Annotated in this window: 57 protein-coding genes (2 of these 57 only partly in view); 19 read left to right on the forward strand and 38 right to left on the reverse strand. The window is 61.7% G+C overall.

From position 1 onward, the window contains the following. The 4 genes from ASD83_RS12225 to ASD83_RS12240 form a co-directional block, all read right to left on the reverse strand. A protein-coding gene (locus ASD83_RS12225; RefSeq protein ID WP_056311225.1) for a DUF4153 domain-containing protein crosses the window boundary here: on the reverse strand, window positions 1-428 show its 5' portion. It extends 1,096 nt beyond the left edge of the window; 428 of the gene's 1,524 nt are visible here — the first part of the coding sequence; the start codon lies at window positions 426-428; the stop codon falls past the left edge of the window. A 244-nt stretch (window positions 429-672) separates the two neighbouring features. After that, the gene (locus ASD83_RS12230) at window positions 673-1,548 is read right to left on the reverse strand and encodes a sigma-70 family RNA polymerase sigma factor (RefSeq protein WP_056311227.1); all 876 of its coding nucleotides are present in this window, start codon (window positions 1,546-1,548) and stop codon (window positions 673-675) included. Further along, window positions 1,538-2,002 (reverse strand): carboxymuconolactone decarboxylase family protein, encoded by a 465-nt coding sequence (locus ASD83_RS12235; protein ID WP_056311229.1) that lies wholly within the window; start codon window positions 2,000-2,002, stop codon window positions 1,538-1,540. The genes ASD83_RS12230 and ASD83_RS12235 overlap by 11 nt, the downstream gene beginning before the upstream one ends. 14 nt (window positions 2,003-2,016) lie before the next feature. After that, complete coding sequence (locus tag ASD83_RS12240; RefSeq protein ID WP_056311231.1) at window positions 2,017-2,772, reverse strand: SDR family oxidoreductase; 756 nt, start codon at window positions 2,770-2,772, stop codon at window positions 2,017-2,019. A 184-nt stretch (window positions 2,773-2,956) separates the two neighbouring features. On the opposite strand from ASD83_RS12240, the gene ASD83_RS12245 reads away from it, so the two are divergent. From ASD83_RS12245 to ASD83_RS12265, 5 genes are all read left to right on the forward strand, one after another. Then, on the forward strand, window positions 2,957-3,928 hold the full coding sequence (locus tag ASD83_RS12245; RefSeq protein WP_056311233.1) for a bestrophin family protein: 972 nt from the start codon (window positions 2,957-2,959) through the stop codon (window positions 3,926-3,928). Between the two features lie 48 nt (window positions 3,929-3,976). Continuing rightward, window positions 3,977-4,564 (forward strand): TetR/AcrR family transcriptional regulator, encoded by a 588-nt coding sequence (locus ASD83_RS12250; RefSeq protein ID WP_056311235.1) that lies wholly within the window; start codon window positions 3,977-3,979, stop codon window positions 4,562-4,564. Between the two features lie 92 nt (window positions 4,565-4,656). Continuing rightward, on the forward strand, window positions 4,657-5,397 hold the full coding sequence (locus tag ASD83_RS12255) for an SDR family NAD(P)-dependent oxidoreductase (protein ID WP_082561146.1): 741 nt from the start codon (window positions 4,657-4,659) through the stop codon (window positions 5,395-5,397). Window positions 5,398-5,482: 85 nt separating this feature from the next. Continuing rightward, window positions 5,483-6,148, forward strand: a complete 666-nt coding sequence (locus tag ASD83_RS12260; protein WP_056311239.1) for a helix-turn-helix domain-containing protein — start codon at window positions 5,483-5,485, stop codon at window positions 6,146-6,148. 134 nt (window positions 6,149-6,282) lie between these two features. After that, entirely contained in the window at window positions 6,283-7,407 is a 1,125-nt protein-coding gene (locus ASD83_RS12265; protein WP_056311241.1) for an epoxide hydrolase family protein, read from the forward strand. Window positions 7,408-7,462: 55 nt separating this feature from the next. Here the strand turns inward: ASD83_RS12265 and ASD83_RS12270 are convergent, their stop codons facing one another. The 10 genes from ASD83_RS12270 to ASD83_RS12320 all read right to left on the reverse strand — a co-directional run bounded on the left by ASD83_RS12270 (window position 7,463) and on the right by ASD83_RS12320 (window position 19,987). After that, complete coding sequence (locus ASD83_RS12270; protein WP_056311243.1) at window positions 7,463-9,064, reverse strand: GMC family oxidoreductase; 1,602 nt, start codon at window positions 9,062-9,064, stop codon at window positions 7,463-7,465. Further along, window positions 9,054-10,571 carry an FGGY-family carbohydrate kinase gene (locus tag ASD83_RS12275; RefSeq protein ID WP_056311245.1) on the reverse strand — a complete coding sequence of 506 codons (1,518 nt, stop codon included), beginning with the start codon at window positions 10,569-10,571 and terminating at the stop codon, window positions 9,054-9,056. Before ASD83_RS12275 ends, ASD83_RS12270 begins: the two co-directional genes overlap by 11 nt. Then, complete coding sequence (locus ASD83_RS12280) at window positions 10,564-11,403, reverse strand: class I fructose-bisphosphate aldolase (protein WP_056311247.1); 840 nt, start codon at window positions 11,401-11,403, stop codon at window positions 10,564-10,566. Before ASD83_RS12280 ends, ASD83_RS12275 begins: the two co-directional genes overlap by 8 nt. Further along, on the reverse strand, window positions 11,394-13,124 hold the full coding sequence (locus ASD83_RS12285; RefSeq protein ID WP_056311249.1) for a glycerol-3-phosphate dehydrogenase/oxidase: 1,731 nt from the start codon (window positions 13,122-13,124) through the stop codon (window positions 11,394-11,396). The genes ASD83_RS12280 and ASD83_RS12285 overlap by 10 nt, the downstream gene beginning before the upstream one ends. 57 nt (window positions 13,125-13,181) lie before the next feature. Continuing rightward, window positions 13,182-14,177, reverse strand: coding sequence for an aldo/keto reductase (locus tag ASD83_RS12290; protein ID WP_056311251.1), 996 nt, complete (start codon window positions 14,175-14,177; stop codon window positions 13,182-13,184). Continuing rightward, on the reverse strand, window positions 14,167-15,144 hold the full coding sequence (locus ASD83_RS12295; protein ID WP_035081407.1) for a sugar-binding transcriptional regulator: 978 nt from the start codon (window positions 15,142-15,144) through the stop codon (window positions 14,167-14,169). Before ASD83_RS12295 ends, ASD83_RS12290 begins: the two co-directional genes overlap by 11 nt. A gap of 27 nt (window positions 15,145-15,171) precedes the next feature. Next, window positions 15,172-16,095, reverse strand: a complete 924-nt coding sequence (locus ASD83_RS12300) for an ABC transporter permease (protein WP_035081953.1) — start codon at window positions 16,093-16,095, stop codon at window positions 15,172-15,174. A gap of 65 nt (window positions 16,096-16,160) precedes the next feature. After that, entirely contained in the window at window positions 16,161-17,687 is a 1,527-nt protein-coding gene (locus ASD83_RS12305) for a sugar ABC transporter ATP-binding protein (RefSeq protein WP_056311253.1), read from the reverse strand. A gap of 77 nt (window positions 17,688-17,764) precedes the next feature. Beyond that, window positions 17,765-18,781, reverse strand: a complete 1,017-nt coding sequence (locus tag ASD83_RS12310; protein WP_056311256.1) for a substrate-binding domain-containing protein — start codon at window positions 18,779-18,781, stop codon at window positions 17,765-17,767. A 324-nt stretch (window positions 18,782-19,105) separates the two neighbouring features. Further along, on the reverse strand, window positions 19,106-19,987 hold the full coding sequence (locus tag ASD83_RS12320) for a LysR family transcriptional regulator (RefSeq protein ID WP_056311260.1): 882 nt from the start codon (window positions 19,985-19,987) through the stop codon (window positions 19,106-19,108). A 93-nt stretch (window positions 19,988-20,080) separates the two neighbouring features. On the opposite strand from ASD83_RS12320, the gene ASD83_RS12325 reads away from it, so the two are divergent. Then, a complete protein-coding gene (locus tag ASD83_RS12325) occupies window positions 20,081-21,577 on the forward strand; it encodes a CoA-acylating methylmalonate-semialdehyde dehydrogenase (RefSeq protein ID WP_056312388.1) in 1,497 nt (498 codons plus the stop codon). Window positions 21,578-21,589: 12 nt separating this feature from the next. Here the strand turns inward: ASD83_RS12325 and ASD83_RS12330 are convergent, their stop codons facing one another. The 5 genes from ASD83_RS12330 to ASD83_RS12350 are packed head-to-tail and all read right to left on the reverse strand — an operon-like array spanning window position 21,590 to window position 26,723. Beyond that, window positions 21,590-22,669 (reverse strand): ABC transporter ATP-binding protein, encoded by a 1,080-nt coding sequence (locus ASD83_RS12330; protein ID WP_056311262.1) that lies wholly within the window; start codon window positions 22,667-22,669, stop codon window positions 21,590-21,592. Window positions 22,670-22,674: 5 nt separating this feature from the next. Further along, window positions 22,675-23,568 carry a carbohydrate ABC transporter permease gene (locus ASD83_RS12335; protein WP_056311264.1) on the reverse strand — a complete coding sequence of 298 codons (894 nt, stop codon included), beginning with the start codon at window positions 23,566-23,568 and terminating at the stop codon, window positions 22,675-22,677. Beyond that, window positions 23,568-24,512, reverse strand: a complete 945-nt coding sequence (locus ASD83_RS12340) for a carbohydrate ABC transporter permease (protein WP_082561148.1) — start codon at window positions 24,510-24,512, stop codon at window positions 23,568-23,570. Before ASD83_RS12340 ends, ASD83_RS12335 begins: the two co-directional genes overlap by 1 nt. Continuing rightward, window positions 24,505-25,728, reverse strand: a complete 1,224-nt coding sequence (locus ASD83_RS12345) for an ABC transporter substrate-binding protein (RefSeq protein ID WP_056311266.1) — start codon at window positions 25,726-25,728, stop codon at window positions 24,505-24,507. The genes ASD83_RS12340 and ASD83_RS12345 overlap by 8 nt, the downstream gene beginning before the upstream one ends. A 47-nt stretch (window positions 25,729-25,775) precedes the next feature. Beyond that, entirely contained in the window at window positions 25,776-26,723 is a 948-nt protein-coding gene (locus tag ASD83_RS12350) for a sugar phosphate isomerase/epimerase family protein (protein WP_056311268.1), read from the reverse strand. 216 nt (window positions 26,724-26,939) lie between these two features. On the opposite strand from ASD83_RS12350, the gene ASD83_RS12355 reads away from it, so the two are divergent. The 3 genes from ASD83_RS12355 to ASD83_RS12365 are packed head-to-tail and all read left to right on the forward strand — an operon-like array spanning window position 26,940 to window position 31,089. Further along, window positions 26,940-28,019 (forward strand): LacI family DNA-binding transcriptional regulator, encoded by a 1,080-nt coding sequence (locus ASD83_RS12355; RefSeq protein ID WP_056311270.1) that lies wholly within the window; start codon window positions 26,940-26,942, stop codon window positions 28,017-28,019. Continuing rightward, window positions 28,016-29,401: a guanine deaminase gene (gene guaD, locus ASD83_RS12360; RefSeq protein ID WP_244489161.1), complete on the forward strand. Its 1,386-nt coding sequence runs from the start codon at window positions 28,016-28,018 to the stop codon at window positions 29,399-29,401. The genes ASD83_RS12355 and guaD overlap by 4 nt, the downstream gene beginning before the upstream one ends. A 32-nt stretch (window positions 29,402-29,433) precedes the next feature. Beyond that, window positions 29,434-31,089, forward strand: a complete 1,656-nt coding sequence (locus ASD83_RS12365) for an FAD-dependent oxidoreductase (protein ID WP_056311273.1) — start codon at window positions 29,434-29,436, stop codon at window positions 31,087-31,089. On the opposite strand, the gene ASD83_RS12370 is transcribed toward ASD83_RS12365, so the two are convergent. The 3 genes from ASD83_RS12370 to ASD83_RS12380 are packed head-to-tail and all read right to left on the reverse strand — an operon-like array spanning window position 31,086 to window position 33,909. Further along, complete coding sequence (locus ASD83_RS12370; protein WP_056311275.1) at window positions 31,086-31,847, reverse strand: ABC transporter ATP-binding protein; 762 nt, start codon at window positions 31,845-31,847, stop codon at window positions 31,086-31,088. The genes ASD83_RS12365 and ASD83_RS12370 overlap by 4 nt on opposite strands. Then, on the reverse strand, window positions 31,844-32,821 hold the full coding sequence (locus ASD83_RS12375) for a FecCD family ABC transporter permease (protein ID WP_082561247.1): 978 nt from the start codon (window positions 32,819-32,821) through the stop codon (window positions 31,844-31,846). The genes ASD83_RS12370 and ASD83_RS12375 overlap by 4 nt, the downstream gene beginning before the upstream one ends. 59 nt (window positions 32,822-32,880) lie before the next feature. Next, window positions 32,881-33,909 (reverse strand): ABC transporter substrate-binding protein, encoded by a 1,029-nt coding sequence (locus tag ASD83_RS12380; protein ID WP_056311279.1) that lies wholly within the window; start codon window positions 33,907-33,909, stop codon window positions 32,881-32,883. Between the two features lie 189 nt (window positions 33,910-34,098). Between ASD83_RS12380 and ASD83_RS21475 the strand changes: the two genes are divergently transcribed. From ASD83_RS21475 to ASD83_RS12390, 4 genes are all read left to right on the forward strand, one after another. Then, window positions 34,099-34,224: a hypothetical protein gene (locus tag ASD83_RS21475; protein ID WP_274532580.1), complete on the forward strand. Its 126-nt coding sequence runs from the start codon at window positions 34,099-34,101 to the stop codon at window positions 34,222-34,224. Between the two features lie 3 nt (window positions 34,225-34,227). Further along, on the forward strand, window positions 34,228-34,467 hold the full coding sequence (locus tag ASD83_RS20980) for a hypothetical protein (RefSeq protein ID WP_156385936.1): 240 nt from the start codon (window positions 34,228-34,230) through the stop codon (window positions 34,465-34,467). Window positions 34,468-34,576: 109 nt separating this feature from the next. After that, window positions 34,577-34,804 carry a hypothetical protein gene (locus tag ASD83_RS12385; protein WP_056311281.1) on the forward strand — a complete coding sequence of 76 codons (228 nt, stop codon included), beginning with the start codon at window positions 34,577-34,579 and terminating at the stop codon, window positions 34,802-34,804. An 80-nt stretch (window positions 34,805-34,884) separates the two neighbouring features. Beyond that, window positions 34,885-35,091 (forward strand): hypothetical protein, encoded by a 207-nt coding sequence (locus ASD83_RS12390; protein ID WP_056311283.1) that lies wholly within the window; start codon window positions 34,885-34,887, stop codon window positions 35,089-35,091. A gap of 60 nt (window positions 35,092-35,151) precedes the next feature. Here ASD83_RS12390 and ASD83_RS12395 read toward each other — a convergent pair whose 3' ends face one another. Next, window positions 35,152-35,475, reverse strand: a complete 324-nt coding sequence (locus ASD83_RS12395) for a PRC-barrel domain-containing protein (protein WP_056311285.1) — start codon at window positions 35,473-35,475, stop codon at window positions 35,152-35,154. A 222-nt stretch (window positions 35,476-35,697) separates the two neighbouring features. On the opposite strand from ASD83_RS12395, the gene ASD83_RS12400 reads away from it, so the two are divergent. Further along, entirely contained in the window at window positions 35,698-36,291 is a 594-nt protein-coding gene (locus ASD83_RS12400; RefSeq protein WP_056311287.1) for a cysteine hydrolase family protein, read from the forward strand. Continuing rightward, window positions 36,288-37,244 carry a TIGR03885 family FMN-dependent LLM class oxidoreductase gene (locus ASD83_RS12405; protein ID WP_056311289.1) on the forward strand — a complete coding sequence of 319 codons (957 nt, stop codon included), beginning with the start codon at window positions 36,288-36,290 and terminating at the stop codon, window positions 37,242-37,244. The genes ASD83_RS12400 and ASD83_RS12405 overlap by 4 nt, the downstream gene beginning before the upstream one ends. A 13-nt stretch (window positions 37,245-37,257) precedes the next feature. Here the strand turns inward: ASD83_RS12405 and treZ are convergent, their stop codons facing one another. The 7 genes from treZ to coxB all read right to left on the reverse strand — a co-directional run bounded on the left by treZ (window position 37,258) and on the right by coxB (window position 45,261). Continuing rightward, complete coding sequence (gene treZ / locus ASD83_RS12410; protein ID WP_244489162.1) at window positions 37,258-39,096, reverse strand: malto-oligosyltrehalose trehalohydrolase; 1,839 nt, start codon at window positions 39,094-39,096, stop codon at window positions 37,258-37,260. A 12-nt stretch (window positions 39,097-39,108) separates the two neighbouring features. Next, complete coding sequence (locus ASD83_RS12415; RefSeq protein WP_056311293.1) at window positions 39,109-39,780, reverse strand: DUF6766 family protein; 672 nt, start codon at window positions 39,778-39,780, stop codon at window positions 39,109-39,111. 64 nt (window positions 39,781-39,844) lie between these two features. Continuing rightward, window positions 39,845-40,858: a c-type cytochrome gene (locus ASD83_RS12420; protein ID WP_056311295.1), complete on the reverse strand. Its 1,014-nt coding sequence runs from the start codon at window positions 40,856-40,858 to the stop codon at window positions 39,845-39,847. Continuing rightward, a complete protein-coding gene (locus ASD83_RS12425; protein WP_056311298.1) occupies window positions 40,855-41,481 on the reverse strand; it encodes a cytochrome c oxidase assembly protein in 627 nt (208 codons plus the stop codon). Before ASD83_RS12425 ends, ASD83_RS12420 begins: the two co-directional genes overlap by 4 nt. Beyond that, window positions 41,478-41,888, reverse strand: a complete 411-nt coding sequence (locus ASD83_RS12430) for a hypothetical protein (protein ID WP_056311300.1) — start codon at window positions 41,886-41,888, stop codon at window positions 41,478-41,480. Before ASD83_RS12430 ends, ASD83_RS12425 begins: the two co-directional genes overlap by 4 nt. Further along, the gene (locus ASD83_RS12435) at window positions 41,885-44,371 is read right to left on the reverse strand and encodes a cbb3-type cytochrome c oxidase subunit I (protein WP_056311302.1); all 2,487 of its coding nucleotides are present in this window, start codon (window positions 44,369-44,371) and stop codon (window positions 41,885-41,887) included. Before ASD83_RS12435 ends, ASD83_RS12430 begins: the two co-directional genes overlap by 4 nt. Further along, entirely contained in the window at window positions 44,368-45,261 is an 894-nt protein-coding gene (gene coxB / locus ASD83_RS12440; RefSeq protein ID WP_056312395.1) for a cytochrome c oxidase subunit II, read from the reverse strand. The genes ASD83_RS12435 and coxB overlap by 4 nt, the downstream gene beginning before the upstream one ends. Before the next feature lie 171 nt (window positions 45,262-45,432). On the opposite strand from coxB, the gene ASD83_RS12445 reads away from it, so the two are divergent. Next, window positions 45,433-45,948 carry a cytochrome b gene (locus tag ASD83_RS12445; RefSeq protein WP_056311304.1) on the forward strand — a complete coding sequence of 172 codons (516 nt, stop codon included), beginning with the start codon at window positions 45,433-45,435 and terminating at the stop codon, window positions 45,946-45,948. On the opposite strand, the gene ASD83_RS12450 is transcribed toward ASD83_RS12445, so the two are convergent. Continuing rightward, window positions 45,930-48,350: a membrane-bound PQQ-dependent dehydrogenase, glucose/quinate/shikimate family gene (locus tag ASD83_RS12450; protein WP_244489163.1), complete on the reverse strand. Its 2,421-nt coding sequence runs from the start codon at window positions 48,348-48,350 to the stop codon at window positions 45,930-45,932. The genes ASD83_RS12445 and ASD83_RS12450 overlap by 19 nt on opposite strands. Before the next feature lie 204 nt (window positions 48,351-48,554). On the opposite strand from ASD83_RS12450, the gene ASD83_RS12455 reads away from it, so the two are divergent. Together ASD83_RS12455 and ASD83_RS20985 are read left to right on the forward strand one after the other, a co-directional pair. Next, window positions 48,555-49,448 (forward strand): SDR family oxidoreductase, encoded by an 894-nt coding sequence (locus tag ASD83_RS12455; RefSeq protein ID WP_056311309.1) that lies wholly within the window; start codon window positions 48,555-48,557, stop codon window positions 49,446-49,448. Window positions 49,449-49,573: 125 nt separating this feature from the next. Next, entirely contained in the window at window positions 49,574-49,864 is a 291-nt protein-coding gene (locus ASD83_RS20985) for a hypothetical protein (protein ID WP_156385937.1), read from the forward strand. Window positions 49,865-49,938: 74 nt separating this feature from the next. On the opposite strand, the gene ASD83_RS12465 is transcribed toward ASD83_RS20985, so the two are convergent. The 7 genes from ASD83_RS12465 to ASD83_RS12495 form a co-directional block, all read right to left on the reverse strand. Beyond that, window positions 49,939-50,487 (reverse strand): ATP-dependent Clp protease proteolytic subunit, encoded by a 549-nt coding sequence (locus tag ASD83_RS12465; RefSeq protein WP_056311313.1) that lies wholly within the window; start codon window positions 50,485-50,487, stop codon window positions 49,939-49,941. A 76-nt stretch (window positions 50,488-50,563) separates the two neighbouring features. Next, a complete protein-coding gene (locus ASD83_RS12470; RefSeq protein ID WP_056311315.1) occupies window positions 50,564-51,265 on the reverse strand; it encodes a DnaJ domain-containing protein in 702 nt (233 codons plus the stop codon). After that, on the reverse strand, window positions 51,262-51,981 hold the full coding sequence (locus tag ASD83_RS12475; RefSeq protein WP_082561151.1) for a hypothetical protein: 720 nt from the start codon (window positions 51,979-51,981) through the stop codon (window positions 51,262-51,264). The genes ASD83_RS12470 and ASD83_RS12475 overlap by 4 nt, the downstream gene beginning before the upstream one ends. A 106-nt stretch (window positions 51,982-52,087) precedes the next feature. Further along, entirely contained in the window at window positions 52,088-52,366 is a 279-nt protein-coding gene (locus ASD83_RS12480; RefSeq protein ID WP_056311316.1) for a DUF6894 family protein, read from the reverse strand. Between the two features lie 36 nt (window positions 52,367-52,402). Continuing rightward, a complete protein-coding gene (locus tag ASD83_RS12485) occupies window positions 52,403-53,161 on the reverse strand; it encodes a Crp/Fnr family transcriptional regulator (protein ID WP_056311318.1) in 759 nt (252 codons plus the stop codon). A gap of 142 nt (window positions 53,162-53,303) precedes the next feature. After that, entirely contained in the window at window positions 53,304-53,525 is a 222-nt protein-coding gene (locus tag ASD83_RS12490; protein ID WP_056311320.1) for a hypothetical protein, read from the reverse strand. 249 nt (window positions 53,526-53,774) lie between these two features. Then, complete coding sequence (locus tag ASD83_RS12495; protein WP_056311322.1) at window positions 53,775-54,701, reverse strand: manganese catalase family protein; 927 nt, start codon at window positions 54,699-54,701, stop codon at window positions 53,775-53,777. Between the two features lie 179 nt (window positions 54,702-54,880). Here ASD83_RS12495 and ASD83_RS12500 point away from each other — a divergent pair, with 179 nt between their 5' ends. After that, window positions 54,881-55,210 carry the 5' portion of a DUF4142 domain-containing protein gene (locus tag ASD83_RS12500; RefSeq protein ID WP_056311323.1) on the forward strand. 195 nt of this gene lie beyond the right edge of the window, so 330 of the gene's 525 nt are visible here — the first part of the coding sequence; it begins with the start codon at window positions 54,881-54,883; its stop codon lies beyond the right edge, outside the window.

The following is a 55,210-nucleotide window of genomic DNA, read 5'->3' on the forward strand; positions in this document are numbered from 1 at the left end:
TGTGCCGCGATCCTGAGGGCGACGGCGTCGCGCGCCAGGGTGATGGGGGCAGGCAGAAGAAAGCGCAGCACTGTGGTGGGCATGTGCTCCAGCCGGCCGGGCAGCACCCTGATGGCGATCAACGCCGACAGGGCAAGGCCAAGGGCGGCCAGCATGAGGCCGAGCGGCGATGGCGCTTCGATCAAGGGCAGAGCGAGGACGAGGGCAGTCGCCAGACCTAGCAGACCCTCTCGAACGCGTCCGCGACGCCAGGCAAAGGCGGCAATGGCGAGGGCGATACCGAGCGTCAAAAGGAACAGGTTGATGCCGGGCTCGGCATCAAACAGCAGGAGGTCACTGACCACCACCAAGAGGAGTGTCGTCAAAGTCGCGACTGCGGCTAGGCCCAAGGTTTTCGGCGCGGGGTGGAACTGGTCGGTCTCTTGCATCGTGCTTGCCTCCTTTTATGACGTGAAAGGCGCAACCCGACCGCCCCTGCCCACCAGTGCATGGGATGGGGAGGTCGGCCAGGAGCCACCAGCCGTCATTGACGATGCGGCTGGGGAGCTGGATGGCAGGACGGAGCAGTGGGCGATCGGGATTGCGCATGCGTGCAAACCTGACGGCGCCGTCAGCAGTTTTTGTGCAGATGGATCGGAGAAAGTCAGGTTTGCGACTTTGGGCGCGTGCCGATCAGTTTTCGCTGACGCGGGTGCGGACCGATGTCAGTTTGTCGGGATTGCGCATAATGTAGATGCCCAGAATTTCGCCATTCTCGATATGGAGCGCGGTTGTCTGCAACAAGGACCCGTGTTCCCGACTGATAAAGCCGGGCAGGCCATCGATCCAGACCGGCTCGACCATTTCGGTCCAGCCGGCTCCATATTTGCGAAACATTCCCTCGTAGAGACGGAGGACGCGCTCGCGGCCCTCGATAGGGTTGATGAAGGCAAAGACCTTGCCGCCGCCATCGGACTGAATGACGACGCTCTCAGCGAGCAGGGTTTCGAGCGTGGTCATATCGCCATTATGCGCGGCGACGAAAAAGGCCTGGGCAAGGCGGTTGCCTTCGGCGCGATCGACGGGATAACGCGGGCGCGCTTCCTGCACATGCTTGCGGGCGCGCGAGGCCAATTGGCGAACCGATGTCGGATCCCGGCCGAGGGTTGTCGCGATCTCGTTGAGCGGTTGGCCAAACACTTCGTGGAGCAGAAAGGCGGCCCGTTCGAGCGGGGACAGGCGTTCGAGCGCCAGCATCAGCGTCATCGTCAGCTCGTCGGCATCGACTTCAGGCTCTTCGGGCTCAAGCATGGGCTCGGGCAACCACGAGCCGACATAATGCTCGCGCCGGGCGCGGGCCGATTTCATTTCATCAAGGCACAGGCGCGTAACGATGCGCGACAAGAAAGCCCCGGTTTCGCGCACCATTGCCTTGTCGACCTGCGACCAGCGCAGCCAGGCGTCCTGCACCACGTCTTCCGCCGCGGCCCGGCTGCCCAGCATGCGATAGGCAAGGCGCACCAGCCGGGACCGGTGCGCCTCAAAATCATCCGCCGCTTCAAGCGGCATGTTGCGCCTCTTTGACCACCGGCTGTATCCGAAAGCCGACCTGTAGCCGGTTCCACGCATTTATGGCGCCGATGGCAAGGGTCAGGTTGACCTGTTCTTCGGGCGAGAAATGGGCTGCGATCTCGGCATAGTCTTCGTCGGCGGCGCCATTCTGCGGCAGCAGCGTCAGGGCCTCGGTCCAGCCGAGCACGGCACGCTCGCGATCGGTGTAGATCGGGGCTTCGCGCCAGGCACTGAGCAGATAGAGACGCATTTCGGTTTCCCCTGCCTGACGCAGATGTTCGGCATGCATATGGATGCAATAGGCGCAGCCATTGATCTGCGAGGCACGCAGCTTGATCAGCCCGATCAGGGTATTGTCGAGCCCGCTGGCGGCAATGGCCGTTTCGAGCGTCATCATGGCCTTGATGGCGGCAGGCGCAAGCGAGAAATGATTATCGATACGAGGATGCATGGTGGTTTCCTGGATTAGTGATTGGGGCGGCTGGTCTTGAACCAGTCGGCATAAGTGACGGTGCCGAGACGGGCGGAGCCGCGCGGCAGCAGCGAGGCTTCATCGAGCCGGGCGCCGAAATATCTGGCCTCCGCGTCGGGTTGGACCTGGCGGGCGTCTCCGATGTCGACGAGGTAGCGCGCGACGAGATCAGCGAGGTGGAATTTCTCCGGTCCCGCGATTTCGATCGTGCCGTTGACCGGTTGCGCCAGTGCTATCTCGGCGACAAAGGCCGCGACATCATCGGAGGCAATCGGCTGGATCAGCGCGGTGCTGAGCGGGATTGCCGCATCGGCACCGGCGGAATTGGCGATGCCGCCCAGGAATTCGAGAAACTGGGTCGCGTGGATGATGGTGTAAGGCGTGGGCGAAGCTTTGATCAGCCGTTCCTGAACCAGCTTGCCGCGGAAATAGCCGCTGTCCTGCAGGTCTTCGGTGCCGACGACGGACAGTGCCACATGGTGGCGAACGCCGGCCCGGGCTTCTGCCGCTAGGAGATTGGTGCCCGCGGTCATGAAGAAGTCGAGCACCGCCTTGTCTTCGAAGGATGGCGAATTGGCGAGGTCCAATACGACCTCGGCGCCGAGCAAGGCCGCGTCCAGCCCTTCGCCGGTCACGGTATTGACCCCCGATTTCGGCGAGGCGGCGACGACTTCGTGGCCGCGCTCGGTGAGCAGCCGGACGGTCTTCGAGCCGATGAGGCCCGTGCCGCCGATAACGACGATTTTCATGTTTTATCCTTGCGAGTGAGCAGCGCCGGCCGGGGAGGCGACCGACGGTTCCGCTGCAAAGACGAGATGGCCCTGGGAGGGTGTGACATGGCCGCGAATTTTTCCGTCTCTCACCCGCCCGCAATGTCACAGAAGCAGGGGCCGTCTCGTCTTCACTGTGTCACCACCAACACGGAGAGCCGGGATGCATGTGGGCCGGTCGTATCGCGTCGTCGAATTCGCCATGTGGTCGCGCCGCAGCGTGGTCTACATGGTGTTGCTCAGCCTATTGGCCATAGGCCTGTTCATGCTGCCGCCTCTAGAGGGTTTTGCCTTGCCCTGGCAGGTCGTGGTGATGCTGGGCACGACGGTGTCGCTTGTTGCGGGCTTCAAGAATTCGCAGGTGCTTGGCCGTAGCGCTGAAGGCTTGCAGGCCTTCGCCCAGATCGCCGCCACGAGCCGCATGCTGGCCGGATTTTGCCGCGATTTCTGCGAGCCCCAGGTGGCGAGGATCCTCGTTCACCGCCACATCGCCTGGCTCACCGCCTTGCGGTTCAGCCTCCGCCGGCCGATGCCGTGGGAATCGATGGGCCGGCGCGCCAATGTGGAATTTCGCCGTCGCTATCACATCCTTGAAGACACGACGACGATTGGCGCCGAATTCGAGCGGCTGGCGCCCGAAGCGACGGTGCTCTCGGCGGGCTTAAGGCCCGATCTCGACCTGTTGTCCCGCCAGGCCGAAGCGTTCAACACCCTGTTCAAGACCGGCGATCTGCCGCCGCAAATTTACGTCGAACTGACAAAGCTGCTGCGCGATTGCCACGACCAGCAGGCGCGCTGCGACCGCATCAAGAACAGCCCCTATCCCCGCCAATATGCCATTGTCAGCGCCATGCTGGTCTGGTGCTTTTGCACGTTTCTGCCCTTCGGCGTCGTGGCGCTGTTTTCTCAAATGGGCATCGGCATCTGGCTGGCCGTGCCGTTCAGCACGCTGATCGGCTGGATGTATATGGCGCTCGATCAGGTCGGGGAGAGCACGTCCAACCCTTTTGAGGGCAATGCCAATGACGTGCCGATTTCCCAAATCTGCCGTGATCTCGAAATCGAACTGCGGACCGCGCTGGGCGAGAGCGAGGTTCCAAGGCCCCTGCCCGCAGTCAACGGGATCGCGACGTAAGAGAATGCAGTTCTTGACTCTTCAATCCAGAATGACTATTTGCCTTTTATGGCCAGACCCAAGGAATTCGATCGCGATGCCGCCCTTGCCGGAGCACTTCAGGTGTTCTGGACCAAGGGCTATGAAGGCGCCTCGACCGACGATCTACTGAAAGGCATGAAAATCGGCAGGCAGTCGATGTACGACACCTTTGGGGACAAACAGGCGCTGTTTCTCGAAAGTCTGCGCTCGTACCACAAGCTCGACAACAAGAACTTCTTCGATCACTTGGGCGACAATCCTTCGCCGCTCAAAGTGCTGCACGGCTTTCTCGCCATCTTCACGCGCCGCAGCGACGAGGAGAATGCCCGCGGCTGCATGGGCATCAATGCCACCACCGCCTTTGGACGCGCCAATCCGGACGTGACGCAACTGGCGCGTAACACCGCCACCAGTGTCGAGGACATGCTGGCTCAATTGGTGAGCGCGGCCAAGGACGCAGGCGAGATCGCCGCAACCGTCGATGTCACGGCAACCGCCAGCTTCATTTACGCCACCCTGCAGGGCCTGACCGTGCGCGCCCAGGCCGGCGCCAGCCGCGATGAACTCGCCAAGGTCGCCGATTTCACCATAGAGGCGCTCAAAGCCATGCGCTAAGCGACGCTACTCTTCACATCGATCACTCTGGTTAATTCTGGACCCGACAGTCCAGAAAACGAACTCCCATGCCTGACGAAAGGAATTTTGACATGTCGGCATTTCTTCCCCTCCTCGATAAACGCGCCATTGTTACCGGCGGCTCGCGCGGCATCGGCGCCGCCATCGTGCGAAAACTCGCCGAGCAAGGCGCGCATGTCGGCTTTACCTTTGCGTCCAGTCCCGATGCGGCGCAGGGGCTCGTCGATGAAATTCTCGCCAAGGGCGGCAAGGCATTCGCGCTGCAAGCAGACAGCGCCAATGTGGCGAGCCTCCAGACGGCCATCCGCGCGGCCGCAGAAAGGCTCGGCGGGCTCGACATTTTGGTCAACAATGCCGGGGTTCTGGTGCATGCGCTGATCGACGACGTCGTCGAGGTCGATTTCGACAAGACCATGGCCATCAATGTGCGCGCGCCGTTCTTTGCCATACAGGAAGCCGCACGGCATATGCAGGCGGGCGGGCGCATCATCAACGTGTCGAGCAATACAGCGGTCAGTGCGGCAGTGCCCGGTTCGGCGGTTTATGGCCTCTCCAAATCCGCCGTCACGGCCATGACCCGTTCGCTGGCCCATGAATTTGCGCCCAAGGGCATCACGGTCAACGCCATTCAGCCCGGCCCGACGCGCACCGACATGACCTCGGGAATGGAGGACTATATCATCGGCATGGTGCCCGCCGGCCGCTTAGCCGAGGCCTCGGAGCCCGCGGCGCTCGTTGCCTATCTCGCCGGACCCGATGCCGGTTTTATCAACGGCACCGGCCTCACCATCGACGGCGCCATGACCGCCTAGCTTTGCCAGCCGTATTCCGTCCGATGATTGCGCAAATTGCCAAACCCGGTCAGACTGAGCGGGCGCAACTCGGGCGGATACGGGCATGCACACTGTCGTAAAACTCGATGGCTGGTCGTCGCCGGTGGTAGAGGCGGTAACCCACACCACCTTCAACGCTGATGGCAGCACGATGATGCAGCCGGACGGCTGCTGGGATATCGCCGTCCTAAAATCCGCAAGTGGTACAACGGTCCTGCGCACCGGGCTGACGACATCGGCGGTTACCCATAATTTTTCGGCAGGCGACGAAATCCTTTCGATCGCTTTCAAACCCAGCAGTTTCATGTCGCTCATGCCGGGCGAGCGAATGCGCGACGAAGGCGTCGTCCTCTCCAACATCGGCCGCGACCGCTTCTGGCTCGGCAGCGACGTTCTCGAAATCCCGACCTTTGACACCGTGGACCGGTTTGTCGGAAAGCTTCTCAACAATGGCATTGTCGAGGACAATAGCCTCGTCGCTTCCGTCGTTTCCGGCCACCCGATGGCCATGTCGGAGCGGACCATGCAGCGGCATTTCCTCAAGACCACCGGGCTCACCTACAAGACGTTTACCCAGATCGAGCGGGCCCAAAAGGCACTGAGCCTGCTGCAACAGGGGCGCCCCGCCGCCGATGTCGCCTTCGCCCTCGGCTATGCCGATCAGCCGCACATGATCCGCTCGCTAAGGGCCATCATGGGGCAAACGCCGGGGCAGATTGCAGCGCGTTAGAGCGCTTTTTTCTCGCGCACCCAAAACAGGGGGCAATTTTTGGGAGCAGACTGCAGGTTGTCGGAAATCTTCAATCCCGCAAACCGCCCGCTGGCTAGAAAGGATGCACTTTCACCCCAGCGAGGACGCAGCAAATGACCGACATCCGCCCCTTCAAGATCGCCATATCCGAGGCTCAACTGGCCGACCTCAACCAGCGGCTGGCCAACACCATCCTCGCCAGCGAAGCCCCCGGCGCGGGCTGGGCTGCCGGCCCCACCGCGGGCTTCGTCACCGGCGCACTCGACCGCCTCCGCAATGGCTTTGACTGGCAGGCCCAGGAAGCCGCGATCAATCAGCATTCCCAGTTCATCACCGAAATCGACGGCCAGACCATCCACTTCCTGCACGTCAAAGCCGGAACCCCCGATGCGATGCCGCTCCTCCTGCTGCATGGCTGGCCGGGCTCCTTCGTCGAATTCCTCGACGCTATTGCCCCGCTCAAAGGGGCCGATTTCGACCTCGTCATTCCCTCGCTTCCCGGCTTCGGCTTTTCCGGCCCGACCCGCGAGGCGGGCTGGAACGACAACCGCATCGCTGCGGCCCTGCTCGAACTGATGTCACGCCTCGGCTATCAGCGCTTCGGCGTGCAGGGCGGCGACGCCGGCGCCGTCATCGCCCCCACCATTGCCCGTGCGGCGCCCGATCGCGTCATCGGCGTGCATGTCAATGCCGCGACCATGGGCTTCATCCCCATGGGGCCGATCGAGCCCGCCGAATTCGCCACCTTCACCGAGGCCGAAACCACGCGCCTGCAGCGCCTGCAACAGTTCATGGCCGAACGCTTCGGCTTCAACGCCTTGCAGTCAAGCCGCCCGCAGACCGTGGCCTACGGGATTTCCGACTCTCCTGCGGGCCTCATCGCCTGGCTGGGCGATATGTTCGCGGGGTTCGGCGACAGCCCTGATGCCATCTCCAAAGACAAGTTCCTGACCAATGTTCTTGTCTATTGGTTCACCGGTACGGCGGCGTCCTCGATCCGGCTTTATTATGAAAACGCGCATGATCCGGAAGCCTGGACGCCAAAGCCCAATTCGGGTGTCCCGACCGGCGTCGCGGTCTTTGCGCGGGATGAAGTCGCCATCCGACGCTTTGCCGAAGATGGCAATACCATCGCGCGCTGGACCGAAATCGACAGCGGCGGCCACTTCGCCGCCATGGAAGTGCCTGAGGTCTGGGCCGCGGAGGTTTCGAGCTTCTTTGCAAGTCTCACGCGTTGAAAGCAGCGTGGCGGCCGAGGCCGCCACCGCCCCGATACATCTGCCGAGATCGTCTCTACCGGCCGGCCCTCAACAGGTCGGCCGCTTTTTCGGCGATCATGATGACGGGGCTGGCGGTATTGCCGGAAACGATATGCGGCATGATCGAGGCGTCGATAATGCGCAGACCCTCGCAGTCCTTGAGGCGCAGATCGGGGGTGACCACGGCCTCGGCATCGACGCCCATGCGGCAGGTACCGACGGGGTGGAAGATGGTGGTGGCGATATCGCCAATGCTGTGGAGCAGATCGGCGTCGCTCGCGATCCGCGGGCCGGGCAGGATTTCTTCGGGGCGATAGCGCGCAAGGGCCTTGGCAGTCATGATGCGGCGGGCCTGCTGCACCGAGCGGACGGCAACCTGACGATCATGATCGGCCGAGAGATAGTTCGGGCGAATATCCGGCTGCACCGTGGGATCGGTGCTGGTGATGTGCACGCTGCCCGTACTGTGCGGCCGGAGGTTGCAGACCGAAACGGTAATGGCCGGAAAATCATGCAGCGGTTCGCCCAGACGGTTCGTCGAGAGCGGTTGCACGTGATATTCGAGATCAGGCGTTTCGAGCGAGGCGTCAGATTTGGTGAACATGCCGAACTGGCTCGGCGCCATGGACATGGGGCCGCTGCGCATCAGGGCGTATTGGAGCCCGATCTGCGCCTTGCCCAGGGGACTATGGAACAGCGTATTGAGCGTGCGGGCGCCAGTGACGCGATAGACGGTGCGGATCTGCAAATGGTCTTGCAGGTTTTCGCCGACGCCACTCATGGCATGCTGCACAGGAATGCCGTGGGCCTGCAACACGTCCGGACGGCCGATACCTGAAAGTTCGAGAAGTTTTGGGGAATTGATGGCGCCGGCCGCGAGGAGGACTTCGCGCCCTGCCCTCGCCTCGCGGAGTTGGCCACCTTGGCGGAACCGGACGCCGACGATGCGGCGGCCTTCAAGGATCAGCGACTGGGTTTCGGCCTTGGTGATGAGGCGCAGATTTGGACGTTTCAGGGCGGGACGCAGGAAGCCACGTGCGGTGTTCCAGCGGCGGCCGCCGGCCTGGTTGACCTCGAAAAGCCCGGAGCCTTCGTTGTTGCCGTCGTTAAAATCTGCGCGCGGCAGGATACCGAATTCTTTGGCGCCTTTTTGCACGGCTTCGAGAATGTCCCAGCGGAGGCGCTGGCGCGACACTTTCCACTCGCCGCCAGAACCGTGCATGCCCGTTTCACCGCCGTGGTGATCTTCCGACTTGCGGAAATAGGGCAAGACATCGTCCCAGCCCCAGCCGACATTGCCAGCCTGGCGCCAGCGATCATAGTCCGCCGCCTGGCCACGCATATAGATCATGCCGTTGACCGAGGTGCAGCCGCCTAAAACCTTGCCGCGCGGATAGACCAGCGAGCGGCCATTGAGGCCGGGCTCGGAGGCAGTCTTCATCATCCAGTCGGTGCGCGGATTGCCGATGCAATAGAGGTAACCCACGGGGATGTTGACCCAGTGGTAATTGTCGCTGCCGCCGGCTTCGAGCAGGAGCACGCGGTTGCGCGGATCTTCGCTCAGGCGGTTGGCGAGCACGCAGCCCGCCGTGCCCGCGCCGACGATGATATAGTCATATTGGCCGTCAATCTGCATGCGGGGGCTCCGCCAGCGCACGCCAGGCAATTTGGCTCGCCGCGTTGAGTTCGGTCCAGGCACGGTAGCGCCTGTCATAGTGCCGGCCCATACCGGCTTGTGGCCGGTAGGTTCTTACCGGCCGGGTCATTTCGGCGGCGGCCACTATCTCGTCGGGATAGATGCCGACGCCGATGGCGGCCATCATGGCGGCACCGAGCGCGCCGGTTTCTCGCGCTTCGGCGACGGTGACGGGCACGCCAAGGCCATCGGCGAACATTTGCGGCCAATGGGGCGAACGGGCGCCACCACCCGATAGCACGGCCTGCGACAGGCCGACCCCGGCATCGGCGAGGACACCGATATGGCGGCGATGCTCGAACATGACGCCTTCGAAGAGCGCGCGCAGCATGTGGCCTTCGCCATGCCAACCGGCAAGGCCGAAGAAGCCGCCGCGATAATGTGCGCCGAGCCGGCCGCCATAGATAAAGGGCTGGAACAGTGGATCATCGGACGATGGCGTAGTTTCGCCCACGAGCGCATTGACGACGCCGAAGGGATCGTCGTGATGATGGCCGCGCTCGATGAGGGTGCGAACATACCATTCGAGATTCGCCGCGGACGTGGCACTGTTTTCCATATTGGCGTAGCGCGATGGGCCATAAGCGGCGACCATGAACACGCGATCATCCTGCACCGGGATATCGGAAAAGACCTGATTGATCGACCAACTGCCCGCGACGACCGAGGCCGAGCCCGGCAGTGCCGCGCCTGACCCCATGGCGGAGGCGACGACGTCGAAGAGACCGGCGACGACAGGAGTCCCGGCGGCAAGGCCGGTTGTTGCGGCCGCCTCAGGCGTCACGGCGCCGACAATAGCGCTCGGCTGGTGCAGGGCGGGCAGCAAGTGGCGGGCGTCTTCGAGGCCGTAGAGGCGCAAAAGCTCGTCGTCATATTCGGCCTCGGGCAAACGCAGGAGACCGGCCCCGGACATGTCCGAAATGTCGGTGGCGAGCGTCCCGGTCAGGTGCCATGTCAGAACGTCCTTGGCATAGAGCAAGGTGCCGGCCCGGGCGTAGATTTTGGGGCGGTTCTGCTTGAGCCAGGCGAGAAGCATCGGCGTCTGCGAGGGCCAGGGGCGTTGGAGACAGATGGCATGGAGCGCTTCGCCGACTGCGTCATCTGTGGCAGCAGCAAGCGCGGCGGCGCGGCTGTCGAGAGACTGGATGCCCAGCAGCGGCTGATTGGCCCGATCGAGGAGATAGAGGCCGTTGCCATGGCCGGCCGTGCCGATGGCGGCGATCTCTGTGGGGTCGATCCCCGCGGTTTCGATGCAACGGGCGATGGCGACCTGGGCATTGTTCCAGAGTTCGCTGACGGAGCGCTCCACCATGCCGGCGGCAGGCTTGTGGGTCGCGCCATCGAGCCCATGGGCGGCGATCTGGCGGCCGGCGAGATCGAAGAGCACGGCCTTGATGACGGTATTTCCGGCGTCGAGGCCGAGAAGGTAGCGTTGCGGATTAGCCATTGTACACGTCCCAGGCTTGCTCGCCGCTGGCGCCCTGATGAATGATCGCCATCAGGGCGGACACGACCGCGCGCGGATTGGCATGCTGATAGATATTGCGCCCATAGACCATGCCCTTGGCGCCCTGCCCCATCAAGCGGGCCGACTTTGCGAGCACGGATTTGAGGTCTTCCTTGCCCCCGCCGCGCACCAGAACGGGCACACGGGCCGCCTCCACCACCTTGTGGAAATCATCGGGATTGTCGGTAGGGTCGGCCTTGATGATGTCGGCGCCCATCTCGGCGGCGAGGCGCACGAGGGTGACGATCTTCTCGGCATCGCCATCGACCTGATAGCCGCCTCGGATGTCATTGGGGAGCATGACCAGCGGTTCGATCATCAGGGGCATGCCGTATTTATGGCAATCGGCGCGCACGCGGCTGATATTGGCGACGCATTGACGGAACAGCTCGGGCTCGTCTGGCAGCATGAAGAGATTGACCACGACGCAGGCCGCGTCCATTTCCAGCGCGCCGATGATGGGCTCGTCGTGGTTCTGCAGCATGGACCACATCACCTTGTGGCGCTGGGCATTATAGGGATTACCCATATCGATGCGCATGACCAAGGCGGGCTTGTCCTTGCCGGGTCGCGCTTGCAGTAGGTCGGCCTGGCCATAAGCCATCTGGATGGCATCGGGCCGTGCATCGACCAGGGCATCAACGACCCCGGCCATGTCTTCGAGACCGGGGAGAAAACTTGGTTCGTTGCAGACGCCGTGGTCGATGGCGACATCGAGGCAGCCGCCATTGGTAAACAGACGGCTCATTCGGGCCCTGCTGCTCACGCGCATGGCTGTTTCCTTTCCTTGGTCCTCAGCGCCAGCATGTCTGCGGTGACGCCGTGGTAGGTTTCGAGTTCGTTGGTGAGCCGGGCGATCTGCGCGGCGGTTTCGGTGGCACTCCAGCCGAGTTCGGTGGCGGCGACATCCGCGATGGCAGCGATGCGGCCGGCGGAGATCGCGCCGGTGATGGCGAGAGGCAGGCGGCGGAGCACGAGATCGGAGAGGTCGGCGACGTGCTCATGTCGGGTGAGGAAGACGATCTCGGCAAGGGTCAGCGTGGTGCCGGGGTCGAGCGGTTCGTCGTCAGTACGGGCGCGGCAAAAGGCGAGAACGTCTTCGGCGCGGGAGCCGTAGAGGTCGACGAGGCGGGTGGCGCGATCTGTCGTGATGCCGTGGTACGAGGTCAGGTGCTGGACGAGATCGGCCGGGTTCTTGGGGAAATTTTCTCCGCCGCCGATGGGAAGGGCGAGAGTGTCGGCGAGGCGCTCCTGGCCGAGGGCTTCGAGAACCGCGTCGGCGGTCTGTTCGGCAAAGGCGCGGAACGTGGTCCACTTGCCGCCGACCATGCAGAATTGCGGCACGTCGCCGTCAATGCGGTGTACGAAGTGGCCGCGGGAGATCCGCCCCGTGAACTGCTGGTCACTGCGCGGCAGCGGGCGGATGCCGCTGAAGCTGAAAACGACCTGTTCGGATGTGATTGTCAGCGCGGGGAAAACGCCGCGCAGGGCGCCGATGATGTAGTCGCGTTCTTCGTCCGTACAGGCGACGCGCTCGGCGCCCTCGACGCGGATATCGGTGGCACCGGCAAGCACGTGGCCGAGATAGGGAAAGACGATGCAGACGCGGCCGTCGTCGTTCTCGAAGAAGATCATGTGCCCGCCCAGCGCTTCGAAAAGCGCGGGGTTGTCGAGCACGATATGCGAGCCCTTGGTGCCGGAGACGAAGTTTTCGTGGTCTTTTTCGGCAGCGCCGAGGGCGACGAGGGATTCGTCGAGCCAAGCGCCGGTGGCGTTGACCATGGCGCGAGCCGAAACAGGCAAGCGGCGGTCAGTCAGCTTGTCGAGAAGGACAAAGCCGCCGTTTTGGGGCACCAGTTCGGCGTAGTTGAGGGCGAGGCTTTCCGGCGCGAGGCGCTTGGTGTCGAGCACGAGCTCGAGGGCCAGGCGCTCGGGATAGCTGATCCAGGCGTCGTAATAGGTGGCTGAATAGGTGAGGCGCGGCGTGAGCTTAGGCCAGGCGGCAAACGTTTCGGCGGCACTGCGGAAACGATGGGGCGGCAGGACGCGCCGGTTGCGCGTAGTCCAATCGTAGAGCGAGAGGCCGATCTTGATGGGTACGGCACCGCGCGGGGAAGGCCGGCCGGAAAAGCCGAGGAAACTCGCCGCACCATTGAGGAGGCCGGAAAAGACCGAGGTGATCGGCACAGTGGTGGGCAACGGCCGCACCATGTGGGGCGCGTTGGCGAGCAAGGCATCGCGTTCGCGGAGGGATTCGCGGACGAGAGAAAACTCGCCGTTTTCGAGATAGCGCAAGCCGCCGTGGATCATGCGCGAGGGGGCGGCGCTGCAGCCGGAGGCAAAATCGTTGCGCTCGACGAGGAGCACGCGCAGCCCCTGCAGGGCCAGCTCGCGGAAGACGCCGATGCCGTTGATGCCGCCACCAACGACGATGACGTCGAAGGCACCATCGGCACCAATCTGTTCGAAACTGTCGCGGCGTTGTTGAGACAATAGAGTACCCCTCGCTGTCTCGCGACAGCGTTGAAAAGTTCGGTTCTTCGGGTTCGATCAGGCGGCGAGCTGGACGAGTTGCCTTGTGACGGCCTCGCTGATGATGGTGATCTCGTCCGGACTCAGTTCAATTTCCGCGGCCCCAGCATTTTCGCGCGCCTGGCTGACATTGCGCGCGCCGCAGAGGGCAAAGGTGATACCCGGCTGCCTGATGGTCCAGGCGATGACGATCTGCGACGGTGTCGCGGCATGGGCCTCCGCGATACCGGCGATGTCGGCCATCAGCCGCGCGACCTTTTCGCGATTGCCCAGCGAGAAATGCGGGTCGGTGCGGCGCTGGTCGTCGCCGGAGAACGCGCGGTCGGGACCGACCTTGCCGGTGAGGAGGCCCCGCGACAGCGAGGAATAGCTGAGAACGGAAACGCCGTGCTCACGACAAAGCGGCAGCAGCGTGCTCTCGATACCGCGGCGGGCCATGGAATATTCCTCCTGGATCGCGTCGAGCGAACCGGTGGCGACATAGGCCTTGAGGTCGGCCTCCGAGACATTGCTGGCGCCGATGGAGCCAATCTTGCCCTGCCGCTTGAGCTCGACAAGGGCGTCCATGGTTTCGGCAATCGGCGTCGTCGGGTCCTGCCAATGGGTGATGTAGTGATCGATGTGATCGGTGCCGAGGCGGCGGAGGCTCTGTTCCACCTCGTAGAAAATTGCGTCGCGACCGAGATAGCGGTGCACGGGCTTGCCGTCATAGTCGAAGAAATGATGGCCCTTGGTGGTGTGCCAGACGAGACCGCATTTGGTTGCGAGCACCACCTTATCGCGGCGGCCCTTGATGGCGCGGCCGACAAGTTCTTCGGCAAGGCCCTGGCCATAGGCTGGGGCCGTGTCGATCAGGGTTATGCCGGCATCGATGGATGCCTCTATGGCCGCGATGGACTCGGATTCTTCGGTGCCGCCCCACATCCAGCCGCCGATGGCCCAGGTGCCAAGGCCGATGGCCGACGCTTTAATGCCGGAGGTCCCGATCTCTCGCTTGTTCGCATCAGGCGACATTCTGTTTGCTTTCCATCTTGTCGAGTACGCCGGCCGCGGTTTCTTCGTCGAGCACGAGCGAATTGAGGTAGTGACCGCGCAGCGCTGCCCGGATCGGCAGGACTTTTTCGGCGCCGGCCGCAACGCCGATGACCTTTGGGCAGCCGGCGAGATCGCCGGGCGACAGGGCCACGAGGCGTGAATTGAGGGCGTAGTCGGCGACTTCGCCATTTTCGCCGATGAGATGGGCGAGGAATTCAGCGACGACGCCACTCTTGGTCAGGCGCTCACGGTCAGCCGTCGAGTCGGGATGAAGGTCGTAGTAGCTCGAACCCGGCGTCTGGATAGAGCCGATGCCGACGAGGGCAATGGCCGCCTTGCGGGCAAGCTGGAAGGCTTCCTTGACCGAGCCCAGTTCCATCAGCATGTCGCGCTGCTCGATGCTTTCAGCAAAAAGCGGGGCGTGGACGAGATGAGTGCTACCGCCCAGCCGTTCGGCGAGGCGCGAGGCCAGGTGATTGACGTCGGTATAGTATTTGCCCTGCACGCCGCCGGTGAGCGGCACGACGGTGACATCAAAGGTCCGTTCGGGGTCGAGATTGTCGACCACGGCGCTGACCGCCTTGCCGCCGGTGATGGCGATGACGTCACCATCGCGCAGCGATTCCAGCAATTGATTGGCGGCGGCACGGCCGACCTGTTTCAGGGTCGTATCGAGATTGCCCGAAACGGTGGGCGTGACCACGGCACTGCCGAGGCCGGCAGCCTGGACAAGCAGGCGTTCGATTTCGACGAGCCGCTGGAACGGGGACTCGATTTCGATCCGCACCATGCCCTGCTTGCGCCCCTGGGCGATCAACCGGTTGACCTTGGAGGTCGACAGGTTCAGAGCCTCGGCGATATCGGACTGCTTATGGCCCTCGAGGAAGTGCATCACGAGCACGGTGTAAATCTGGCGCGTTGCTTCGAAGTCGCTGTTTTCGGTCATCTCGTCACCCAGTCGCCTGAACATGGATCACCTGCGCCGCTTGCTGAGATAGTGGTCGATGGTCACGGCAGCGAGCAGGATCGATCCTCGGATAATGTCCTGCCAGTAGACCGATACGTCGAGCAAGGCGAGCGAACTGGAAACCACCGAAAGGAGGATCGTTCCGAGGATGGCGCCGAAAATGGTGCCCGAACCGCCCGAAAGGCTTGCTCCGCCGATCACCGCCGCGGCGATCACGTTGAGTTCCATGCCGACGCCGAAGGTGGGCTGGGCCGAACCGAAGCGCGCCATGTAGATCACCCCGGCAAAGCCGCAGAGGGCCGAGCACAGCGTCGTGGTGAGGAAGATGACCTTCTTGGTGCGGATGCCGGAATAGGCGGCCGCCTTCTCGTTGCTGCCGGTGTAGAAAACCTTCCGGAACATGGTGGTGCGGCGCAGCATGAAATCGAAGGCGACGACCACGACCACGAAGATCACGATGACGACCGGAATGACGCCGATCGAACCCTGGCCGATGAATTTGAACTCGGGTGGCAGCGTGAAGAGGCCGAGCGGGCGACCACCGGTGCCGAGGAGACAAGCGCCACGGGCAATCACCATGGCGGCCAGCGACACGATGAAATGATGGAGGCCGACCTTGGTGACGAAGAAGCCCATCAGCGCGCCGATGGCGGTGCAGGCCAGAATGGCGATCAGCGAGGCTGTCCAGGGATCGACACCATTGAGGAACAATAGGCCCGCAATGACCATGGCAAGTGCCGTGACCGAGCCGACCGAGAGGTCGATGCCGCCGGAAATAAGGAGGATGGTCATGCCGACCACCACGATGCCTTCCACCGCGAAGGCCATGGCCATGGCCCGCATGTTTTCCCAGGTGAGGAAATAGGGCGAGGCAAAGGACATCGCGGCGAAAAGCGCCAGGATGATCAGGATCAGCCCGATTTCGCGCATGCCGGCGAGGCGCTTCCAGCCGGAGCCGGCCGTCTTGCCTGCTTCCGCTTCAATGGTCTGCGTGATCATAGTCTTGCTCCCCCGGCCCGCGCCCGTTCGGCGTCTATTGAGGCCAGATACATGATATTCTGTTCGGTCATGGCGTCGCCCGAGACCACGCCATTGATGCGGCCTTCGCGCACCACGAGGACGCGATCGCAGACGCCGATCAATTCGGGCAATTCGGACGAAATGACCACGATGCCGACCCCGGCATTGGCGAGGTCGCGCAGGATGCGGTGAATCTCGAGCTTGGCGCCGACATCGACGCCGCGCGTCGGCTCATCGAGAAAGATCACTTTCGGATTGACCGAGAGCATCTTGGCGATGGCCACCTTCTGCTGATTGCCGCCGGAAAGCGCGGATACCGGCTGGCCGACATGGCCGCATTTGAGATTGAGGCGCCGGCCGAGATCGCTGGCCTGCTGGTTCTCGCGCCGCTGATCAATGATGCCGCCCTTGCTGACGAGGCCGAGGCGCAGCGCCGAAACATTGGCGGCAATGGACATATCGAGGAACAAGCCATCGCCTTTGCGGTCTTCGGAGAGATAGACCAGCCCTTCCTTGATGGTCTGCTGGTAGCGGCGGGTATCAAGCGGCTTGCCTTCGAGACGCACCGTGCCGCTGGCGGTTTCGTCGATGCGGCAGATACCTCTAACGATTTCGCTGCGTCCGGCACCGATCAGTCCGCCAAGACCAAGAATCTCGCCGCGATGGAGCGAAAAGTTCACATCGGAAAAGAGGCCGGGGCTCGAAAGACCTTCGACTTCGAGAATGGCTGGTGCCGCAAGGCTGTCGCCCTGGAATTTGGCTGGGTAACGATTGTCCACCACGCGGCCGACCATGGCATTGACGATGTCGGTGGGCGTCGTCTCCGCCACCTGATGGGTGACGACATATTGTCCATCGCGAAACACCGAAACCCGGTCGCAATGACCAAAAATTTCGGCCATGCGGTGCGAAATATAGATGATCGCGATACCCTCAGCGGCCAGCCGATGCATGATGGCGAAGAGGACCGTGGCTTCCTTTTCGGTCAGGGCGGCCGTGGGCTCGTCGAGGATGAGCACGCGGCAATCGAGCGTTAGGGCTTTGGCGATCTCTACCAGCTGCTGCTGTGAAATCGAGAGGCTCCGCACGAGGGCCAAGGGATCGATGTCGCCAAGCCCGGACAGGATGTCGGCGGCGCGGCGATGCAGCCCCGCATAGTCGACCAGAAGTGAACGGCTCGCATTGGTCGCGGCCATAAAGATGTTTTCGGCAACGGTGATATCAGGGCAAAGGGCAATTTCCTGATGCACGAGGCCGATACCGAGGCGCTGGGCGGCGGCGGGCGAGGCGATGCGCACCGGTCGTCCGTCAAGAATGATCTCGCCGCTATCGGGCTGCAGAATGCCGTCGATGATGTTCATCAGCGTCGATTTGCCGGCGCCGTTTTCCCCGGCCAGCGCATGGATTTCACCACGCCGCAGCTCGAACTGCACATCGCGCAGGGCCTGGATGGAACCAAAGGCCTTGCTGAGACGGCTCACCTTGAGAATGACATCGGACATGGCTGCAACTCGCGTTGTTCCTGTGGCCTGCGCCAAACCCATTGGTTCGGCGCAGGCGGCTCGTCGGGAAACGAGGATCAGTTGGGATCGCGGCCTTCCATGTAGACGCCGAGATCGAAGGAGTCGGCGTTTTCCTTGGTGATCACGGCAAAGCCATTGTCCACGAAGGGGATCTGCATGGGGTTGTAGCCCGACACCTTGTAGTCGTTGAACGGGTCGAACATGTCCGAATGGGCCGCCATGAAGGTGGCAACGAACCCCATAAAGCCTTGAATGCCCTGGTTGGGATTGAGCGCCATGTGGATATTGCCAGCCTTGATGTGTTCGAGCGTCGTCGGGGTGACGTCGGCATGCATGATCAGCACGTCGGCCTTGGCTTCGAGCACCGCGGCAACGGCGCCTTCGGCAGAGCCCGCTTCGGGGATCCACATGGCGTCGAGCTCGGGATTGGCCTGGAGAATGGAAGCGGTGGCGCGATAGGCCGCGTTGCTATCCTGATTGGTGGCCTGGCGGCCGACCAATTCCATATTGGGATAGTGCTCTTCCATATAGGAAATGAAGGCGGTCACGCGAAGGTCGTGATTGCTCTGGCCTGGGTTTTCGAGCACGGCATATTGGCCGGCATCGCCGACCTGCTTGACGATCTCCTCGGCCGCAAACTTGGCCTCGGCAACATTGTCCGAGGTGACATAGGCGGTGCGGTTTGAGTTCGGCGAATCCGCCGCGAAAGTCACGATCTCGACGCCACCCTCGATGGCGCGGTTGATCGGCTCGATGAACGGGTCCGCCTGCATGGGATGGAGCAGAATGCCCGCCGGCTTCTTGATCAGATCCTGTTCGAAGGAAGCGATCTGCTTGGCAATGTCATAGTCGGGCGTGCCGGAAAACACCGTTTCACAGCCCATGGCCTCGGCGGCCTGCTTGAACCCCTGATAAACCGGCACCCAATAGGGGTGCGCCGAAACCATCACGTTCATGACGTAGGTTTCGCCCGGCTCACACTGAAAACCAGCCTGAGCATACCCCACCCCTGCCCCGCCAAGGCTGACGCCGACCAGCAAGGCCGCGCCCAGCGCGCTCTTCATCATGCGCATTCGTTCTCCTCCTCAGGATCACTGCCAGCCTCCCGCCAGCAATTTTTCCCATGCGTTGATATTTGTTCCAACGCCCTATCGATAGCGGAGGGTTTTGGGCGCCGTCAAGCGTTTTGCATTATTTTTCTTTTGCTGAAATTTATTTCATTCAAGGGAGCGCGGAAGTGGTGGCGAGCGAGGTCGGTGCCGTTGGCCGGGAGGAGTCGAGGGGCCTGACCTTGGCCCATTCCGGGGTGTCATTCCCGCGAAAGCGGGAATCTCTGTTTTCAGAGGAGATCGCCGCTTACGCGGGATGACACGGCAAAAAAGCCAAACACCGCTGGCTCAGGGCGCAAAGATCGCTCGGTCTCGGGCGACGAGTTCGCTAAGAAACTCCGAGACAATGGCGACGCGGCGGGAGCCGCGCAGGTCTTCGTGCCAGACGGTCCAGTAGGAGCGGGCGAGCGTATGTTGGGGAAGAACAGCCACAAGGTCCGGGGCGCGACGGGCCATAAAAGTGTGCAGGATGCCGATACCGGCGCCAGACCGCACCGCCTCGGTCTGGCCCATGGCCGACGAGACAGCGATGGTCGAGCGCCATTCCTTGTGGAACTCGGCCGTATAGTCGAGCGAGGCCGAAAAAAGCAGGTCCTCCACATAGCCCACGAGCCGGTGCTGCTTCAGCTCATCAAGGTTTTGAGGATGACCGTGCAGCTGCAGATAGGACGAGGCGGCGTAAAGCCCCAGCGCATAGTCGGTGAGTTTTCGGGCGATCAACCGACCTTCCCGGGGCCGTTCCATGGTCACCGCTATGTCGGCCTCGCGGCGAGAAAGCGAAAAGGTGCGAGGCACCGGGACAAGTTCCACGCGCAAACGGGGATGGCGCTCGGCCAGTTCATGGAGACGCGGCGCGAGAAAGGCGACACCAAAGCCATCGGGCGCGCCAATACGCACCGTGCCTTCGGCATCGCTGTCAGCGCCCGCAAGGCCGCGCGCTGCAAGACCCGCGCTCTCCATCGCCTCAGCATGAACGAGAAATTTTTCGCCATATTCCGTCAGTTCGGCGCCCTGGGTGTGGCGGCGCAGGAGCACGCTGCCAAGGTCTTCTTCGAGGGCCGTGAGGCGCCGGGCGACTGTCGCGTGATTGAGGCCCAGGGCCCTGGAGGCCCCAAGAATCTGGCCGTGGCGCACGACCGAGAGAAAGATGCGAACGTCGTCCCAGTTCAATTGACTACACTTTCCGCACAACGGATGCGAATTTTTGAGCGTTGATGTGCATCAATCATATTGCGAATGCTCCCTGACACCAAGGAGATATCCATGCGCAAGATTGGCCACTTCATCGACGGCGTCGAAACAGAGGGCGAGGCCGCGGGTTTTCAGGGCGTTTTCAACCCCGCGACCGGCGAAGTGCAGGCCCAGGTGGCGCTGGCGAGCGCGAGGGATCTTGAGGCAGCCGTCGCCTCAGCCGCGGCAGCGCAACCGAAATGGGCGGCGACCAATCCGCAGCGCCGGGCGCGCGTCTTTTTCAATTTCGTTGGCCTGATCAACCGGCACATGGACGAACTTGCCGCGCTGCTATCGAGCGAGCATGGCAAGACGGTGGAGGACGCCAAGGGCGACATTTTGCGCGGGCTGGAAGTGGCGGAATTTGCTGCGGGCGCGCCGCACTTGCTCAAGGGCGAGTTCACCGATGGCGCGGGGCCGGGTATCGACATGTATTCGATGCGCCAGCCGGTCGGCATTGGCGCGGGCATTACCCCGTTCAACTTTCCGGCGATGATCCCGCTCTGGATGCTGTCGCCAGCGATTGCCGCGGGCAATGCCTTTATCCTGAAACCCTCGGAGCGTGATCCTTCGGTTCCTGTGCGCCTGGCTCAATTGGCTATCGAGGCAGGCCTGCCGAAGGGCATTCTCAACGTGGTGCATGGTGGCAAGGACACGGTCGATGCCATTCTCGCCCATCAGAAGATCGAGGCGATCAGCTTTGTCGGATCGACACCGATCGCCCGCTATGTCTATGGCGCGGCGGCGGCGCAGGGTAAGCGCGTGCAGGCTTTCGGCGGGGCCAAGAACCATATGGTCATCATGCCCGATGCCGATATGGAAAAGGCGGCCGATGCGCTGATCGGGGCTGGCTATGGCTCGGCCGGCGAGCGTTGCATGGCGATCTCGGTGGCCGTGCCGGTGGGCGCCGAAACGGCGGACCGCATCATTGCCGCGCTCAAGCCGCGCGTCGAAAGGCTCAAGGTCGGCCCGGCTACCGACAAGGCTTCGGACATGGGGCCGGTCATCACCAAGGCGAGCCTCGAGCGGATCAAGGCGCTGATTTCAAGCGGGGTAAGCCAGGGCGCCGAGCTGGTGCTGGATGGTCGGGACCTGTCGCTCCAAGGCTATGAAAACGGCTATTTCGTCGGCCCAACGCTGTTCGACCGCGTGACGCCCGACATGGATATCTACAAGGAAGAGATTTTTGGCCCGGTGCTGAGTGTGGTGCGCCGGAACAACTATGAGGATGCGCTGCAACTCGTCATGGACAATCCCTATGGCAATGGCACCGCCATCTTTACCCGCGATGGCGACGCGGCGCGGGATTTTGCGGCGCGCATCAATATCGGCATGGTCGGCGTCAATGTGCCAGTGCCGGTGCCCCTTGCCTATCACAGTTTTGGCGGCTGGAAGGCCAGCGCCTTTGGCGATCTCAACCAGCACGGCACGGACGCGATGCGGTTCTGGACGCGGACCAAAACCGTCACGGCGCGCTGGCCCAGCGGCATCAAGGACGGCGCCGAATTCCAGATGCCGACCATGGCCTAAAGCGGCGCGCCGCTATGGCAGCCGCTGTCCGGTATCTTGATCGAAGAAGGATGCGTTGGCGAGGTCCAGACCCAGAGTGATCCCCTCGTCAACTTGACCCGGGAAATCACCGGCCACGCGGGCGCTGAGAAGATTTTCGCGCGCGCGGCACCAGATGACTGTTTCGGGGCCCATCGCGTCAATGACGCTGATGGTCGCCTCGATCTCGGCGAGGCCAGACCCGGCACCGACAATGATCTGTTCGGGACGCAAGCCGGCGACCACTTCGCGCGGCTCGGCGGGGAAGGCTTTGCCGGGGAGATCGAACTCTCCCAAGCTCGAGCGGAACAGGCTGCCGCCATCGCTACCAAGCAAGGTCCCCTTCAGCAGGTTCATGGCCGGCGAGCCGATGAAGCCGGCGACGAACAGATTGGCCGGCCGTTGATAAATTTCCCGCGGGGTAGCGAGTTGCTGAATCACGCCATCGCGCATGATCGCGATGCGATTGGCGAGCGTCATCGCCTCCACCTGGTCATGGGTCACATAGATCATCGTGGACGCCAGTTCGTGGTGGAGCTTCTTGATTTCGACCCGCAATTCGGTGCGCAGTTTTGCATCGAGATTTGAGAGGGGCTCATCGAAGAGAAAGATATCGACATCACGCACCAGCGCGCGGCCGATGGCGACACGCTGGCGCTGTCCGCCTGAGAGTTCGGATGGACGGCGCTTGAGATAGGGGTCGAGTTGCAGGATGGCGGAGGCACGGGCCACCCTTCGAACGATCTCGTCCTTGGGAACGCCGGCCACCGTGAGGCCAAAGCTCAGATTTTTCTCCACGTTCATATTGGGGTAGAGCGCATAGGACTGGAACACCATGCCGATGCCGCGGTCCTTGGGATCGGCCCAGGTCACATTGCGCTCGCCGATCCAGACTTCGCCTTTTGCCAGGTCGGTGAGCCCGGCAATGGCATTGAGCAGGGTGGATTTCCCGCAGCCCGAGGGCCCCAGCAGCACCAGAAACTCGCCCGCAGCGATTTCGAGATTGAGGTTTTTGACGACGGCGGTCGCCCCATAACCGATATCGACCGAGCGCAAGGAAACTGGAACGGGCATGGATATCAACCTTTGACGGAGCCGGCAGTGATGCCGCGGACGAACCAGCGGCCCGAAACGAAATACGCAACTAGCGGCACGAGGGCAGTCAGCACCGTCGCGGCCATGTGCACGTTGTATTCGCGCTGGCCGGTAGTGGTGGTGACGATGTTGTTGAGCTGCACGGTCATGGGGAGATTGTCGCGACCGGCAAAGACTAGGCCGAGCAGGAAATCGTTCCAGATGCCGGTCATTTGCATGAGGCCGGCGACGATCAGCATGGGCAGCGACAAAGGCAGCATCAGCGAGACGAAGATGCGCCAGAACCCTGCCCCATCGACCCGCGCCGCCTTGAACAGCTCCACCGGGATCGAGGCATAATAATTGCGGAACAGCAGCGTCGTCAGCGGCAGGCCGAAGACGACATGGACGAGCACGATGCCGGCAAGCGAATTGTAAAGGCCCAGCATGGCGGTCGCCCGCACCATGGGAAAGAGGAAGATCTGCAGCGGAATGAAGCCGCCGATGGTGATCGCGGCAAAGAGAATCTTTCCACCCGGAGGCCGCCAGAAGGAGAGGGCATAGCCGGTGACCGCGCCGAGGAGGACGGAGAGCACGGTTGCGGGAATGGTGATCTTGACCGAGTTCCAGAAGCCGGCGCTGACGCCGGTGCAATTGACGCCCGCGCAGGCGCTCGACCACGCCTTGATCCAGGCCGACCAATCGAACAGGTGCGGCAGAGAGAAAATCTGCGCCGAGCGGATTTCCTCCATGCTTTTGAACGAGGTCACCAGCATGACATAGGCCGGCAAGAGGAAGAATAGCGCGGCGATGACGAGGAAGGCGTAGAGCCCCAGACGGGCCGGGGTCACCTTGTCGGGCCGCGGACCATTGGCGCTTTGGGGAAAAGGATCACGCATCAAATGGTCCCCGCACGGCGGCGCGCCCAGATGTCACGGGCATAGAGAATGGGAATGGTGACGGCCATGACGGTGGCCAGCATCACAGTAGCGCCGGCCGTCGCAAGGCCGAGGTCCTGACGGGCAAAGAGGCTGTCCATGATGAATTTGGCCGGCACTTCGGTCGATTGGCCCGGGCCGCCATTGGTCAGCGCTACGACGAGATCGAAGGTGCGGACGGCGCCCATCGTAAGAAGCATGAAGGCCGTGGCAATCGATGGGCCCAGTTGGGGCAGGACGATCGAGATATAGGTCCGCCAAAGCGGAATGCCCTCAATCCGGGTGGCGCGCCAAAGATCAGCGTCGATGCCGCGCAACCCTGCGAGCATGAGCACCATGACGAGGCCCGCGCTCTGCCAGATCCCCGCCAGCGCGACGGCATAAATGGCCATGCTCGATTTCGTGGTCCAATCGAAGGTGAACCAGGTCCAGCCGGCGGCGCGCATGGTCGCCTGGATGCCGATTTCGGGGTTCATCAGCCATTGCCACATGAGGCCGGTGACGATGAAGGACAGCGCATAGGGATAGAGGAAAACCGTGCGCCACATGCTTTCGAAGCGAACGTGGCGATCGACGGCCACGGCGAGCAGAAATCCGACGACCAGCGCGCCGACCACATAGACGACGCCGAAGGTAAGGAGGTTCTGGATCGAGATGGTCCACCTTGCCGTGCCGAACAAGCGCTCGTATTGCGCCAGGCCGACGAACTCGCTCGATGGCAGCATGCGCGAATTGGTCAGCGACAGCTGCACCGTCCAAATGGTGGTACCGAGATAAACCAGCAGGATGATCAGCCAGGCGGGTGTCAGCGCCGCAAGAGCAGCTACCGGCAGGCGGAGCCTGCCGGTAGCCCGGGTACGAGCCGGGCTGGACGCGGGAATGCGCGCAGCCGGTTGATCAACCATTGGCGAAGGCCGCCTTGTACTGCTCGATGAAGCTTTCAACGCTCATCGAGGGATCGGCGAAATAGGCGCCCACGGCATCCTTGAAGCCGCCATTGATGGCCGGCGACAGGGTCATGGCCGCGTCGAGGACGATCTTGTCGGCTTTGACGAGGCCGATGGCCTCCTGGGCGCAGACGTCGAAACCGCTGGTGTCGATATCGGTGCGGATCGGCACCGAACCCTTGATCACCGAGAATTCGGCCTGGACCTTGGGATCGAGGACGACCTCGGCGAGGAGTGCTTGCGCGGCGTCCTCATCGGCATTGCCGGTCTTGGGGAAGCTGAAAGCGTCAGCCAGCGTGATCAGGGAGTCGCTGCCCGGAACGAGGGCGCAGCCATAGTCGGTGCCGGCGACTTCCCCGGCGGTCGAGAACTCGCCTTTGATGAAGTCGGAGAGCAGCTGCACGCCGGCTTCATCCTTGATCACCATGGCGGTCGCGTCGTTCCAATTGCGTCCGGGGGCACCAGGATCGACATAGTCGCGCAGCTTGCCGAAGGTTTCGACGGCCTTGGTGAATTCAGGCGTGTCGATGACCGACAGGTCCTTGTCGGTGTAGAGCTTGGTGAAGGCGGCATCACCAATGGTCGAGAGCACGACGCCGTGGAAGACGATGCCTTCCTGCCAGGACTGTCCGCCCCAGGCGATCGGGGTGAGGCCGGCGGCCTTGATCTTGTCCATGGCCGCAAAGAATTCGTCCCAGGTCTTGGGGGCTTCGGCAATGCCGGCCTTTTCGAACACGGGCTTTGAATAGAACATCCAGTTGCCGGCATGCATGCCGGTGGGGGCCATGTAGACCTTGCCATCGACCGTGATCGCGTTGAGCACCACCTGCGGCACGACGCCGGCGGGCACGGCGGCATGGAAGGCCGCATCGACGTCGTTCATCAAGCCCTGGGCGATCAACTCGGTCACCTCGGGGCCGGCGACGGCGGTCTTGGCGGTCGGAGGATCGCCGGCGAGGAGCCGGCTGATATAGGCAGCATTGGCGCTTTCAAAGCCGGCGACAGACCAGTCGACCCACTTGCCGCCCCGGGCGGTGAAAGCATCGACGATCACCTTGACGGCCGCGGCTTCGCCGCCCGAGGTCCAGGAGTGGGCAACTTCGGCCGTGAGGTCCTGTGCCTGGGCGGTCGAGACCAGCAGCAGGGCCGTGAGGCCTGGGAGGAGTAGACGCATAGAGTAGTCCTTCCTTGAGAAGCGCGAACCGAGCGGGGCCGCCTGGTTCAGCCGATGATGGGGAGCAAAGCGGTCTCGACGAACTGCCGTGAAGCGATCATTTCGGACAGGGGATCGGCGGCAGCATCCAGTTCGAGGACGGCCCAGCCGGAAATATTGTGGTCGCGATACATGCGCGCCCAGGCAGGCCAATCGACGCGCCCTGCCCCGAGCCGGCAGAAGAACTCCTGGTGGCTCTCGTGAATGCCCGCATCGATCGGAATGTCGAATGGCATGACGCCGGTGGCGTCTTTCCAATGCGCGACGACGAGCCGCTCGATATGGCGCGTGGTGACCGCAACCGGATCGGCCCCAGAGCCGAGCAGATGAGCGGCATCAGGACAGAACCCGACATAAAGCGGGTCGGTCGCGAGCATGAAGAGATCGACGTCGCGACCGGTGCAGAACACCGAGTGCGCTTCGGTGTGGAGCGCCAGCCGGACACCTTCGCGCAGCGTCATGGCGCCCAATTCGTTGAGGACTTCGCCGAGGCGTTGCGCATAGGCAAGGTCGACAAAGAGCGGATTATCGGCGTCGCGAGTGCGGCGCATCGGCAGACCGACAACCATGGCATCGCCGCCACAGGCCTTGATCACTTCGGCATAGCGTTTGGCGAGGTCGAACACCTTCGCCCGCACGGCGGGATCAGAGATATCGCTGCCATGTTCGAGATCGGCAAAGAAGCCGCTGGCCAGTGTCAGGCCGCGCTCGCCCATCGCATTGGAAAACCCTTCGGTCGACCCAAAGGTCTTGAGCGCGTGTTGCCAATTGAACGGCGAGAAAGTCGGCTCAATTCCGGACAAGCCTGCGGCGGCAACGGTGTCCAGCATTTTATGCCAGAATAACTCCGGATTCTTATCGGCCAGTTCAAATATTTCTTGATGACTATTCACATTCCAGAATTGCGGATGAAAGAATGTAACAAGGTCAACGGCAAGATTTATTTTACCAGACATCAGAAAATAGAACTCCGTCTCGCAAAAAGGCGAGTATCGATACCCGTTTTAATTGACCTATGGGTCAAATTGCGGTTGGCAATCGATTGCCAATGAAGTATTGATTGCATATGGCGTTTTCCTGCGCAAGCGCAAAAAATGCCATTCAATTAAGCAGCACTATGGGTTTGACCGTGCTGGCTTTTTGTCGGCAAGAAGGCGGAAGGAGGTGAAGCAATGACCAAAAAAACAGCGCCAGAGCGCCCCTACGCCCCATCGATTGCCGATGTCGCGCGCGAGGCCGGCGTGGCGGCGTCCACCGTCAGCCGCGCCCTGACAAAGCCCGGCCGCATTGCCGAACCGACGCGCCTCAAGGTCGAGGCTGCCGCCCGCAAACTGGGTTACGCCGCCAATCAGGCCGCCCGGAACCTGAGGATCAGGCAGACCCGCACGATCATGGTCGTGCTGCCGGACGAACTTTATATCGGCGCCTCGCAAACCGTTCTCGAAGTGCTGCGATCCGCGGCCGAAGCCCTGACGGCAAAAGGCTATTCGCTGGTGATCGCCAACGTATCGCGCGAGGCCCAGACCGACGAACACATCCTGTCGCTGGCCTTTGGTGGGACGATTTCGGGCGTGTTGCTGATGGCAACGCCGATTCCCAGCATCGGTGAGCGTGACTTGCTGCAATCGGGCCTGCCGGTGGTGTCGCTGCATTTCGACATGAGCGGGCAGAACATTCCCAGCGTCATCAGTAACGACCGGGAGGCCATTGGCGAAGCGGTGACCGCCCTCGCGGAAATTGGCCACCGCCGCTTTGCCTATATTCACGGCCGGAAAGACAATTACCACGACATCGAGCGCTTGCGTGGCGTCACGGAGGCTTTGGTCCGGGCTGGCATTTCCCCCGCGACGCTGGAGACCATGCAGGGCGATTTCAGCTTCACCGGCGGCATCGATTCGGGCGTGCACTTCCTCTCGCTTTTGCCTGAAAATCGCCCGACCGCGGTGCTTTGCGCCAATGACGATACGGCCATCGGCTTTATCAAGACGGTGATCGACAGCGGCCTCAGCGTGCCGGGCGATGTATCCGTGGTCGGGTTCGACGGCGCCGCCGTTGGAGCGTTCATGACGCCGAGCCTCTCGACCGTCCAGCAATCCACTGCGGAGATGGGCCGCCAAGCCGTCGATCTGGTGACGGATATGGCGCTCGGCGACCTGCCCTCGCCGCCGCTGCGGACCGAAATCCCCTGCCAACTCATACTGCGCCAAAGCGTGCGCGCCCTGCCGCCTCGCTCGGGAGACCAGACACCGTGACGAACCCATCTGCACTGCAAGATCAATCCGCGTTCGAGCGCGCCGTGATCGGCACATTCTTTCATGCGCCGACGCCGCAAAAGCTCGAAGTGCTGGCGGATGTGATGATCGTCATCAGCCCCGTGGGCGAAATCACCGCCATCATTGGGCCGGATCATCCCGACCGCCTCGCCATGGAGACAAAGCCTGACATAGCGCGCATGCCTCCGGGTACCTATGTTCTGCCCGGCATGGTCGATCTCCACGTCCACGCGCCGCAATATCCCCAGCTTGGCCTCGCGCTCGATGAACCGCTCGAAGTCTGGCTGACCAAATACACCTTCCCCCTCGAGGCGCAGTATGCCGACCTGGCCTTTGCCAACGAGCGTTACACGACGCTGGTGGATGACCTCCTTGCCAGTGGCACCACCACCGCACTCTATTTTGCGACGCAGGATCGCGAAGCGACCAAGCTCCTGGCCGATATCTGCATCGCGAAGGGCCAGCGGGCGCTTGTCGGCAAGGTGGTGATGGATGATCCGGCTGCGTGTCCGGAAAATTATCGCGACGAAAGCCCCGTGGAAGCCATCGCGGACACCCGCGCCGTCATCGATCATATCCGTTCGCACAAGGACAATGCCGGCGCCCGCGTTCTGCCCGTGATCACCCCGAGGTTCATTCCCTCCTGCACCGATGAAGCTTTGCAGGGCCTTGGCGCTCTGGCAGCTGAATGCGGGTGTCATGTGCAGACGCATTGCTCGGAAAGCGACTGGGCCCATGGCCATGTGCTTGAGCGTTTTGGCATGACCGACGCGGCGGCACTCGACAGCTTTGGGCTGCTGACGCGCCACACCGTGTTGGCGCATAGCAATTTTCTGACGGCCGATGACATGGATCGGCTGGCCCAGCGCGCCAGCGGCGTCGCCCATTGCGCGCTGTCCAATATCTATTTCGCCAATAGCGTCTTTCCGCTGCGCGCTGCGCTTGAGCGCGGGGTGCATGTCGGGCTGGGAACCGACGTCTCCGGTGGCCCATCATCCTCGATGTTCAATGCCTGCCTCACCACCGTGCAATCCTCGCGCATGCTCGAAGAAGGTGTTGATCCCGCCCTGCCTGCCGAGCAGCGTGGGCGCAAGGGATCTGCGGTCAGCCTCGTCACCGCCTTTCACCTCGCGACCGCCGGCGGCGGCATTGCCCTTGATCTGCCGATCGGCAGTTTTGCGATCGGTCAGCGTTTCGACGCTATGGCGATCGATACGACAACGAACGAGGGCGGCATTCGTCTCTTCGGCCTGTCCGACCCTGCCGCCATTTTCGAGAAAATCCTCTACGGCGCGACCCGGGCCAATATCGAAACCGTCTGGGTCGATGGCCGTGTCGTCGCCGGCCAGGCGCCGGCCTGAACCTATTCTTCCTCCTTCGAAAGCCACTCTCTATGTCTGCAGTTCACTACGACGCCATGATCATCGGCTCTGGGCCCTCCGGCTCTTTTGCGGCGAAGGAGCTGACGGCCCATGGTCTCAAAGTCGTGCTGATCGAGGCAGGACCTGAAATCGGTCCCAAGGATTTCAACGCAAACAAGAAAATACGGCAGTCTGACATCAATCTGCGCCAGCGCGCCAAGGCGACGCTGACCGGCCAAAGCGTGCAATCGCGCGCCGTCTATTTCGATATGCGCATGCGCCATCTCTTCGTGAATGACCGCGAAAACCCCTACACCACGCCAAGGGACGCGCCTTTCGCCTGGATCCGCAGCCGGCAGGCGGGCGGGCGCAGCCATGTGTTCGGGCGGTGCCTGCTGCGCTGGACCGATGACGATTTTCGGTCGCACAGCCGCACCGGTAAGGGCGAGGACTGGCCGGTCGATTACAACGAGATCGTGCCATATTACGAAGAGGTCGAGAAAAATCTTGGCATCTATGGTCGGCAGGACAACGTCCCGACCCAGCCCGACAGCATCTATAGCCATGAGGCCAAGCTGACGCCGGCCGAAGAGCTGTTCAAGATGGACCTCGAAAGCAAATGGCCGGAGCGAAAGGTCATCTCCTGGCGCTATATCGGCCCCGAACCGACGCGGGTCTTGCGGCCGCTGCGCGATGCCATTGCCAGCGGTAATCTCGACATTTTCTACAATACCATCGCCCGCCGCGTTCTTACCGACCCAGCAACGGGCCGCGCGACCGGGGCGGAAGTGATCGATACCCGTACCGGCGCAACCTCGACGATCAATGCGTCGGCCGTGGTTCTATGCGCCTCGCCGGTCGAAAGCATAAGGCTCATGCTGAACTCGGCCTCGGCAAAACACCCCGCGGGTCTCGGCAATAGCTCGGGCCTCCTGGGGCGATATTTCATGGACCAATTGCCCTGCGTCGCGACGGGCAGCTTCCCCAAAGCCAAGGGCGCTGCGCCCGCCGACACGGCCCCCGCCGACCCATTCTATGGCCCCTCCGGCGGCATTTTCGTGCCGCGTTTCGTCGGTGAAAATGGGCAGGCGGCAAGTGATTTCAACTATCAGGGCAGCATTGGCCGCTATCCCACCAATCGCGCCGGCGACGCACGCCTGTCGTTCTTCGGCTTTGGCGTCATGCAGCCCGATTTCGACAATCGGGTCTCGCTTGACCCCAAGGTCAGGGATGCCTGGGGCATTCCCGCGCCGCATATTCGCTGCAAAATGGGCGAAACCGATCGCGCAACGCTCGGTCGCGAAGTCGAGATACTGACCGAAATGGTCGAGGGCACAGGTGGCGAACTCGAATATGTCGGCTCCCCGCTCGGGCTCATCGAAAAGGGCCCCGGCGCCTATCCCGAGGCCAACCCGCTCAGCCGCTTTCTGTTCCGAAAAATGTTCACCAAGACCATGATCATGGGCGCGGCCATTCATGAAGCGGGCGGCGCGCGCATGGGATCGGCCCCGGACAATTCGGTGCTGGACCAATGGAACCGCAGCTGGGACATCCCCAACCTCCTGGTCACCGACGCAAGCGCCTTCCCGACGAGCGGCATTGCCGGAACGACGCTGACCATCATGGCGCTCACGGTGCGCGCCTGCCGGCGCCTCGCATCCGAACTTTCGGCGAAGCCGGGGCACTAACGCAAAAAGTGGATATGCGGCCTACCGTGATGGGGCGAGCGTTCTACCCTCGCCTCGACGCGGAAAACATCCCGCAGCAGTTGTTCGGTCAACACCTCTTCGGGAGCGCCATGCGCCACGACCCGCCCTTTTTGTAGGACCACCAGACAATCGCAGAACATGGCGGCATGGTTGAGATCGTGCATGGCGATGATAGAGGTCAGCGAAATGTCCGAGATCAGCCGCAACAGGTCCATCTGGTGCTGAATGTCGAGATGGTTGGTGGGCTCGTCCAGCAGCAGTTCGGTTGGCGTTTGTGCCAGCGCCCGGGCGATGTGCACGCGCTGACGCTCGCCGCCTGAGAGGCTCTGCCAATACTGTTCGCGCCGCTCGCCCATGCCGACGCGCTCAAGTGCGGAATCAACCGCCGCATCGTCCGCCCTGGTCCATCCGCCAAGCGGAGAATGGTGCGGAATGCGGCCAAGCCGGACCACGTCGCGCACTTTTACGGCAGCCTCGGTATTGGCGTGCTGTTCAACAAGGGCGACGCGCCGTGCAATGGCGCCGCGGCCGAACTGCCGCAATTCCTTGCCATCGAGCGTCACTTGCCCGGCATGTGCTTTGCGGAGGCCCGCCAGCAAACGCAGCAACGATGACTTGCCCGAGCCATTGGGGCCCAGCAAGCCCAGCATCTTGCCCGGTTCGGCCCGGAGCGACACGCTATCGACGATCGTGGTCTGCCCGATCTTCCAGGTCAGGTTCTCGGCGGCGATGGTCATGATACACGCTGCGAGCGATAGAGGATGACGGAGAAGAAGGGCACGCCGACGAGCGCCGTAACGACGCCGATCGGCAGCACCTGCTGGGGCAGAACGGTGCGCGAAACGATGTCGGCGAGCACCATGAAGATGGCGCCGGCCACGGCACAGGTCGGCAGCAGCCGGAAATGCGATGGTCCGACAATGAAGCGGGCAGCATGCGGCACGACGAGACCGACAAAGCCGATCGACCCGACCATGGAAACGATGGTTGCCGTCAACAGGGCCGTGACGGCAAAGAGGATAACCCGGACGGCATCCACCGGAATGCCGAGCGAGGCTGCCGCATCGTCGCCGAAAGCAAAGGCGTCGAGCGCCCTGGCGAAATACATGCAGACCAGAAACCCGATAATCACAACAGCCAGCGCAAGCTGAAATTCGGGCCAGCGCACCCCACCAAAGCTGCCGAGCAGCCAGAACATCACGTCACGCGCCTGCTGGGCATTGCCCGAAGTGCTGACGATATAAGAGGTCAGCGCATTGAACAGCTGGCTGGCGGCAACGCCGGCAAGGATGGTCTTGCCGGCACCGGCACGCGCGCCGTTCGAAAGCAGGGCCACGAAGACGAAAGAGGCCAGAGCGCCGACAAAGGCCCCTATCGAGAGGGTCACGGCGCCCGCGCCAAGGCCCAGGATCATGATCGAGACCGCGCCGGTCGAGGCACCTGCCGAGACGCCGAGCACATAGGGTTCAGCCAGATTATTGCGGAGCAACGACTGCAGAACCGCGCCACAGAGGGCCAGTCCGGCGCCGCAACAAGCCGCGACGAGCGCCCGGCTCAGGCGGTAGTCCCAGATGACGCTTTGATGGATGGGGTCGAGCGCGACACTTGTCCATCCCAGCCGGTTGGTCACGGCAAAATAGGTCGTATCGAGCGGAATCGACATTTCGCCAATGCCGGTGCCGGCCGCGATGGCCAGCAACAGCAGGATCATGGAAAGCAGAAGGAACAGGCCGAGACCGGCCCGTTCCCCAATTTGCCGGTTCAGCAGGATCACTTGAACAGGCCGAGCGCTTCCAGCTGGTCGGCGACCTGCTCGGCACCATAAAGGGTGCGGATGGTCGGGTTCATGGCCTGGGCCTGCATGACCACCATGCGGCCTTGCTTGACGGCTTCGAGTTGGCTGATAGCCGGGTCGGCCTTGAGGAAAGCGATCTTGTTCTCGGCCTTGTCGAGCTCCCAGCCGCGGGTGAGAGCGACTTCACCCACGACAATCACATCTGGATTGGCAGCCATGATGCCTTCCCAGCTCACCGTGGGCCATTCGACCTCGGTCTGCATGACGTTGTGGCCACCCAGGAGATCGGCAATGAAGCCGGAGGCCCCGTTCTTGCCGCCGAGATAGGCGTCGGCTTCCGGGCTGGGGCTGGAGAACCAGAAGGCGTAGGACAGGTCCTGGGTTTCAGCGGTGACGCGGGCGCGGAGGGCCGCTTCGCGAGCCTTGAAATCGGCGATCACTTGCTGGCCGCGATCCGCCACGTCGAAAATCTGCGATAGCTCGTCGATCTCCTGATAGAGCAGATCCATGCTCCAGAGCTGGTCGCGCGCGCCGTGAACGTCGCCGCTCTCGTGATTGGTGGCGCAAAGACCCGGAGACAGGTAGCTCGGAATACCAAGATTATCGAAATCCTCGCGCTTGGCCACCTTGCTGTCCGGGCCGAGCAGGTGCGCCAGTTGGGCCGCGACGAAATCCGGGCGCTCTGCGAGAATGCTTTCAAGGGTCGGTATTTCGAGCGAGAGCCGCTTCACTTTCTCATTGGCCTCGGCAAGCTCGGGCAGCACTTCGGACGGCCAGAAGGCTGTGCCGGCCATGCTGTCTTCGAGGCCGAGCAGGAGCATGATCTCGGCGCTGTTCTGGCCGAGCGCGATGGCGCGTTCCGGCGCCTTTTCGAAGGTGATCTCGACCCCACAATTATCGAGCGTCAGCGGATAGACCGTCGAAGCGGCATGCGCGGGCGCCAGCGAAAGGGCCAGAGGGAGCACAAGGCTGCACAGGGCGCTGATCGACTTCACCGAAAACATTGAGACATCCAAGAATAAGAAAAGGCCGGAAAGGTTGTGAACCCCGCTGGCATCTATCTCCAATCACGCTCCAAAACAAGACTCTCTTAGTCATCTTTAATGTTGATAACTCTGCCGGCGTCCCGAACTACCCCGTAGCAACCAGCTCGAAATTGCTGCGTTCTCCAATAAGGCCAAGAGGAGGACCCAATGTACGAGCACGACAAGACGGGTTTGGAATTTATGGAGGGCTTTTCGCTGCTGGCGATTGCGCTTTGGATCGGCGGAGCGGCTGTCCTGCTCACGCTGGTCGTTCTGGGCAATGCGGGGAGTTAGAAAATGACCCAACATGTGCCACCGACCATGAGAGAGCCAAAGGGCGACCATAACCGGCGTCTGTCATTGGGCATGGAGCCCGAGGCTTTCGCCGCGGCAGCCGGGATTACCCCGGAGCAATTGCGGGCCTACGAATTGACCAGCCCCGACCAGGACTTCGATCTCGAGGTCGCCGATCGTGTCGGATGGGCGCTCGAACGCCTTGAGGCCAGCCCGCCAAGGAGCCAGAAAGTGCAGAACTAAATGGCTCGTCTAGATATCTTCCGGTCCCTGAAGATAGAGGACAGGTCGCGTCAAAGTTAAATGCGCCGCTGCCTCCCATGCGCTTAAGGTGCTTGCGGGAGGATTACAGATGGAAATGCAATCTCAGGTCTTCGATGTAGAGGTCGAATTCGACGGACAGACGCACAAAGCTGCATACTTTGTCGAGAACGGCGTGATCCACGCCCAGGTCGAAGGAAAACTGATCGTCAGCCCGCTTGGCGCCGTGCCGGCGTCCAAGACGGTGAAAGCGCTCGTAACCGGACAATTGCTTCAGCTGAAGCGGCGGCACAAGCAGCGCATCAGTTGGGCTCAATGACGCTGAGGGCGCAGAGGCGCCTCAAGGAGGTCCCGGCATAACGCTGGGGCGTCCTTTATACCCAACCCGAAGGACACGCCTTGCCCCAATTCCGCGTCATCGATCTGCGCTCGGATGCCGTCGAGCCGGAACGCATCGTGGTCGCCCGCTCCCCTGAAGAAGCGGCGCTACAAGCATTGGGTGAGAAAGGGGTTCGGGGCGGCCAGAACCGCAACCGGCTTATCTGCCGGGTCTATTGGAGCGAGGACGTGCAGACAAACATGGTCAGGCTCTATCGGGCCTTGTGAACGCTTGGCGGTAAATTGTCTTCAAGCACCCACCGCTCCGGACAAGATCGCTGACGGCATTCAATCTGCCGGGGTAGACAAGACGATACGGTTATTGATCAGCTCGGTATCGGCGAGCTCGACTATGGTCGTGCCACGGCCGGTGGATAGAACCAGACCCGTGGGCGTGTCCTGATCGTCGCCGATGACCCGCATAACCGTGCCCAATACGACGCCGTCGGCGTCGAAGACCTCCTTGCCCACGGTCTGCTCGACGGTTAGCCCCAGGACAGCAATCGACGCATTGGCATCGGTCAATATGATTGCTGGCGCGTCATATTCCTGCGCAGAAACGACGCCGTTCCAAAAACAGAAAACGAAAGCGACAACGAGGATTTTTCGCATATTGGCCTCCGAGATCCCTTACCCCCAACCCCTTGATGCCGCCGTCGGTTCCTGCGTCCTCCCTCGGTAACTTTAATCGCGGCTCTCGCAGAAATCGCAACCAGGGACAGTTCCCCGCGTTGGTGCCCAAACCGAGATTGTTGGAAGCACCGTTGAGAAGTCGATCGCATCCCGCCAAGCATTGCCACGACACGATGGCCCGCACCCTGGGACACCGCAACAATGGATAGGCCCGGGCAGCTGGTGCATCTCTGTGTCGATGTGCAGAACATGTTCGCGCAAGATACCGCCTGGCACACCCCCTGGCTTGCCAGAGTGTTGCCGGCCATCGAGGCTTTGGTCGCACGGGATCCCGCGGCCACGATCTTCACCCGCTTCATTCCTCCGGCCAAAGCGGAAGAGGAAAGCGGGACCTGGCACGACTATTATGCCCGCTGGCCGTCCATGGTGGCGTCGCGATTGCCCCCCGAAATGCTGCGGGTCGTACCGAGCCTCGCGCGGCATATGCCGCCAGCGGACCATTTTGACAAAAACAGATATTCCCCGTGGCTGTTCGGAAATCTCGACCGCACACTCAGGGGCCGGGGCGTGGACACTGTCCTAATCTCGGGCGGAGAGACCGATGTCTGCGTCATGGCGACTGTGCTTGGCGCCGTGGACCTCGGCTATCGGACTATCCTTGCCACGGACGCCGTCTTCGGATCGGCGGATCAAACCCACGACGCGGCACTCACTGTCATCAATAGCCGCTTCGGACAGCAGCTGACCGCTTGTTCCACGCAGGAATTGCTCGACAATTGGAAGGATCTGGCGTGACCCTGATCGGCTACCATGCCTCCCATGAGCAATTCGCCCCGAGCGAACTGCTCGCGCTTGTCACGGCAGCCGAACGGGCCGGCTTTGGCTGCGCCAAATCCTCCGACCATTTTCACCCATGGAGCGAACGCCAGGGGCAGTCGGGCTTTGCCTGGTCCTGGCTCGGCGCTGCAATGCAGGCGACCAGCTTTGGCATCGGTATGATCTCTGCACCTGGATATCGCTATCATCCGGCGGTGCTGGCGCAGGCAGCGGCGACCATCGGCGAAATGTTCCCCGATCGGCTTTGGCTCTCCCTCGGCAGCGGCGAGGCAATCAACGAGGCGATCACCGGCCAGACCTGGCCGGAAAAGGCCGAACGCAATGCCCGCCTGCTCGAATGCGTCGACATTTTCAGAGCCCTGTTTGCGGGAGAAACAGTGACCCACCGCGGAAGAGTGACAGTGATCGAGGCAAAGCTTTATTCGCGCCCGGTCCGGCCCGTCCCCCTCTTCGGTGCAGCCGTTACGCAAGCCACGGCCGCCTTTTGCGGTTCATGGGCGGACGGCCTGCTGACGACCGGCGGCAATATCGACCGCGTCCGGCAGGTGGTCGATGCCTTTCGCGGGAACGGCGGAGAAGGAAAGCCCATCCATATTCAGCATGCCCTCTCCTGGGCCCCGGACGAAGAAACGGCTTTGGCCGAAGCACTCGATCAATGGAGCGCGCCTTCCGTGGGTGGCGAGGCGGCGTGGGACCTGCGCCAACCGCGCGACTTCGACATTGTGGGCCAGTTGGTCACCGAAGATGAACTTCGAAAATGCGTCGCGATCTCGTCCGATCCAGGGCGCCATCGCGCCGATATCCATAGCTTGACTGAACTCAAGCCCGCCGCCATCCACCTCCATTGCGTAGGCCGCAACCAGAGGGCCTTTATCGACATGGCGGCCCGTCACCTCATCACGATCGACTAGATGGCGACAAGGCCTAGACCTCCACAGTCCAGAGGACGGACCACGGCCCAAGCCGCCCGTTCTCGGCAAAGCCTTGCAAAAACATTCTCCGGCCGATGATCGGGGCAACGCCTTCCTGCGTTTCATCGGAGAGGTTCGCGTAAAGACGCAGGGTGGAGCCATCGCCCATCTTCCAGCTCACCAGCACCGATTTGACGCCCAGCAATTCGTACTGCCCGGAAAACCCTTCCTGGCCCAGAAGACGTGGCGCGATCTCCATTTTGCGCAGATCGATGAGAGAGCGGTAATGCTGCAGCCAGGTTGAGTGCGGCCGTTTCTTGAGATTGGACCAATCGAGTTTTGCGGACGCGAATGTCTTCGCGCTCGTCGGATCGACGGCTTCTTCGACGCTGAGTTTTTCGGGATCCTCGTGTTCGGGGGTGCCTTTGAGCTCCTCCTGGCGACCCTTGCGTACCGTCTCCCGCACTTCCGCAGGCACGTCAGAAAAGAACGGAAACGGCTGTTCGCTTGCCCATTCCTCCCCCTGGAAGAGCATGGGGATTTGCGGCGAGAGCAGGTAAATGGCGGTCAGCGCTTTCACCGCATCGTCATGAGCGATGCGCGTGATCCGATCGCCTTTGATGCGATTGCCGATCTGGTCGTGGTCCTGCATATAGACCACGAACGATGTTGCCGGCAGCCCGCCGCTGGGCTCTCCCCGCTTGGCGCCTTCGTGCGGCTTCATCTCGCCTTGATAGGCGAACCCTTCGGCCAGTGCGCGCCCCAGCTTATCGGAGCGCTGTTCGAAGTTGTCGAAGTCGGCATAGTAACCGGTGTTTTCGCCCGTCGCGGCTGCGTGCAGCAAATGGTGGACGTCGTCATTCCACTGGGCGGTGAAATGCACTGGTTGCGATCCGCTGTCGCGGCGCAGCCAGACTTCCTGATTTTCAGAATTCTCGATGATCAGGTGGGTGTGGCGATAGGGTCGCGCCGCCCGGATGCGCGCTGACAGCACCTCAAGAAGATGGGTGGAACTATCATCGGCCATTGTGTGCACTGAATCAAAGCGCAGGCCATCGAAATTGAACTCGCTCATCCAGTAAAGCGCACTTTCGACCACCATCTCTCTCACCCCTTGGGCACCCGGACCATCGAAGTTGATGGCGTCGCCCCACGGGCTTTCGTGCTTCTTGGTGAAGATCGGTGCAATGGCAGGCAGGTAATTGCCGTGTGGTCCGAAGTGATTGTAGACGACATCGAGGAAGACCATCATCGAGCGCCGATGCGCCCCATCGATCAGCGCTTTCAAATCCTCCGGCCGGCCATAATTTGAGGTCGGCGCAAACCACATGGCGCCATCGTAACCCCAATTGAATTTTCCATAAAAAGCGGCAATCGGCATGATCTGGATCGCCGTTACGCCGAGCGCCGCCAGATAATCCAGCTTCGCGGCAGCGGCCGCGAATGTTCCCTCTTGGGTAAACGTACCGATGTGAAGCTCGTAGATAATCGCTTCTTCCCATGGGCGCCCGGTCCAATCGCGATCGGTCCAGGTGAATGCATGAGGATCAATGACCTCGCTGAAGCCGTGAATGCCCTCGGGCTGGTATCGGGAGGTGGGGTCCGGGATGGCCGAGCCATCGGGAAGAACGTATTTGTAGAGTGCACCTGCGCCCACGCCTTCGGCATCCACGCGAAACCAGCCCTCATCCATCGCGTCCATGTCGATCAGCGACCGACGGCCTTTCAATTTGAGCTGCATGGCCTTGCACTTGGGCGCCCAAATCTTGAAGCGCGTGCCGTGGGGCTGAAGTTCAGCGCCGAAGCGCATTTTGTGGCTGCGAAAAATAGCGTCGGAACTAAGCCGCTGCATCTGCGAACTCTTTTAATGGCCGGTCTTGGAATGGGGATCTGCTACCGGCTTGGATTCCGGTGAGCCTCGATGGCGAAGGACAATCGAGAGGACGATGAGCACCGCTGTGGACAGGAACTCGGATTGCCAATTTTGAAAGGATTCGAACCACAGCCTTGGGTCTGCCAGATAGGCGAGGGCCGTTTGGGGCGGCTGGCCATGGAGCGCCGCTTCTTGATTGGCCGCGGCAGCGCTCCCCAGCCAATGGAGGATGAACGAGGCGGCAAACAGCACCAAAAGGGCAATGCCAAGCGAGTAGGAATAGAAGAAGGACCACAAGCCGCCGGCCTGAACCGGCCAGGGTGCATGTTTGTTGCGGCGCTTCCGGGCGGGGTCTGCGTCTTCGGGATTATCCTTGTCCGGGTCCTTGGATTCCGCCGACCCTCGCTGGAAAAGAAAGGCCGTCATGATCACATAGGCCGACATTTGCAGAAATTCGCTCTCCCAGTTTTCAAAGAGCGCTGACTGGAACGAGGGGCTGAAGAAATAGTCGACGAGCCCCACCGGATTGGCCCCATGATCGGCAAGGGTCGCGTTTTTATCGAGCCAGCCGGCCCAGACCATGCCGAAAAGGCAGAAAAAGAAGACCGTCATAAGGACGAGGGTGAGCCCGTTGTCGCGGAAAAACTGTACAGCTTTCGACATGCGGCCTCCGAAAGAATGACGTTAGCGGGCGCTGTTCCAATGGCTGTCCCGTCAAAGCGTTCCTTCAATCGCCGTAGTATTCAGCCAGCGCCTCGATTGCCTCCGGCTCAAGCCGGTGCGGGCCTTCCTCAAGCGCGTCCTCAATGGTTTTGGCCATGATTTCAGCGTGCTTTCCGCCGCGCTCGGCACCGTATTTCTGGAACAGTTCCAGCTGCCTCTGGAGGTAGTCGGCGGATTGGCCGGCAAGACGCGGAAAGTCCGCTCGGGCCATGGGGCCGTGGCACCTTTCGCAGGCAGGAATGTCGCGTGACACGATTCCTTCGAGGGCGATGGCTTTGCCGGGGTCGCTGTCCTCTCGGGGCGGCAGTGAAACGGCGCGGCCATAGAGCGTCGCAAATGCGGCGATCTCCCCATCGGAAAGCCGTCGCGTGGCCGACATCATGGTGCCGCTCGGCCGGCTGCCGTCCCGAAAGGCGGCAAGCGCATCGGCAATATAGTGCGGGCTTTGAATATCGAGACGCGGAAAGGCCCCACCCCGCCCCTGCCCATCCGGCCCATGGCACGCAGCGCAGGAGCCGGGTTCGGCTCCACCGTGAGCGAGCAGTGCATAGGTTTCAGCATCCATAGTCGGCAACAGACGCAAGAAGGCGACCATGTCCCAAATTTCGTCGTCGCGCATGTCGGTGGGCCAGGCCGGCATGGCGCTGTGGCTTATGCCATATTTGACGGTCTGGAATAGCCGCGCGTCGGGGCGCCAAAAGGTAAGCTGGGGCGGCGCCGGGGAGAGATTGTCAGCCAATTGCGCCGGCGGCGCCTCGGGACTGCCATGGCAGGCGGCACAGACGAGCTGGAAGTGTCCTGCCCCCCGCAACACCATTTTTGGATCATCGAGATCGGGCACGGCTGTCATGGCGGACCGCAGCGCGATCGATTGGCGGGCGGCCAATCGATTATAGCCGTCCATGAAGCCGCCGGCTCCCGAGTGCACGGCATGGTCGAGAAGGCCCGTGAGGGGAATGGCCAGGACGAAAAGCGCCCCCGCGGCCGCGCTGGCGAGAAAAGGACCAAGCCGCTTCATGAGGGCACCGGCCGCTTGAGGGCACGGGCAACGAGCGTCAGCCCCCCGAAGAGATAGATGACGCCGCCGATGGCCAGCATGATCACGCCGCCCACCTGCTGGTCGGCCATTTCGCTCAGCCCAAACCCATTGTGATGGCCATGGCCGGAATAGACCGGCCGCGGCGCGAGCCCGATCAGAGCCCCGAGAAGTGTCATATGCATGGACGTGAAGAAAAGCGTCAGCGCCCCGGCAAGCGCGGCCTGGGCCCGCCTTCCGCTTGGCGCGGCAAGCGCCAGCACCCAGACAAAGAGTGAGACGATAGCGAAGGAGGCTTGCTCGAGGGCGAGGGCCCAAACCGAGCTACGTGATGCGTGATGCAAGGCCGGCGTATGCCAGCCCCAGACCACGACGAGGTCGAAAAGGCTGACAGCGATGGGCAGAGCCAGTTGTGAGCGCAGCCACGAATGACCGGCGACCATGGGCGCCAGCCCCGCCGCGATGATGGGAACGGCAATGCCGACGACGCCCATATGGAGGGCCATATGGGCCGTGAAACTTTCAGGGACAAGGCGCGGCAGTGGGCCCGCCCAGGCAAAGAGCAGCAGCGCAAGACCCAAAAGCAAAATGACGCGCGGTGTCATCGGCAGCTCTCGAGATAGAGCATGGGAATGGTGACATAGATGACGGCCACCGCCGAAAGCACGCAAAGCATCAGCGCCACGTGGCTGAGGAAACGGTGCCGTTCCTCCGGCGTATTATGCTCATATTCGAAGTCATCATCGGTCAGGCTGCGATCATGCGCGCGCCACAGCCGGATGCTCGACCAGAAGATACCAGCCAAAGCAATGATCGTGACGGCGATAACCAGAAGCCGGATGTCGGCCAAAGGGGCGTCGCGCCCGAGCTTTTCGCAATAGATGGCGGCCGAGACGTAGCAGACGAGGAAATGCAACGCCCAGATGCTGGGCGCGATGATGACGCTCCACAGATCGGTGCCCGAGCCGGTTTCGCGTTTGACTTCCTCTGTGACGGGATCTTGCTTGCTCATGTCAGATACGGAAAGCCTCCGATAACAACGGCGGCCAGCACGCCGCTGAAAGCGGCAAAGTGCCAGTAGAGCGCGATGTTCCACAGATCAGCGTCATGGGTAGGCGTCGCCTTGCCGTAAAGAAGGCGGGCAAAACCATATCCCTGCATCAACATTCCGGTCGCCAGATGCGCCAGAATCCAGATGACGAGAGCCCAGACGATGGCCGGATAAGCATGCGCAGTTGGGTCGAGCCCGGTGGTCCATGGCCCGGCCATCAGGCCAAGGCCGCCGGCAAGAGCGGCGAGCCACCCGAGCGCCAGAAACAACCGCGCGAGGCCCGGACGGCCAGCCGCATTGACCAGCCGCGCGCCGAGCGTCAGTCCCCAGGCACAAAGGATGAAAACGCCCGCGATGGCCGGCCAGAACCAGCCGGGCCCATCGATGCCGGGCGGGGGGAAATCAGGGTGGATAGTCCAGAAAAAGAAATAGCCAAACAGCAGCGCCAGAAAGGCGGTGAGGTCGCCAGTCATGGTGATGAACATGGCCCACCAGCCGGTCGACTTGTAGCCGGAAACGTAAAGCGGGATGTGTTTGCCGCCGCCGATGTCCTTGGTCTCTTTCTCCGGGATTTCAGCAGAGCCGGTCCAGAGCCAGCGCAGCACGGCACTGAGAAAGATGACGGCGCCGAGGCCCATGGGCAGCCACCACTTGAAGGTCATGAAGATGAAAACACAGCCGAGACCGGCCGCGGCAATCATCGGCAGCCAACTCGGAGTGCCGACGCGCAACACCTGAATAGGCTGGGCATCGAGCACACTCGTTACCAGTGTCTCGCGCCGCCCTTCCTTGGCATCCGCTAAGAGCCCCTCGCCCTCATCGATCTTGCGCAGGAAATCCTTGTCGTCCCAGAGCGGATAGCGGCTATTGACCTCGGGAATGGACCGCATGCCCCAGCTATTGCCGAAGCGCGCAGCCCATTCGAGCGTACCGGCATTCCAGACATTGCGGCGCACCTGCTTCTGGTGTCGCTTCGGCCGAACGCAGTCCCAGATGAGCAACAAAAATCCCGCGGCGAAAATGAAGGCGCCCACCGAGGAAATCATGTTGAGTTCGGTCCAGCCGCGATCGGCGCCATAGGTGAAGACGCGGCGCGGCATGCCCAACATGCCGGTCAGGTGCATCGGCAGGAAGGCCATGTTGAACCCGATAAGCATCAGCCAGAACGACCAGATGCCATAAGCACGGGACAGCTCTTTGCCCATGATCAGCGGGTAATAGTAGCAAATGCCCGCCATGACCGGGAAAAGCATGCCGCCAATCAGGGTATAGTGCAGATGGGCGACGATGAAATAAGTGTCGTGCACCTGGAAATCGAACGGCGCCACCGCAACCATCACGCCGGTCAGACCGCCGATGATAAAGACCGCCAGCGCGCCGAGGCAAAAGAGCATGGGCACGCTGCGCACCACCGAGCCGAGCATGACGGTGGCGATGAACGCAAAGATCTGGATGCCGGTCGGAACAGCCACGGCCTCCGAGGCGGCGGAGAAGAAACCGAGCGACACCGATGGCAGGCCGGTGGTGAACATATGGTGCACCCAGAGCCCAAAGCTCAGGAAGCCCGTGCCCAGCGCGGAGAGCACGATCCAGGAATAGCCGGTGATTTCCCGCTGCGCGAAGGTGGGGACGATCATGGCGAGAAGCGCGATGGCGGGCAGGAAGATGATGTAGACTTCCGGGTGCCCGAAAATCCAGAACAGGTGCTGCCAGAGGAGCGGGTCGCCGCCGCGGGTGACGTCGAAAAAGGGCCAATCGAGCAAGCGTTCGAGCTCGAAAAGAATGTCGCCGGCAATGAGGGGCGGGAAGGCAAAAAGGATCATGCCGCCCACGACCAGCACATACCAGCCATAGAGCGGGGTAAGGTTGATATGCATGCCGGGCGCCCGGCATTTCAGTACGCCCACGATCAGTTCTACCGCCGCAGCGATGGAGGCGACTTCGATGAACGATAGGCCCAATAGCCAGATATCGGCGCCTATGCCGCTTTGTTCGGTCGACAGCGGCGGATACATGAACCAGCCGGCGTCGGGCGCGGAATTGAAGAAAATCGAGCCGCAGACGAAAACGCCGCCGATCAGATAGCACCAGAAGCCGAAGGCCGAGAGACGCGGAAACGGCAGATCGCGCGCGCCCAGCATGCCCGGCAGAATGAGGATCGCCACCGCCTCGAAGATGGGCACGGCGAAGAGAAACATCATCACCGTGCCATGGAGGGTGAAGACCTGGCTGTAGAACTCGGAGGTGACCAGGGTGTTGTCCGGCACGAAAAGCTGCACGCGGATGATGAGCGCCAGGGCGCCAGCGAAGAGCATGAAGGCGAAGGCAGCGGCAAAATACCAGAGGCCGATAATGGAATTGTTGACGTCGGACAGCGCGCGCCAGCCTCTGGGATTGTCCCAAACTTTGGCCAATTGCTCGGTTTCGGCGCGCTTGTCGGTCATTTGAGATCCAGAAGGTAAGAAACCAGCGCATCGCGCTCGGCAGCGTCAAGGCTGGCATAGCCAGGCATGCGCACATCGGGCTTGTGATGGCTCGGATCGATGAGCCAGCTTTGAAGATTTTCCGCGCTGATGGGCAGGGTGCCCGCCGCCATCGTGCGGCGACTGGCGAAATGGGTGAGATCCGGCCCCACCGCGCCGCCCGCACTGGTGCCACGCACCGCGTGGCAGGCCCCGCACCCGGCCGAAATGAACAGGGCATGCCCTGCACGTTCCTCGGCCGCAGTCGCTTCCCCCGCTAGCCAGGTTGTAAAACCGGAAGGCTCATGCACCACCACCGGAAACGCCATCAGCGCATGGGATGGACCACAGAACTCGGCACAGACGCCGCGAAAGACGCCGGTATCTGTGGGGCGCAGACGCCAGAGATTGGTACGGCCGGGAATGACGTCCATCTTGCCGCCGAGATTGGGTATCCAGAACGAATGGATGACGTCGGTGGAATTGAGCACGAATTCCGCGGTCTGACCGGCCGGCAGGTGCAGCTCATTGGCGGAGTTGACCAGCGACCCATCGGGCATTTCATAGGCCACCCGCCACCAATATTGCTCGGCGGTGACATGGACCCGCAGATCAGGCCGGTCCGTCCGCACCCAATCGGGCAAAAGTGCCAGACCAAAGATCAGCAAAGCCGCAAGCGTGACGGTGGGAAAGGCAACGCCGCCAACGAGAATGAAGCGATCAGCGAAGCGTTCCGTCTTGGGGCGCTTCTTGCCGAGAACTGCATAGACGGTGATGCCCATGACGATGAGCCAGATCACGACCGTTCCGGCAGCCATGACCCAGAAGAGATTGGCTACGGCGGCGGCGTCCTCGCCGGCGGGGTGGAGCATGCTCTGCTCGGAAACGCAGCCGGCAAGAAAAGGCGCGCAGGCCAAAGGCCCGAAGCGACTGACGAGAAAGGAACGACGCTGCCCCTGTTGCATACACCCCCGCAAATCAACTCGGGGTGGAACGTCAGTGCCCTGGCAGAGTTCCATGGAAATGGCATCAGGGAGAAAAGCATGTCGTCACCACGCGGATATTCCCGCCTGCAGATCGTCCTCCACTGGACCATAGCCGCGCTGATCGTCGTGCAATTGACGATCAATGCCGACATGCAGCAGGCCTTCGCCCAACGCCTGGCCGGCACAATTCCGGATAATTTCGGCGCCATATTCCACGCCGCTATCGGCATTTCGATACTGGTGCTCGCCGTGCTGCGTCTCGGCCTCCGCCAGGTGCGGGGTGTGCCCGAGCCGCCAAAGGGCAATCATCCCCTATTGAACCTACTCAGCCATCTGACGCATCTGCTGCTCTATGGCTTTCTATTCTTCATGCCGATCAGCGGCGCCATCGCCTGGTTTGGGGGCATCGAAACTGCCGGCGTGCTGCACGAGCTCGGGCGTCTCATTCTTATCCCGGCCATACTCCTCCATGTCGGCGGCGCCGTCGTGGAGGAGCTGGTGCTGGGCAATCGTGTTGTCAGGCGGATAACGAGCGCAAAAGCGCCTGCCCCCCATCAGTCGGGCAAGGCATAAGCGATAAAATAGTCGCCGATCGGGGTCCCCATGAAGTCATGGCCGCCCGCATTGAGGACGACGATCTGCTTGCCGCCCGCTTCATAGGTCATCGGCGTTGCCTGGCCACCGGCAGGCAATTCGACCTGCCAGAGTTCGTCGCCGGTTTCGGTGTCGATGGCCCGGAACAGATCATCCGTCGTTGCACTGATAAAGAACAGTCCCGATGCGGTGACGACACCACCGCCATTATTGGGCGTGCCGATATCGACGGGCAGCATCGAGGGGATACCGAAGGGCCCGTTCTTGCGGGCGGACCCGAAGGGGCGATCCCAGAGCATTTCGCGCGTGTTGAGATCGATGGCGGCAATGCCGCCATAGGGGGGCTGCTTGCACAGAAGTCCGGTGAACGGCACGCGCCAGCCTGCATTGACGCGAATGCCATAGGGCGATTCCGCCTGGGGGCTGATCGAACCATGCGAGCCCGAACCGGCGTCCGGATCATAGCTGGGGTCGTTGATCGAAACGACGCCCATGGCATCGACCTCCTCGCGGGGCACCAGCTGATTATAGTTCGGCATATTGTTGTAGTTGGCGATCAAGACGCCATTGACCGGATCGACAGCAATGCCGCCCCAATCCGAGCCACCATTGTAACCGGGAAACTGAATCCAGGGCTGATCGACCGTCGGCGGCGTATAAACACCGTCATAAGCTGCCTGACGGAACTGGATACGGCACCAAAGCTGGTCGAGCGGCGTCGTGCCCCACATCTGCGCTTCGGTGAGATCGGGTTTCAGGAGATTGGGGAAATCGGTCACATAGGGCTGCGTGGGCGATAACCGTTCCGGCTCGACCCCACCCTGCGGCGCAGGGCGTTCTTCTATATTGACCAACGGTTCGCCGGTCGCGCGATCAAGAATATAGAACTGCGCCTGCTTGGACGGCATGATGATGGCCGGGACGGGACCCTCCGGCGTCGGAAAATCGACGAGACTCCCCTGCCCGCCCAAGTCATAATCCCAGATATCGTAATGCACCGTCTGGTAGTGCCAGGCGACCGCGCCCGTCTCCACATCAAGAGCAACAATCGCCGTCGAATAGGTGTTTTCGGCCTCGGAGCGGTCGCCGCCCCAATAATCGACCGCCGAATTACCCATGGGGATATAGACAAGGCCAAGCTCGTCGTCGCCCGAAGCGATGGTCCAGCTGTTCGGCGTGCCCTCGGTGTAAACCTCGCCCTCGGGCGGCAGACCGGTCTCGCCGGGCCGGTCCATGTCCCAGGCCCATTCAAGTTCGCCGGTTACCGCATTGAAGCCGCGGATCACGCCAGAAGGTGCCGTGCGCTGCTGGCCATCGCTGACCTGGCTGCCGACCACCAATACGTCGCGAACCAAAGTTGGCGGCGAGGTGGGCGCATAAAAACCAGGTGCGAAATCGCCAATGCCTTCCATGAGGTTGACCATGCCGCTATTGCCGAAATCCGGGCACAGCTGGCCCGTCTCGGTGTCGAGAGCGATCATGCGGGCATCATGGGTAAGGTTCACGACGCGGCTGGCACAAAGTTCGCCCCGTTCGGCGGTCGGGTCCTCGAAATAGACAAGACCCCGGCACGAGGCATTGTAACCCAGGGCATCGGTGGAAACTTCCGGATCGAAGGTCCAGAACTGGGTGCCTGTCGCCGCATCAAGGGCGAATATCTTGTTCATCGCCGAACAGAGATAGAGGCGATCCCCGACCTTGACCGGTGTATTCTGATTGCCGAAGGGCTCGTCGTTTTGGGGCAGGTCGCCGGTGCGGAATTCCCAGATCTTCTCAAGGCCCGCGACGTTTTCCTTGGTGATCTGTTCGAGTGGCGAATAGCGCAGGGCACGGTGCGTGCCACCATAAGCGGGCCAGTCCGCCCCTGTCTCGAGCGCCACATAGGTGGGCTGGGCAGGCACGGCGACGAGTTCCGGAGCCGCGTCCGCCGGCCCCCCGTAGGGTTCTGGGGTGACGGCGGCGGGTTCTTCCATCTCCTGCGCCAACGGTGTCCCAATCCCCTGATTGGCGATGCCGACAACGCCGAGTGCGCCCGCCAATACCAGTCCGGCCGCTGCGGCCTGACCAAAACGCCGGACCGAACCGCGCAGCATGGGCACTGTCGTCAGCACCAGAATAAGCACGATGGTCGGCGCAATCAGTCGTGGGACCTGCCCCCAACCATCAAGGCCAACCTCCCAAAGCGCCCAGATCAAGGTCGCGATATAAGTGATTATATAAATCCAAAGAGCATTGAGGCTGCGCTGAAACAGGAACCAGGCGGTCAGAAGAAGGCCGATGCCCGCGGGCAGATAATACCAGGAGCCACCGAGGGTTATGAGCCAGAGGCCGCCCGCTGCAATCGGCAGTCCGAAAACCAGCAGCACGACGCCCACAAACATGGTCCACCAGAACCCCAAGCCCCTCTGTTCCGCTCTGCCTTGCCCGCTCATATCCTAACCCTCCGCCTTTGCTGCTCAAGGCCAACGCCTCGCGCTGGTCGCAGTTCCCGGAAAGGCGCAGCGGAATGACCGGGCCGGCTTGACGTAAGTTGAGGGAACGCCCTGCCTCCTTGCCACGTTGGCCGATCGAAAGAGGAGTTTCAGATGGCCGACCGTTTCACCATGCAAGACCCGCGACATCAGTTTCCCGCGCCGCCCTTTCCGCAGCAGCCTCAGTCCCCTCCGGGTCTGGTCAGCAAGATGCGGCCGGTGCCGGATCATGGCGAGGAAAGCTATTCCGGCTTCGGCCGCCTGCTCGGTCGCAAGGCGCTGATTACCGGCGGCGACTCCGGCATCGGCCGGGCCGCGGCAATCGCCTATGCAAGGGAAGGCGCCGATGTGGCGATCAACTTCCTGCCTTCGGAGAAAAGTGATGCTGAAGAAGTGTTGGGCTATATCGAAAAGGCCGGCACAAAAGGCGTTGCCCTACCCGGCGATGTGTCCGACGAGAAGGTCTGCAAGGCTCTGATCGAAGACGCCGTCAAGGCGTTGGGCGGTCTCGACATCCTCGTCATCAATGCGGCGAGACAACAGGCGCGAAAATCGGTCGCCGAGGTTTCGAGCGAGGATTTTGATCGCACGCTCAAGACCAATCTCTACGCGCTCCACTGGCTCGCCCAGGCCGCCGTTCCCCATCTGCCTCCCGGCGCATCGATCATCACAACGGCCTCGATCCAGGCCTATGAACCATCGGCGCACCTTCTCGACTATGCGACCACCAAGGCCGGCATAGTTGCCTATACCAAGGCGCTGTCCACTCAGCTTATCGAAAAGGGCATCCGCGTAAACGCGGTCGCGCCCGGCCCCTTCTGGACTGTGTTGCAGCCGAGCGGTGGGCAATTCCCTGAAAAGGTCGAAACGTTCGGCGGGGATAGCGCCTTCGGCCGCCCCGGACAGCCGGTTGAACTCGCCCCGGTCTATGTCCTGCTGGCCTCGCAGGAGGCAAGCTTCATCACTGGAGAGGTCTTCGGGGTGACCGGTGGGAAGGGTATCGCCTGATCCTGTCCTTGATGACACCGCGATCACGTTTGTTTGCCTCGATCACTTCATCGGAACATGCCCCGCGGCCGACCGTTCCCCAAACGCCGGACCTTCAGGTCTGGAGAACCGGAGGAGGAACTCCCATGCCAAATAATAACGACGAACAGAACTTCGACCGCAATCGCCAGGGATCCCAGGGCGGCCAGCAATCGGGCCAAAAACAACAGGGTCAGCAAGGTGGTCAGCAGGGCCAGCAGAATAACCTGCCCGATGACGCGGACATGGATCAGGACCGCAACCGCCAGGGCGGAGCCGGCGGCCAACAGTCTGGCGAAAACCAGCAGGGCCGCCAAGGAAACGACCAGTTCCGCAAGGAACAGGGCGGCTCAGGTCAACAGAACCGCCCCGATCAGGGCAAGCCTGACCAGCGATAGATTGCGACTGGCGGCGGCGGTCAAGCCGCCTCCGCCCCAGTTCGAAGAGGGATCAGGAATTGGACAAGCACGATTCAGATCTGAATGATCTGCTCCCCTTTTGGCAGAGAAAATTCGCGCACCGCCTCGACCAATCCGTAGTTCACAGCCTGCACGGGCGAGATGTAGATTTCGCTGTGACGTCTCGCCGCCAATACGTCTTCGGGGATCCGACTGCGCTCACGCAGGATATTGTCGGTGCGATCATCATCCGCCAGCGCCGCATCCAACGTTGATTGCAGGCGCCGTGCCGTCAGCCCTTCGGATTGGCCCATGGTCGTCGGATGGATCATGAACATGCCGTGGGCCGAGCAAAACCGCTGCTGTGCTCCAAGGAAGACCGACACCGCGATCGAACTCACCGATCCCGTATTATAGATCACCAGCTCTAGCGGCAGGGCCCTGATGTGATTGTAAAGATAGACCCCATCAGCGACATAGCCGCCACTTGAACTGAAGGCCAGGTGAACGAGCGAAACACCGCTATTGATTGCGGAATTCAGCGCTCCCGCCAGCCTGCCGACGCCGGCCGGCTCGATCGGACCGGTAAATCCGAAATAGGCGGTTTCATGAGTTTCATCCATAGCGCGTCCTCCCATGGTCGAACGGGCGGCGCCGGATTCCGGTTCCTTGGCTCGTCCCAGTGGGGCCGGACAGCCGTCACAACTGCTTAAGCAGGAGATCACGCGCCTGATTGATCTTGGCCGCGAGATAGCTTGAGCCACCGCGATCGGGATGAAGCGCTTTCATCAGATCACGATGCGCTGCCCTGATTTCATCGTCGCTGGCGCCGGGCTGCAAACCGAGAACCTCATAAGCCTCGGCCACCGGGTCGCCTGCCGTTGCCGCGCCGGGCTGTTCGCCCGCATCCTGACCGGCGAAATATTCCCGCCAACCGCCGCGATTGGCATCCAGCCAGCTCTCAAGCAAGCTCAGGCTATCGGCATCGTCTTCCACTTCAGCCAAAAGAATCCGCGTGTCCATCTCGCCCAGATCCATCAGGTCCATGCCGGCAAATTGGCCATTCAGCACACGGCCGGAGACAGCGCCCGTGTCGTGATCCAATTCCATGGCGAAGCTAAAACTCTGCACCTTTGAAATATTGCCCGCGTCCATGGCCGGCCCATCAAAGGAAATCGGCCCCAGCCTGCCGGTCCGCAACACCGCGAATGCAGCTGCCCCGACAAAAAGGGCAAGATCGAACCGGCGCGCCAGCAGCAAGCCCAGGGCAACCAAGGCGCCAAGCCCACCGACAACCCAGCGCAGGCCACGCATCAATATTCGCCGGTCGAGCTTGAGCAGGTAATTGACGAGGGCAAGAGAGGCCAGGAGAACCAGGGCGCCAAGAAAAATATAGGTCACGGCGGCAACTGGGCCAACAGTGCCTGAGCCTGGCCGCTGGCCTGCAGCTTCAGCATGGTCCTGCCGCCGCTGGCATAGGCCGCCACCGCCTTGAGGAGGGCAGCCAATTCTTCCGGCGCTGTGGCATCGAACCGGGCATAGGCGCCTTTGCTCAATCTTGCAAAGCCACGAAAAGCCGCTTCGACCTGGGCATCCCGGCCCTCCTGAAAGACGAAGATGGGGAGGCCGAGCAATCCGAGTTGCCCCGCCTGTTCGGACAACAGATCGACATTTTCCTCGATCGCATCGCCAACATAAATCACCGCATTGATCCGCTTCTTGGCGTGCTCGTCCCGCGCGTGGGAGAAAACCTTGGCAATCTGCGTATTCCCGCCGCGGCAGTCGATACCGCTCATGAGCTTGGCCAAAGCATCGCCATCGACGACCCATTTGCTGGCCCGGCATTCGCCAAAACCGCGAAAATAGAGCAGTTGCACCTGCAAGGCGCTCGGCTTGGGAATGGCACGAAACATTTCCGCCTGCAGCGAGCAGGCAATATCCCACGTTGGCTGGCGGCTCATCGTCGCATCAAGGGCAAACAATAGCCGCCCATCCTGGCCAGCATTGGGACGCCCCAGCGCGCCAACCTTTTTGACGAAAGCAGCGATGTCGCCGCTGACCCTGCCCTTATCGGGCAATCCGGACATGTTTGGTGCGTCGACGTCCTTTTTTACCATGCCCTCAATATGTGAGACCGCGATAGCAGCCGCAAGACCCAAGCGATCCCAACATTGTCAGTGCAGCGTCACCGGCGGCATTCGCGGGACGGAGGCGGTTTGCCTGTTACTCAACCTTATGTCGCTGCAGCCGCGCTGCCTGCCTGGTTTTCTTGCTATCGTCGAAATCAAAGGTGACGCGGGCCCGGAAGACCTGGACCTCCCGTTCATCCAGCACGCTTATGGCAATATTGAGTGGACCATCTTGCGGAATAGCTTCGGCGGCGATACTCGCGATCGTCAGCACCGCTTCCCGCCGTGCCGCCCCGTCGTCAAGCAAGTCCACGCCTTCGGTGTCCTCCTTTATCTCGTTGTTGAGAGCGATATCGAAATAAAACCTTCGCACTGACGCCTCCGTTTTTCTCCCAACGTCAAAGACATGCTATCGAGTTCCTTCACGACTTGCTTGATCGGCCACTACACCCGCCATGATGTGCAGATAGCTCGAATCGAACATCCCCAATTCGGCTAGCTCCCGCCATCGAAGGACGGTTACGCGACCCCGCTCGAAGTCCACCAACTTCTGCAACCGGAGGTCCTGAAGAGTTCGATTGGCGTGAACGGTGGATGTGCCAAGCATATCGGCAATGGCGATCTGGCTGATCGGAAGCGCAAAGCTGTTTTCTCTATTAAGGCCGACAAGCCGAGACCGGACGTAAAGCTCACAAAAGAGATGAGCCATGCGAGCCGGGGCCTCCGCCTGACCAAGCATCAACATCCAGGCCCGAAAAGCGGCTGCATCGATCAACGTATCGCGCCAAAGAAGCGCTGTTAGTGTCGCGGATTGATCGAGAACGTTTTGGATCGCCGCGTGGGAGATAAGGGCGACCTCCGCCGGGGCCGTCGCGACCAAACTATGATCCATTTTGGGCAGATGGAGGCTATGGAGATCAGGGATGTCTCCTGCCATATGCAGCGAGAATATCTGCCGATTGCCCGTGACCAACACTTTGGAGCGATGCACATACCCTGTGACGACGAGGCAGCAAGAGCTGGAGGTGCTACCCTCGGCAACGATCTCCTCGCCCTTTGAAACGCGCCGCCGCCTGAACGGCAATGAGACCAATAGATCCCGATCTTCCGCGTTAAGTTTTCCGATCGCGCCCAAGCGGCGCAACAGGAAATCGATCGTCTTATCCATGCGTGCCTCCGATCTCCGTGGCGCTCTCCGCGGCTTGTCCGCTAAGAAACGATCTCACGCCTGGTAGGGATTTCCCTCCTGTCGAAAGGTGTTCAGCTTGATAATCGTTCCCCGTGTCGCGGCCAGCGGCAGACAGGCCCGCTCAGCGCGCGCCTAACCGCGTATAAAGGCGCACCATATTGAGTTGCTGTGGACCGCCCTCCCAGTAGATCTTGGCGACGGGCTTCGCGCCCTTGGACGCGCCACGAACCAGGTCCAACCCGAGCACAACGGCCGCCGCACCTTCCGGCGTTGCCGCAAGGGTAATGTGGCTGACCTCGGCCTCAGCGTCTTCAGCGAGCGCAACAACCCGATACGTCTTCATCGTTCACCCCGCTCCCCTCCGCTGGCCCGAATGCGTAGGACGCAGAATAAATAGTCGAGCATATCGTTCTCCTTGGAGCAGCGTCTCCCACACCCGTGGCTCGAACGACATCGTCCGAAAGGTTGGGAACGCCCACTCCGATGAGAAGCGCCAATCGGGACCCTCGCATTAACATGGTTTAGTGGGGCCCTTCGATTGCGCGAGAAATCCGCGGCGCGGCCCGGTGCCTGCGTCTCCAAGAGCCCAAGCTTAGCGGGAGGCCTGATAAAGCTTCTGAGCGATTTCGTAGAATTCCTCAGGAGCATAATCGGGCGTAAACGCGGATGGAATGCCTTGCAGCTGTTGCATCTTGCCGCCTTCAGGCATGCCTTCAACGACCTCAAGCGGGCCCGGAGAGTCGTTAGGCAGAGCCACCTCATCATTGGACCAAATGCCCGAGATTTCCTTATAGTCGTCGGGGCTCCAGGTGTAGAGGCGCCGGTGCGAACCCTCATCCAGATACTTCTGGCACTCCGGAATCTTGCTCAACGGAATGTTTGGGGTCGGGAGCATCTTTTCGATTTCCACCCCAGTCAGCTTTTTCAGTGCGAGAGCATAGGAATGCGCGTGCACCGAGCCGCGGACGAGTAGATACCCGCAAACTTCACGCCCGGTCGGATCGCTTAGGGTTTCGTAGACGCGCAGCTTGTGCAAGCGGGCGCCACACTCGAGATGGAAATTGTGCAGCAGGTCGAAGATGACATTGCCCGTAGTGGTGATGAAGTCATTGTTCCACGACACGCCATTGCTGTTGACGGGCGTTGCCCCGCCGCCATTGCTGAGAAAGGCCGATGCCAGGCGAATGTCGGACATGGCTTCGAATGGGGTCTTGGAAATGTCGCCGCCGGGTTTCTCGTCCCCCCTGGGCTTTTCAGGCCCATTGTTCAGCATAGCTACGCCATTGCTGACGAGCTCGACATGGGCAAGCTCTTCTGCGGTGATGGATGCCACGAGGCTATAGAAAGGACGAAGCTTGTCCTTGCTGCGAAAATTGAAGCTCTGGAACATATAGTTCCCGAGCGTGGACATTTCTCCATATTTGCCGCCGAGCAGCTCCTGAAGCGCCGCGGCAGCGTTCGGATCCTGCTTTGCGGGTGGAGGCAGCTCGGTGATCAGCCTGTCTACGCGCATGAACATGCTTGGCACTCCTCTGGTTAGCCGGCAGGCCAACGGGTCCCAGCAGTCCTCGTTCCATCACACAATGCCGCCCCCTTACGCCGGACAGCCGTCGCTGCGCGCAATTCCATTACCCAGATGGTGATGCATCCCTTTCCCCCGCAGACTGTTGGGGTTCTTCCAAATAGGAGGAAATCGCGATGATCCGCACTTTAATGATAACGTCTGCGCTCTTGCTGGCTTTTCCCGCCTTCGCGCAAGACGCTGCTGCACCCACCGCCTCCATGGCGCCGATGAATGTGACCGAACCAGCAGAGTTTGGCGCAATGGCTTCGATCAGCAATCTGTTCGAACTGGAATCGAGCACTTTGGCCTTGGAGAAGGCGAGCAGTGCCGACGTTAAAGCTTTTGCTCAGCAAATGATCACAGACCATACCAAGGCCGCACAGGACATGGCGCCAGCAGCGGCGGAGGAAGGTGTCGCCCCCGCTAAGGAACTCGATAAACGTCATGGCGACATGCTTGATGCG

It is taken from the genome of Devosia sp. Root685 (assembly GCF_001427875.1).
GTDB lineage: Bacteria > Pseudomonadota > Alphaproteobacteria > Rhizobiales > Devosiaceae > Devosia.

Excerpts from the sequence above, each read along its gene's own strand:
- ASD83_RS12395 (WP_056311285.1), bottom strand. The coding sequence starts at position 35,475 with ATGCGAAAAATCCTCGTTGTCGCTTTCGTTTTCTGTTTTTGGAACGGC.
- ASD83_RS12275 (WP_056311245.1), bottom strand. The coding sequence starts at position 10,571 with ATGGCTAATCCGCAACGCTACCTTCTCGGCCTCGACGCCGGAAATACC.
- ASD83_RS20985 (WP_156385937.1), top strand. The coding sequence starts at position 49,574 with ATGCCAAATAATAACGACGAACAGAACTTCGACCGCAATCGCCAGGGA.
- ASD83_RS12300 (WP_035081953.1), bottom strand. The coding sequence starts at position 16,095 with ATGCGCGAAATCGGGCTGATCCTGATCATCCTGGCGCTTTTCGCCGCG.
- ASD83_RS12435 (WP_056311302.1), bottom strand. The coding sequence starts at position 44,371 with ATGACCGACAAGCGCGCCGAAACCGAGCAATTGGCCAAAGTTTGGGAC.
- ASD83_RS12295 (WP_035081407.1), bottom strand. The coding sequence starts at position 15,144 with ATGACCGAAAACAGCGACTTCGAAGCAACGCGCCAGATTTACACCGTG.
- ASD83_RS12270 (WP_056311243.1), bottom strand. The coding sequence starts at position 9,064 with ATGCAGATTGACGGCCAATATGACTATATCATCGTCGGCGCGGGCACG.
- ASD83_RS12310 (WP_056311256.1), bottom strand. The coding sequence starts at position 18,781 with ATGCGCATGATGAAGAGCGCGCTGGGCGCGGCCTTGCTGGTCGGCGTC.
- ASD83_RS12350 (WP_056311268.1), bottom strand. The coding sequence starts at position 26,723 with ATGTCTGGTAAAATAAATCTTGCCGTTGACCTTGTTACATTCTTTCAT.
- treZ (WP_244489162.1), bottom strand. The coding sequence starts at position 39,096 with ATGCAGCGGCTTAGTTCCGACGCTATTTTTCGCAGCCACAAAATGCGC.
- ASD83_RS12495 (WP_056311322.1), bottom strand. The coding sequence starts at position 54,701 with ATGTTCATGCGCGTAGACAGGCTGATCACCGAGCTGCCTCCACCCGCA.
- ASD83_RS12385 (WP_056311281.1), top strand. The coding sequence starts at position 34,577 with ATGGAAATGCAATCTCAGGTCTTCGATGTAGAGGTCGAATTCGACGGA.
- ASD83_RS12265 (WP_056311241.1), top strand. The coding sequence starts at position 6,283 with ATGACCGACATCCGCCCCTTCAAGATCGCCATATCCGAGGCTCAACTG.
- ASD83_RS20980 (WP_156385936.1), top strand. The coding sequence starts at position 34,228 with ATGACCCAACATGTGCCACCGACCATGAGAGAGCCAAAGGGCGACCAT.
- ASD83_RS12330 (WP_056311262.1), bottom strand. The coding sequence starts at position 22,669 with ATGCCCGTTCCAGTTTCCTTGCGCTCGGTCGATATCGGTTATGGGGCG.
- ASD83_RS12465 (WP_056311313.1), bottom strand. The coding sequence starts at position 50,487 with ATGGATGAAACTCATGAAACCGCCTATTTCGGATTTACCGGTCCGATC.
- ASD83_RS12400 (WP_056311287.1), top strand. The coding sequence starts at position 35,698 with ATGGATAGGCCCGGGCAGCTGGTGCATCTCTGTGTCGATGTGCAGAAC.
- ASD83_RS12325 (WP_056312388.1), top strand. The coding sequence starts at position 20,081 with ATGCGCAAGATTGGCCACTTCATCGACGGCGTCGAAACAGAGGGCGAG.
- ASD83_RS12250 (WP_056311235.1), top strand. The coding sequence starts at position 3,977 with ATGGCCAGACCCAAGGAATTCGATCGCGATGCCGCCCTTGCCGGAGCA.
- ASD83_RS12375 (WP_082561247.1), bottom strand. The coding sequence starts at position 32,821 with ATGATCCTGCTGTTGCTGGCCATCGCGGCCGGCACCGGCATTGGCGAA.
- ASD83_RS12230 (WP_056311227.1), bottom strand. The coding sequence starts at position 1,548 with ATGCCGCTTGAAGCGGCGGATGATTTTGAGGCGCACCGGTCCCGGCTG.
- ASD83_RS12455 (WP_056311309.1), top strand. The coding sequence starts at position 48,555 with ATGGCCGACCGTTTCACCATGCAAGACCCGCGACATCAGTTTCCCGCG.
- ASD83_RS12340 (WP_082561148.1), bottom strand. The coding sequence starts at position 24,512 with ATGGTTGATCAACCGGCTGCGCGCATTCCCGCGTCCAGCCCGGCTCGT.
- ASD83_RS12335 (WP_056311264.1), bottom strand. The coding sequence starts at position 23,568 with ATGCGTGATCCTTTTCCCCAAAGCGCCAATGGTCCGCGGCCCGACAAG.
- ASD83_RS12235 (WP_056311229.1), bottom strand. The coding sequence starts at position 2,002 with ATGCATCCTCGTATCGATAATCATTTCTCGCTTGCGCCTGCCGCCATC.
- ASD83_RS12355 (WP_056311270.1), top strand. The coding sequence starts at position 26,940 with ATGACCAAAAAAACAGCGCCAGAGCGCCCCTACGCCCCATCGATTGCC.
- ASD83_RS12240 (WP_056311231.1), bottom strand. The coding sequence starts at position 2,772 with ATGAAAATCGTCGTTATCGGCGGCACGGGCCTCATCGGCTCGAAGACC.
- ASD83_RS12445 (WP_056311304.1), top strand. The coding sequence starts at position 45,433 with ATGTCGTCACCACGCGGATATTCCCGCCTGCAGATCGTCCTCCACTGG.
- ASD83_RS12290 (WP_056311251.1), bottom strand. The coding sequence starts at position 14,177 with ATGTCGCCTGATGCGAACAAGCGAGAGATCGGGACCTCCGGCATTAAA.
- ASD83_RS12450 (WP_244489163.1), bottom strand. The coding sequence starts at position 48,350 with ATGTTTGTGGGCGTCGTGCTGCTGGTTTTCGGACTGCCGATTGCAGCG.
- ASD83_RS12415 (WP_056311293.1), bottom strand. The coding sequence starts at position 39,780 with ATGTCGAAAGCTGTACAGTTTTTCCGCGACAACGGGCTCACCCTCGTC.
- ASD83_RS12430 (WP_056311300.1), bottom strand. The coding sequence starts at position 41,888 with ATGAGCAAGCAAGATCCCGTCACAGAGGAAGTCAAACGCGAAACCGGC.
- ASD83_RS12425 (WP_056311298.1), bottom strand. The coding sequence starts at position 41,481 with ATGACACCGCGCGTCATTTTGCTTTTGGGTCTTGCGCTGCTGCTCTTT.
- ASD83_RS12305 (WP_056311253.1), bottom strand. The coding sequence starts at position 17,687 with ATGTCCGATGTCATTCTCAAGGTGAGCCGTCTCAGCAAGGCCTTTGGT.
- ASD83_RS12420 (WP_056311295.1), bottom strand. The coding sequence starts at position 40,858 with ATGAAGCGGCTTGGTCCTTTTCTCGCCAGCGCGGCCGCGGGGGCGCTT.
- ASD83_RS12485 (WP_056311318.1), bottom strand. The coding sequence starts at position 53,161 with ATGGATAAGACGATCGATTTCCTGTTGCGCCGCTTGGGCGCGATCGGA.
- ASD83_RS12380 (WP_056311279.1), bottom strand. The coding sequence starts at position 33,909 with ATGTTTTCGGTGAAGTCGATCAGCGCCCTGTGCAGCCTTGTGCTCCCT.
- ASD83_RS12280 (WP_056311247.1), bottom strand. The coding sequence starts at position 11,403 with ATGCGCGTGAGCAGCAGGGCCCGAATGAGCCGTCTGTTTACCAATGGC.
- ASD83_RS21475 (WP_274532580.1), top strand. The coding sequence starts at position 34,099 with ATGTACGAGCACGACAAGACGGGTTTGGAATTTATGGAGGGCTTTTCG.
- ASD83_RS12365 (WP_056311273.1), top strand. The coding sequence starts at position 29,434 with ATGTCTGCAGTTCACTACGACGCCATGATCATCGGCTCTGGGCCCTCC.
- ASD83_RS12490 (WP_056311320.1), bottom strand. The coding sequence starts at position 53,525 with ATGAAGACGTATCGGGTTGTTGCGCTCGCTGAAGACGCTGAGGCCGAG.
- ASD83_RS12245 (WP_056311233.1), top strand. The coding sequence starts at position 2,957 with ATGCATGTGGGCCGGTCGTATCGCGTCGTCGAATTCGCCATGTGGTCG.
- ASD83_RS12255 (WP_082561146.1), top strand. The coding sequence starts at position 4,657 with ATGTCGGCATTTCTTCCCCTCCTCGATAAACGCGCCATTGTTACCGGC.
- ASD83_RS12475 (WP_082561151.1), bottom strand. The coding sequence starts at position 51,981 with ATGGTAAAAAAGGACGTCGACGCACCAAACATGTCCGGATTGCCCGAT.
- coxB (WP_056312395.1), bottom strand. The coding sequence starts at position 45,261 with ATGCTCCACCCCGCCGGCGAGGACGCCGCCGCCGTAGCCAATCTCTTC.
- ASD83_RS12345 (WP_056311266.1), bottom strand. The coding sequence starts at position 25,728 with ATGCGTCTACTCCTCCCAGGCCTCACGGCCCTGCTGCTGGTCTCGACC.
- ASD83_RS12260 (WP_056311239.1), top strand. The coding sequence starts at position 5,483 with ATGCACACTGTCGTAAAACTCGATGGCTGGTCGTCGCCGGTGGTAGAG.
- ASD83_RS12370 (WP_056311275.1), bottom strand. The coding sequence starts at position 31,847 with ATGACCATCGCCGCCGAGAACCTGACCTGGAAGATCGGGCAGACCACG.